The organism is Hyphobacterium sp. (genome assembly GCF_965229905.1).
Classification (GTDB): Bacteria; Pseudomonadota; Alphaproteobacteria; order Caulobacterales; family Maricaulaceae; genus Hyphobacterium.
In genome coordinates, this window is record NZ_OZ245930.1 from 2,525,051 (window position 1) to 2,580,810 (window position 55,760).

General features: G+C 60.9%; 55 protein-coding genes and 3 tRNA genes (2 of these 58 running past the window's edge). 38 read left to right on the forward strand and 20 right to left on the reverse strand.

Annotated features, from left to right (window positions below; genetic code table 11):
- Positions 1-999: the 3' portion of a NupC/NupG family nucleoside CNT transporter gene (locus ACO08C_RS12615; RefSeq protein ID WP_421788722.1), read on the forward strand. The gene continues 282 nt to the left of window position 1, outside the view; the window shows 999 of its 1,281 coding nt (coding positions 283-1,281); its start codon lies off the left edge, out of view; the stop codon is at positions 997-999.
- Here the strand turns inward: ACO08C_RS12615 and ACO08C_RS12620 are convergent.
- Complete coding sequence (locus ACO08C_RS12620) at positions 996-1,718, reverse strand: acyltransferase (RefSeq protein ID WP_421786066.1); 723 nt, start codon at positions 1,716-1,718, stop codon at positions 996-998. The genes ACO08C_RS12615 and ACO08C_RS12620 overlap by 4 nt on opposite strands.
- Positions 1,719-1,746: 28 nt before the next feature.
- On the opposite strand from ACO08C_RS12620, the gene ACO08C_RS12625 reads away from it, so the two are divergent.
- The 3 genes from ACO08C_RS12625 (at position 1,747) to ACO08C_RS12635 (ending at position 3,751) form a co-directional block, all read left to right on the forward strand.
- Positions 1,747-1,992 carry a DUF3253 domain-containing protein gene (locus ACO08C_RS12625; RefSeq protein ID WP_421786067.1) on the forward strand — a complete coding sequence of 82 codons (246 nt, stop codon included), beginning with the start codon at positions 1,747-1,749 and terminating at the stop codon, positions 1,990-1,992.
- A complete protein-coding gene (locus ACO08C_RS12630) occupies positions 1,989-2,570 on the forward strand; it encodes a uracil-DNA glycosylase family protein (RefSeq protein ID WP_421786069.1) in 582 nt (193 codons plus the stop codon). Before ACO08C_RS12625 ends, ACO08C_RS12630 begins: the two co-directional genes overlap by 4 nt.
- A gap of 113 nt (positions 2,571-2,683) precedes the next feature.
- A complete protein-coding gene (locus ACO08C_RS12635; protein WP_421786071.1) occupies positions 2,684-3,751 on the forward strand; it encodes a Glu/Leu/Phe/Val family dehydrogenase in 1,068 nt (355 codons plus the stop codon).
- Here ACO08C_RS12635 and ACO08C_RS12640 read toward each other — a convergent pair whose 3' ends face one another.
- The 4 genes from ACO08C_RS12640 to ACO08C_RS12655 form a co-directional block, all read right to left on the reverse strand.
- Entirely contained in the window at positions 3,752-4,783 is a 1,032-nt protein-coding gene (locus ACO08C_RS12640) for an ABC transporter ATP-binding protein (RefSeq protein WP_421786072.1), read from the reverse strand. It abuts the gene before it with no gap.
- Positions 4,780-6,387, reverse strand: coding sequence for an ABC transporter permease (locus ACO08C_RS12645; RefSeq protein WP_421786074.1), 1,608 nt, complete (start codon positions 6,385-6,387; stop codon positions 4,780-4,782). Before ACO08C_RS12645 ends, ACO08C_RS12640 begins: the two co-directional genes overlap by 4 nt.
- Positions 6,388-6,393: 6 nt before the next feature.
- On the reverse strand, positions 6,394-7,413 hold the full coding sequence (locus ACO08C_RS12650) for an extracellular solute-binding protein (protein WP_421786076.1): 1,020 nt from the start codon (positions 7,411-7,413) through the stop codon (positions 6,394-6,396).
- Positions 7,414-7,569: 156 nt separating this feature from the next.
- Positions 7,570-7,644, reverse strand: a tRNA-Val gene (locus ACO08C_RS12655).
- 252 nt (positions 7,645-7,896) lie between these two features.
- On the opposite strand from ACO08C_RS12655, the gene ACO08C_RS12660 reads away from it, so the two are divergent.
- Entirely contained in the window at positions 7,897-8,148 is a 252-nt protein-coding gene (locus tag ACO08C_RS12660) for a phosphoglycolate phosphatase (RefSeq protein WP_420431668.1), read from the forward strand.
- Here the strand turns inward: ACO08C_RS12660 and ACO08C_RS12665 are convergent.
- Positions 8,145-8,825 carry an HAD-IA family hydrolase gene (locus ACO08C_RS12665; RefSeq protein WP_421786078.1) on the reverse strand — a complete coding sequence of 227 codons (681 nt, stop codon included), beginning with the start codon at positions 8,823-8,825 and terminating at the stop codon, positions 8,145-8,147. The two genes, ACO08C_RS12660 and ACO08C_RS12665, sit on opposite strands and share 4 nt — an antisense overlap.
- Positions 8,826-8,938: 113 nt before the next feature.
- Between ACO08C_RS12665 and glmU the strand changes: the two genes are divergently transcribed.
- Genes glmU through ACO08C_RS12690 form a run of 5 tightly spaced genes read left to right on the forward strand, consistent with a single transcriptional unit; the run spans position 8,939 to position 15,245 of the window.
- Positions 8,939-10,282 carry a bifunctional UDP-N-acetylglucosamine diphosphorylase/glucosamine-1-phosphate N-acetyltransferase GlmU gene (gene glmU, locus ACO08C_RS12670; protein WP_421786080.1) on the forward strand — a complete coding sequence of 448 codons (1,344 nt, stop codon included), beginning with the start codon at positions 8,939-8,941 and terminating at the stop codon, positions 10,280-10,282.
- Between the two features lie 3 nt (positions 10,283-10,285).
- Positions 10,286-11,755 (forward strand): NAD-dependent succinate-semialdehyde dehydrogenase, encoded by a 1,470-nt coding sequence (locus tag ACO08C_RS12675; protein ID WP_421786082.1) that lies wholly within the window; start codon positions 10,286-10,288, stop codon positions 11,753-11,755.
- The gene (rpiA, locus tag ACO08C_RS12680) at positions 11,752-12,453 is read left to right on the forward strand and encodes a ribose-5-phosphate isomerase RpiA (protein WP_421786084.1); all 702 of its coding nucleotides are present in this window, start codon (positions 11,752-11,754) and stop codon (positions 12,451-12,453) included. The genes ACO08C_RS12675 and rpiA overlap by 4 nt, the downstream gene beginning before the upstream one ends.
- 54 nt (positions 12,454-12,507) lie before the next feature.
- Positions 12,508-13,884 (forward strand): glutathione-disulfide reductase, encoded by a 1,377-nt coding sequence (gene gor / locus ACO08C_RS12685; RefSeq protein ID WP_421786086.1) that lies wholly within the window; start codon positions 12,508-12,510, stop codon positions 13,882-13,884.
- Entirely contained in the window at positions 13,860-15,245 is a 1,386-nt protein-coding gene (locus ACO08C_RS12690; RefSeq protein WP_421786087.1) for a class II 3-deoxy-7-phosphoheptulonate synthase, read from the forward strand. The genes gor and ACO08C_RS12690 overlap by 25 nt, the downstream gene beginning before the upstream one ends.
- Here the strand turns inward: ACO08C_RS12690 and ACO08C_RS12695 are convergent.
- On the reverse strand, positions 15,242-16,234 hold the full coding sequence (locus ACO08C_RS12695) for a LysM peptidoglycan-binding domain-containing protein (RefSeq protein WP_421786089.1): 993 nt from the start codon (positions 16,232-16,234) through the stop codon (positions 15,242-15,244). The two genes, ACO08C_RS12690 and ACO08C_RS12695, sit on opposite strands and share 4 nt — an antisense overlap.
- A 99-nt stretch (positions 16,235-16,333) precedes the next feature.
- Here ACO08C_RS12695 and ACO08C_RS12700 point away from each other — a divergent pair, with 99 nt between their 5' ends.
- On the forward strand, positions 16,334-16,879 hold the full coding sequence (locus ACO08C_RS12700) for a TIGR00730 family Rossman fold protein (RefSeq protein WP_421786091.1): 546 nt from the start codon (positions 16,334-16,336) through the stop codon (positions 16,877-16,879).
- On the opposite strand, the gene gltX is transcribed toward ACO08C_RS12700, so the two are convergent.
- The 3 genes from gltX to ACO08C_RS12715 form a co-directional block, all read right to left on the reverse strand.
- Entirely contained in the window at positions 16,876-18,204 is a 1,329-nt protein-coding gene (gene gltX, locus ACO08C_RS12705) for a glutamate--tRNA ligase (protein ID WP_421786093.1), read from the reverse strand. The genes ACO08C_RS12700 and gltX overlap by 4 nt on opposite strands.
- A gap of 78 nt (positions 18,205-18,282) precedes the next feature.
- A complete protein-coding gene (locus ACO08C_RS12710; RefSeq protein ID WP_421786095.1) occupies positions 18,283-19,926 on the reverse strand; it encodes an NAD+ synthase in 1,644 nt (547 codons plus the stop codon).
- Positions 19,927-19,969: 43 nt separating this feature from the next.
- On the reverse strand, positions 19,970-20,893 hold the full coding sequence (locus ACO08C_RS12715) for a Gfo/Idh/MocA family protein (RefSeq protein ID WP_421786096.1): 924 nt from the start codon (positions 20,891-20,893) through the stop codon (positions 19,970-19,972).
- A gap of 140 nt (positions 20,894-21,033) precedes the next feature.
- Here ACO08C_RS12715 and ACO08C_RS12720 point away from each other — a divergent pair, with 140 nt between their 5' ends.
- The 3 genes from ACO08C_RS12720 to ACO08C_RS12730 are packed head-to-tail and all read left to right on the forward strand — an operon-like array spanning position 21,034 to position 23,617.
- The gene (locus ACO08C_RS12720) at positions 21,034-21,864 is read left to right on the forward strand and encodes a hypothetical protein (protein ID WP_421786098.1); all 831 of its coding nucleotides are present in this window, start codon (positions 21,034-21,036) and stop codon (positions 21,862-21,864) included.
- The gene (locus ACO08C_RS12725) at positions 21,861-22,856 is read left to right on the forward strand and encodes an NADP-dependent oxidoreductase (protein WP_421786100.1); all 996 of its coding nucleotides are present in this window, start codon (positions 21,861-21,863) and stop codon (positions 22,854-22,856) included. The genes ACO08C_RS12720 and ACO08C_RS12725 overlap by 4 nt, the downstream gene beginning before the upstream one ends.
- Complete coding sequence (locus ACO08C_RS12730; protein WP_421786101.1) at positions 22,853-23,617, forward strand: hypothetical protein; 765 nt, start codon at positions 22,853-22,855, stop codon at positions 23,615-23,617. Before ACO08C_RS12725 ends, ACO08C_RS12730 begins: the two co-directional genes overlap by 4 nt.
- Here the strand turns inward: ACO08C_RS12730 and ACO08C_RS12735 are convergent.
- Entirely contained in the window at positions 23,614-23,802 is a 189-nt protein-coding gene (locus ACO08C_RS12735) for a hypothetical protein (protein WP_421786103.1), read from the reverse strand. The two genes, ACO08C_RS12730 and ACO08C_RS12735, sit on opposite strands and share 4 nt — an antisense overlap.
- Positions 23,803-24,010: 208 nt before the next feature.
- Here ACO08C_RS12735 and ACO08C_RS12740 point away from each other — a divergent pair, with 208 nt between their 5' ends.
- Both ACO08C_RS12740 and ACO08C_RS12745 read left to right on the forward strand, forming a co-directional pair.
- Positions 24,011-24,277: an HU family DNA-binding protein gene (locus ACO08C_RS12740; protein WP_421786105.1), complete on the forward strand. Its 267-nt coding sequence runs from the start codon at positions 24,011-24,013 to the stop codon at positions 24,275-24,277.
- A gap of 98 nt (positions 24,278-24,375) precedes the next feature.
- Positions 24,376-26,202, forward strand: coding sequence for an ABCB family ABC transporter ATP-binding protein/permease (locus tag ACO08C_RS12745; RefSeq protein WP_421786106.1), 1,827 nt, complete (start codon positions 24,376-24,378; stop codon positions 26,200-26,202).
- On the opposite strand, the gene ACO08C_RS12750 is transcribed toward ACO08C_RS12745, so the two are convergent.
- The 3 genes from ACO08C_RS12750 to ACO08C_RS12760 form a co-directional block, all read right to left on the reverse strand.
- Entirely contained in the window at positions 26,165-29,377 is a 3,213-nt protein-coding gene (locus tag ACO08C_RS12750; protein ID WP_421786108.1) for an efflux RND transporter permease subunit, read from the reverse strand. The genes ACO08C_RS12745 and ACO08C_RS12750 overlap by 38 nt on opposite strands.
- Positions 29,374-30,441 (reverse strand): efflux RND transporter periplasmic adaptor subunit, encoded by a 1,068-nt coding sequence (locus ACO08C_RS12755; RefSeq protein ID WP_421786109.1) that lies wholly within the window; start codon positions 30,439-30,441, stop codon positions 29,374-29,376. The genes ACO08C_RS12750 and ACO08C_RS12755 overlap by 4 nt, the downstream gene beginning before the upstream one ends.
- 140 nt (positions 30,442-30,581) lie before the next feature.
- Positions 30,582-30,657 (reverse strand) — tRNA-Asn (locus ACO08C_RS12760).
- Positions 30,658-30,912: 255 nt separating this feature from the next.
- On the opposite strand from ACO08C_RS12760, the gene ACO08C_RS12765 reads away from it, so the two are divergent.
- Positions 30,913-31,260, forward strand: coding sequence for an Mpo1-like protein (locus ACO08C_RS12765; protein ID WP_421786111.1), 348 nt, complete (start codon positions 30,913-30,915; stop codon positions 31,258-31,260).
- Positions 31,261-31,289: 29 nt separating this feature from the next.
- On the opposite strand, the gene ACO08C_RS12770 is transcribed toward ACO08C_RS12765, so the two are convergent.
- Positions 31,290-31,363 (reverse strand) — tRNA-Cys (locus ACO08C_RS12770).
- Between the two features lie 139 nt (positions 31,364-31,502).
- Here ACO08C_RS12770 and ACO08C_RS12775 point away from each other — a divergent pair.
- The 5 genes from ACO08C_RS12775 (at position 31,503) to ACO08C_RS12795 (ending at position 38,326) form a co-directional block, all read left to right on the forward strand.
- The gene (locus ACO08C_RS12775) at positions 31,503-32,156 is read left to right on the forward strand and encodes a protein-L-isoaspartate O-methyltransferase family protein (protein ID WP_421786113.1); all 654 of its coding nucleotides are present in this window, start codon (positions 31,503-31,505) and stop codon (positions 32,154-32,156) included.
- 142 nt (positions 32,157-32,298) lie between these two features.
- Positions 32,299-33,645 (forward strand): TolC family outer membrane protein, encoded by a 1,347-nt coding sequence (locus ACO08C_RS12780; protein WP_421786114.1) that lies wholly within the window; start codon positions 32,299-32,301, stop codon positions 33,643-33,645.
- A gap of 94 nt (positions 33,646-33,739) precedes the next feature.
- Entirely contained in the window at positions 33,740-34,366 is a 627-nt protein-coding gene (locus ACO08C_RS12785) for a DUF2497 domain-containing protein (protein ID WP_421786116.1), read from the forward strand.
- 68 nt (positions 34,367-34,434) lie between these two features.
- Positions 34,435-37,158, forward strand: coding sequence for a valine--tRNA ligase (locus ACO08C_RS12790; protein WP_421786117.1), 2,724 nt, complete (start codon positions 34,435-34,437; stop codon positions 37,156-37,158).
- 178 nt (positions 37,159-37,336) lie between these two features.
- Positions 37,337-38,326, forward strand: coding sequence for a DUF3137 domain-containing protein (locus tag ACO08C_RS12795; RefSeq protein WP_421786119.1), 990 nt, complete (start codon positions 37,337-37,339; stop codon positions 38,324-38,326).
- Here the strand turns inward: ACO08C_RS12795 and ACO08C_RS12800 are convergent.
- The 3 genes from ACO08C_RS12800 to erpA all read right to left on the reverse strand — a co-directional run bounded on the left by ACO08C_RS12800 (position 38,323) and on the right by erpA (position 40,231).
- Positions 38,323-39,111, reverse strand: coding sequence for an exodeoxyribonuclease III (locus tag ACO08C_RS12800; RefSeq protein WP_421786121.1), 789 nt, complete (start codon positions 39,109-39,111; stop codon positions 38,323-38,325). The two genes, ACO08C_RS12795 and ACO08C_RS12800, sit on opposite strands and share 4 nt — an antisense overlap.
- Positions 39,112-39,230: 119 nt before the next feature.
- Entirely contained in the window at positions 39,231-39,902 is a 672-nt protein-coding gene (locus ACO08C_RS12805) for a nitroreductase (protein ID WP_421786123.1), read from the reverse strand.
- Entirely contained in the window at positions 39,902-40,231 is a 330-nt protein-coding gene (gene erpA, locus ACO08C_RS12810; RefSeq protein ID WP_421786125.1) for an iron-sulfur cluster insertion protein ErpA, read from the reverse strand. Before erpA ends, ACO08C_RS12805 begins: the two co-directional genes overlap by 1 nt.
- A gap of 79 nt (positions 40,232-40,310) precedes the next feature.
- Between erpA and ACO08C_RS12815 the strand changes: the two genes are divergently transcribed.
- Positions 40,311-41,501 carry a deoxyguanosinetriphosphate triphosphohydrolase gene (locus tag ACO08C_RS12815; RefSeq protein WP_421786126.1) on the forward strand — a complete coding sequence of 397 codons (1,191 nt, stop codon included), beginning with the start codon at positions 40,311-40,313 and terminating at the stop codon, positions 41,499-41,501.
- Here ACO08C_RS12815 and ACO08C_RS12820 read toward each other — a convergent pair.
- On the reverse strand, positions 41,498-42,616 hold the full coding sequence (locus ACO08C_RS12820) for a pentapeptide repeat-containing protein (protein WP_421786128.1): 1,119 nt from the start codon (positions 42,614-42,616) through the stop codon (positions 41,498-41,500). The two genes, ACO08C_RS12815 and ACO08C_RS12820, sit on opposite strands and share 4 nt — an antisense overlap.
- Before the next feature lie 363 nt (positions 42,617-42,979).
- Here ACO08C_RS12820 and ACO08C_RS12825 point away from each other — a divergent pair, with 363 nt between their 5' ends.
- The 15 genes from ACO08C_RS12825 (at position 42,980) to ACO08C_RS12895 (ending at position 55,526) form a co-directional block, all read left to right on the forward strand.
- Entirely contained in the window at positions 42,980-43,789 is an 810-nt protein-coding gene (locus tag ACO08C_RS12825) for an SPOR domain-containing protein (protein WP_421786129.1), read from the forward strand.
- The gene (gene nagZ, locus ACO08C_RS12830) at positions 43,786-44,799 is read left to right on the forward strand and encodes a beta-N-acetylhexosaminidase (protein ID WP_421786130.1); all 1,014 of its coding nucleotides are present in this window, start codon (positions 43,786-43,788) and stop codon (positions 44,797-44,799) included. Before ACO08C_RS12825 ends, nagZ begins: the two co-directional genes overlap by 4 nt.
- On the forward strand, positions 44,796-45,599 hold the full coding sequence (locus ACO08C_RS12835) for a segregation and condensation protein A (RefSeq protein WP_421786132.1): 804 nt from the start codon (positions 44,796-44,798) through the stop codon (positions 45,597-45,599). Before nagZ ends, ACO08C_RS12835 begins: the two co-directional genes overlap by 4 nt.
- On the forward strand, positions 45,596-46,366 hold the full coding sequence (scpB, locus tag ACO08C_RS12840) for an SMC-Scp complex subunit ScpB (RefSeq protein ID WP_421786133.1): 771 nt from the start codon (positions 45,596-45,598) through the stop codon (positions 46,364-46,366). Before ACO08C_RS12835 ends, scpB begins: the two co-directional genes overlap by 4 nt.
- Before the next feature lie 73 nt (positions 46,367-46,439).
- Complete coding sequence (locus ACO08C_RS12845; RefSeq protein ID WP_421786134.1) at positions 46,440-46,682, forward strand: twin-arginine translocase TatA/TatE family subunit; 243 nt, start codon at positions 46,440-46,442, stop codon at positions 46,680-46,682.
- A gap of 9 nt (positions 46,683-46,691) precedes the next feature.
- Entirely contained in the window at positions 46,692-47,153 is a 462-nt protein-coding gene (gene tatB / locus ACO08C_RS12850; protein WP_421786135.1) for a Sec-independent protein translocase protein TatB, read from the forward strand.
- Entirely contained in the window at positions 47,150-47,959 is an 810-nt protein-coding gene (gene tatC / locus ACO08C_RS12855; protein ID WP_421786137.1) for a twin-arginine translocase subunit TatC, read from the forward strand. The genes tatB and tatC overlap by 4 nt, the downstream gene beginning before the upstream one ends.
- An 85-nt stretch (positions 47,960-48,044) precedes the next feature.
- Complete coding sequence (serS, locus tag ACO08C_RS12860; RefSeq protein WP_421786139.1) at positions 48,045-49,322, forward strand: serine--tRNA ligase; 1,278 nt, start codon at positions 48,045-48,047, stop codon at positions 49,320-49,322.
- Positions 49,319-50,107 carry a 5'/3'-nucleotidase SurE gene (surE, locus tag ACO08C_RS12865; RefSeq protein WP_421786141.1) on the forward strand — a complete coding sequence of 263 codons (789 nt, stop codon included), beginning with the start codon at positions 49,319-49,321 and terminating at the stop codon, positions 50,105-50,107. Before serS ends, surE begins: the two co-directional genes overlap by 4 nt.
- Complete coding sequence (locus ACO08C_RS12870) at positions 50,104-50,751, forward strand: protein-L-isoaspartate(D-aspartate) O-methyltransferase (RefSeq protein WP_421786142.1); 648 nt, start codon at positions 50,104-50,106, stop codon at positions 50,749-50,751. Before surE ends, ACO08C_RS12870 begins: the two co-directional genes overlap by 4 nt.
- Before the next feature lie 75 nt (positions 50,752-50,826).
- Positions 50,827-51,825, forward strand: coding sequence for a peptidoglycan DD-metalloendopeptidase family protein (locus ACO08C_RS12875; protein WP_421786143.1), 999 nt, complete (start codon positions 50,827-50,829; stop codon positions 51,823-51,825).
- Positions 51,826-51,908: 83 nt separating this feature from the next.
- On the forward strand, positions 51,909-52,283 hold the full coding sequence (gene yajC, locus ACO08C_RS12880; protein WP_421786145.1) for a preprotein translocase subunit YajC: 375 nt from the start codon (positions 51,909-51,911) through the stop codon (positions 52,281-52,283).
- 6 nt (positions 52,284-52,289) lie between these two features.
- A complete protein-coding gene (gene secD / locus ACO08C_RS12885) occupies positions 52,290-53,876 on the forward strand; it encodes a protein translocase subunit SecD (RefSeq protein WP_421786147.1) in 1,587 nt (528 codons plus the stop codon).
- A gap of 10 nt (positions 53,877-53,886) precedes the next feature.
- Complete coding sequence (gene secF / locus ACO08C_RS12890; protein WP_421786148.1) at positions 53,887-54,855, forward strand: protein translocase subunit SecF; 969 nt, start codon at positions 53,887-53,889, stop codon at positions 54,853-54,855.
- A 59-nt stretch (positions 54,856-54,914) separates the two neighbouring features.
- Positions 54,915-55,526: a urate hydroxylase PuuD gene (locus ACO08C_RS12895; RefSeq protein WP_421786150.1), complete on the forward strand. Its 612-nt coding sequence runs from the start codon at positions 54,915-54,917 to the stop codon at positions 55,524-55,526.
- Positions 55,527-55,589: 63 nt separating this feature from the next.
- Here ACO08C_RS12895 and ACO08C_RS12900 read toward each other — a convergent pair whose 3' ends face one another.
- Positions 55,590-55,760 carry the 3' end of a superoxide dismutase gene (locus ACO08C_RS12900; RefSeq protein ID WP_421786151.1) on the reverse strand. It continues 435 nt past the right edge of the window, so the window shows 171 of its 606 coding nt (coding positions 436-606); its start codon lies beyond the right edge, outside the window; its stop codon occupies positions 55,590-55,592.

The following is a 55,760-nucleotide window of genomic DNA, read 5'->3' on the forward strand; positions in this document are numbered from 1 at the left end:
GAAGACAATGCCGGCGGGCTGTTCATTTTCGCATTCCAGGCCTTGCCGATGGTGATCGTCCTGTCCGCCATTTCGGCCGTACTGTGGCGCTGGCGGATCCTTGAATTCGTGGTCCGCGGCTTTGCCTGGGCGTTCCGCAAGACCCTGAATTTGTCAGGCGCGGCTAGCCTGGGCGCGGCGGCGAATATTTTCCTCGGCATGACGGAATCGCCGGTGCTGATCCGGCCACGCCTACCGCAGATCAGCCGCAGCGATCTGTTCCTGATCATGACGGTCGGCTTCTCGACGGTCGCGGGATCGGTGATGGCAATCTACGTCGCGCAACTCAGCTCGATCATTGATGGCGCGGCGGGCCACATCCTGACGGCGTCCCTGATCTCGATCCCGGCCGCCGTGTTGCTGGCTAGGCTGATGTATCCGCCGGAAGCCGATGCAGCGGAAGACAGGTCGACCGAGAAGATTCCGACAACCGTCTATCACTCGTCCATGGATGCGCTGACGACCGGCGTGACCGATGGCGTGAGGCTGTACATCAACATCATCGCCATGCTGCTCGTGTTCACCGCCATTGTCGCGCTGATCAATCTGACGCTCGGGCTGGCGCCGGATTTCGGCGGCGCTCCGCTTTCCGTCGAGCGTGTGCTGGGCTGGTTGTTTGCCCCCATTGTCTGGCTGGCCGGCGTGCCCTGGTCTGAAGCCACGAATGCCGGCTCGATCATGGGGCTGAAAACCGCGCTGAACGAGATTTACGCCTATGACCGGTTGGCGCAGATTGGTGACGAGCTGTCGCCGCGGACGAATCTCATTTTGACCTATGCCGCCTGCGGATTCGCGAATTTTTCGAGCGTCGGCATTCTCATCGGGGGAATGATCGCCATCGCGCCCAGCCGGCGGGAAGATATCCTGCATCTGGCGCCGCGGGCCTTGATATCGGGTACACTCGCGACCCTGATGACGGGCGCGGTGATTGGCGCCCTGCCGCAGAGCCTGTTCGGCTAGTCGCCGCGGCGCGGAAAAAGGCGGCTGCGCAACCAGCCCAAGGTCGAGTTTCCTGACAGTTCGCGGCGGTAGGCATCATCCATAAAGCGTGAGATGCCGTGGATTTCCCCGACCATTTCGAGTCGCGTTCGCATCGCTGCGCCGGGATCGAGGCGTTTTACAATGCGCGCCGGGGCTCCGGCAACAACCGCATAGGCCGGGACATCTTTGGTCACCACAGCGCGTGCGCCGACGACAGCGTGATCGCCGATGGTCACGCCCTTGCCGATGAAAGCGCCGTCGCCAATCCAGACATTGTCGCCGAGCCTGACCGGACGGCCTTCCGGCGCGGGATCGACGCGGTCATAAAGGCCGTGCCAGTCGCTGTCGGTGATCGTGCTGTTGGCGGCAAACAGGCAGGCGTGTCCGATCTCGATCGACCGGGTCGCAAGGATCCGCGTGCCCGGTGCGATAAACACAGCATCGCCAATTGAGATCCGGCCGGCCTGACCGGCGGGAGACCAGACCGTGAGCCGCACTTTCGCATCGCGCGTCGCTACGATGTTCAGTGTCGTGCCGGCCTCGATGTTCGGACCGAACAGCTCAATATACCAGGGCTGGGTGAGCTTTGATGCCGGACCGAGCCGGTCGAAATGCGGGTGCAGGAAGTGCCGGGCCCAGGCATTCTCGTACCGCTCCCAGACCGCATGCATCCAATAGGGGCGGTGATCTCTTCGCATCGGTCCGTCCAGGCGCTAGGCTGATCGCATGAATGACGACACTGTCGATGCCGCCATCCTCCGTCTCGCAGAGGCGAGGGGCCCGGGCAAGTCCATCTGTCCCAGCGAAGCGGCGCGCGAGCTGGATCCCGAGAACTGGCGGAGCCGGCTAAGCGCCGTACGCGAGGGTGCCGTGCGGCTGGCGCTTGGCGGCCGTGTGGACATTCTGCGCAAGGGCAAGGCGGTCGATCCTACAGACTTCAAGGGCGTTTACCGGATCGCCATCCGGGCATGAGCGATATCAACGGTCTTCTGACCGAGATTCGCGCATGCCGCGCCTGCGAAGGCGAGATCCCCGAGCCGCGTCCGGTTGTTCAGGCGTCGTCCCGCGCGCGGGTGCGGATCGTCGGCCAGGCACCGGGCACGCGCGTGCATGCGTCAGGACGGCCCTTCACCGATCCGTCGGGCGACCGGTTGCGCGATTGGCTGGGGATCGGAGAAGACCGGTTTTACGACGCGGATTTTCTGGCGATCACGCCAATGGGATTCTGCTTCCCCGGTCTTGATGCCAAAGGTGGCGACAAGCCGCCAAGACCCCGCTGTGCGCGGCTTTGGCAATCGCATCTCGATGCCTTCTTGCCGAGTGTCGAAATGACGTTCCTAATCGGTGGATACGCCCAGAAGTATTTTCTGAAGAGCCGCTACAAGGGCAATGTGACCGAGACCGTCGCGGCATGGCGCGAGTTTGCGCCTGCAATCATTCCGCTGCCACACCCTTCCTGGCGCAATAATGCCTGGATCAAGCGTCATCCTTGGTTCGAAAACGAGCTCATCCCGATGGTGCAGCGCAATATGAAATTGCTTGCCGAATAGCGGTGCGCAGAGCTTGTCGCGGTTGGCGTCAGGGGCTATCCCCACGCCGCCGCTCGCTTCGACCCGACAGCAGGCGCGCCGCTCCGGCGGCATGCCAGGAAACGGAATAATCCATGAGTGTTTTTGAGCACCCGTCGTTCGACAATCACGAAAAAGTTCTGTTCGCAACCGATGAGAAAACCGGCCTGAAGGCCATCATCGGCGTTCATTCGACTGCGCGAGGCCCGGCCTGCGGCGGTTGCCGTTTCTGGACCTATGACAGCTCGGCGGACGCGCTCGACGATGTGCTGCGGCTCTCGCAGGGCATGAGCTACAAGAATGTGATGGCAGACCTTCCGATTGGCGGCGGCAAGAGCGTCATCATGAAACCGCAAGGCGCGTTCGATCGCGACGCCCTGTTCCAGGCCTTTGGCCGGGCGGTGGATGCGCTGAATGGCAATTACATCACGGCGGAAGATGTCGGCGTGAGCCCGGACGACATGATGAGCGTGCACAAGACGACCAAGCACGTCACGGGTCTGCCGGAAGGCAAGGCGGCTTCTGGCGATCCGTCGCCTGTGACCGCTGAAGGTGTGTTCCGCGGCATTCGCGCCTGCGTGAAGCGCGCGACCGGATCCGAAGATATGAAGGGTATCCGGGTCGCCGTTCAGGGCGCCGCCGGTCATGTCGGTTCCTATCTCTGCGGGCACCTGGCGAAAGCTGGCGCCGAGCTCATTGTCGCCGACATGAATACGGATGCCCTGCAAAAACATGTGAACGACTTCGGGGCGACGATTGTCGACAAGGACGACATCTACGATCAGGACGCTGATGTGTTCGCACCTTGCGCATTGGGATCGGTCATCAACATGAACACAATTGACCGCTTGAAGGTGCGGATGGTGGCGGGAGCGGCCAACAACCAGCTCGCCACGCGTGAAATGGGAGCCGAGCTGCAGAAGCGCGGCATCCTCTATGCACCGGATTATGTGATCAACGCTGGCGGTATCATCAATGTCACGGGTGAAATCCGCGGCGATTACGATCCGGAGTGGGTCAAGCAGAAGCTGGTCGGCCTTGAAGCCACGCTCGGCGAGATTCTGGACCGTGCCGAAAGCGAAGGCCGGCCCTCCAATGTTGTCGCTGACGAGATGGCGCGGGCGCGCATCGAAGACGCGTCCGCAAAGGCGAATGCCGCCTAGCTAGACGGGCAGGACCGTCACTTTTTCCCGATCAAGGGCGAGGCGCATTGTCTCGCCCTTTTTGGCAGCCGCCGACAGGGGCAGGTCGCATTGCCAGAAGGACGCGTCGGGCGCCGCGACGATGGCCTTAAGCCGTCCCTGGCGCACAACCAGATCGTCTATCCGGCACGTAACGCCCTCGTCGCTGGGAGCGATGGCTTCGGGCCGCACCAGCACCTGTACCACCAAGCCGTCTTTCACATCCGGCACCGCTAACGGTCCAAAGGGCGAGCGGATGCTGCCTTGCTCGACCTTTGCCGGAAAGGCATTGAGATCGCCCAGAAGGCGGGCGCAGGTGAGCGTGGCCGGCTTGAGGTAGACATCGACCGGCGCACCGGTCTGGGCAATACGACCGTTTTCCATCAAGGCCAGCTCGTCGGCCGTCTCGAACGCCTCGTCGGCGTCATGCGTGACGATCAGGGCTGCCGCACCGGACTCGCGGATGGCGTTCATCGTTTGCTGGCGCAGCTCCGAGCGCAGGCGACGATCAAGGCTCGAGAACGGCTCGTCGAGGAGCATAATGTCAGGCTTCGGGGCAAGCGCCCGCGCCAACGCAACACGTTGCTGTTCGCCGCCGGACAGCTCGTGCGGATAGTTGCCGGCAAGCGCCTCGATCTCGACGCGGCCGAGCAATTCCGCGATGCGCGCTGCCTTGTCTTCGCGGGACCATGAACGCAAGCCGAAGCCGATATTTTCGCTGACCGTCATGTGCGGGAACAGCGCGTAATCCTGGAAGACGAAGCCGACACCGCGTTTTTGTGCATCCACAAAGGTGCCGCCGTCGTCCCAAGCGGTGCCGCTACTCACGATCCGTCCGCCATCAAGACGTTCGAGGCCCGCAATCGCACGCAGCAAGGTCGATTTGCCGGCGCCGGAAGGCCCCAGCAAGGCTGTGACCCGGCCGCGTGCCAGTTCGAGATCGACCCCGGTCAGAATCGGCTGGCCGCCCAGCGCCTTGCGCGCGCCGCTTATGTGCAGCACAGGAGCGCTCATCGCGGCTTGTCCCAGGTTAGCGTCCGGGCGGCGAGGATCATGGCCGGTATACAGGCCAGAACAATGACCAGTGAGGGCAGGGCGGCCTGGCCGAGTCGCTCGTCCGCGGCGTAATTGTACGCGATCACCGCGAGCGTATCGGTATTGAACGGACGCAATATCATGGTGGCCGGCAGCTCTTTCATGACTTCCACGAATACCATCAGGCCCGCGATTCCGATGCCTGTGAATATCAGCGGCCAGTGGACCTCTCGGACAATGCGGCGGCGGCTTGCGCCGAGCGTTTTCGCGGCTTCGTCCAAGCCGGGCCCGACCCGCATCAGCGCCGACTCGCTGGGCGCGATTGCGACAGCGGCAAAGCGTGAGAGATAGGCGAAAACAAGTGCGCCCGCTGTCGCAGAGAGCAGGATCGGAAACGGCCCACCCCAAAGCGTGTCGAGCAGGCTTTGCAATCCGGCAAACAGGACCAGCGCCCCGACCGCCGCGACGGCACCCGGTGCAGCGTAGCCGAGACTGGCCAAGCGGGCGCTAAATCTCCCGAAAGACGAACCGCTGCGGATCGCGTAGGCGGCGCCGAGACCCAGCCCGGCGGCCAGCAAGGCAGTAATTGCAGCGAGGCCGAGCGAATTGATTAGCGCGCCGGAAACACCGCGCGCGACGGGCTCTGTCAGGGCCAGATACAGCAGCCGGCCGAGAGGCAGGACGAGCCCGAGGAGGATCGGGACGGTGCAGATCAGGATCGCCAGGGCTGCCTGCCCACGAGGCAGGTTGTGGCGAACGCTCTTCGCTGCCCGTCCCGCGGTCTGGCCGAACCGGGCGCGGGACCGGTTCTGGCGCTCCAGAGCAAATGCCAGATAGGCAAAGAAGGCAAGCAGCACGGCAAGGCGGGCGGCGTCAGCCACAGATCCCGCACCCGCCCATGCCCGAACCACCCCCACCGTTAGCGTTGGCGCGCCCAAGTGCGCGACAGCGCCGAAATCGGCAATCGACTCCATCGCCACGAGCGCCAGCCCCGCCATGAGCGCTGGGCGGACAAGTGGGAGGGTTACGCGGTGTAGAACCTGCCAACGCGACGCGCCGAGAGTCTGCGCGGCTTGTTGCAGGGCGGGCGGCTGATCGGAGAAGGCTTGGCGTGCGATGAGATAGACGTAGGGATAGAGCACGACGGCAAAGACGAATCCGGCACCCAGAGGGCCACGCACGACCGGAATAAGGTCGCTTAACCAGCCCATGCCGGCCTCGCGCAACGGTGTCTGCAGAGGGCCCGATGCCTGTGTCAGGTCCAGCCAACCATAGGCCGCCACATAGGCCGGTACGGCAAGCGGAAGGGCAAGCGCCCATTCAAACAAGCGCCGGCCGGGAAACTCCAACTTCGCCAGAACCCAGCCTGCTGAAACGCCAATGATGCCGGCCAGCGCCATCGCGGTACCGGTCACGCTCAATGTGTTGACGATGTATCCGGTGAGCCGGCTGGTGGCGAGATGAAGGAGATAATCGCTCCAGGGCGCGCTGGCCGCGATCCAGGCTACGGCCAGAATGGGGCCCGCCGCGATCAGCGCGGCAAGCCCCCCAAACAGCGCAGGTCCGGGCCGGCGGCCGGTCATGCCGGCCTATGGCCAGCCGACGCGGTCGAAGATCCGGCGCGCTGTTTCGGCATTCTCGCCCAATTCGGACATATTCAGAGTGTCGGGCTGGTAGTCCATTAAGACGCGAACCGAGTCGTTATCGAATGGCGCATTCTCAACCGCTGGGAATTCGTTCGTCAGCTCGGCATAGGCGCGTTGACCGGTTTCGCTGAACAGAAAACGAACAAACGCTTCAGCGTTCTCGCGGTTCGGCGCGTTGGCGGCGATACCGGCCCCGGAAATATTGACATGGGTGCCATTATCGCCCGCCGGGAAAATCAAACCGATGTCGTCGGTCAGCTCGACATTCGCCGCGTCGTCAGAGTTGGCAAGCCGCAAATAGTAATAGTGATTGACCACCGCGATGTCGCACTCGCCGGCGCCGATGGCGCGGAGCTGATCGGTGTCGCCGCCCTGCGGTGCGCGGGCGAAATTCGCTACCATGCTGCGGGCCCAGGCTTCCGCGGCTTGTTCGCCATGATGGGCGATGATCGCCGCCAACAGGGACTGGTTATAGGCATTGTCGGATGACCGGATACATATTCGTCCCTGCCAGCGCGGATCGGCGAGGTCGAGATAACTGCCGATCTCGACCGGGTCGATGGTGTCACGATCGTAGGCGATGACGCGGGTGCGTAACGCGAACCCGACCCAGTATCCGTCTGGATCGATGAAGCGCTCGGGAACGCCGGCCGCAATGTCGGAATAATCAATCTGAGCGAACAGGCCGGCTTCCTCTGCCCGGTGGAGGCGGGCCGCATCAACCGTAATGACGACATCGGCAGGGCTACGATCGCCGTCGGTCCGAATACGTTCGATCAGAAGGTCGCCGCCGGCTTCAATAACATTGACCTCAATACCGGTTTCTTCGGTGAAGCGCTGATAAACGAAATTGTCCGAATCATAGTGGCGGGCCGAATAAATCGTCACGCTGTCTTCGCTTGCCGTCGGACTGCAAGCGGCTACGGCCAGCGCAAAAACGCCAGCGAAAATCTTGCGGTGCATGAAGCGCTCCTTGTTTCTGCGCTCTCACTGACATTTTTGCGAATGTTTCGCAAGTAGCTCGTATGCAGACTGCGGCCGAATGCCGCTTCGCTACCGGCAGATTCTGAGGCACTGACGATGCGTGAGCGATCTTTCGGGAGCGATTTCAAGAAGGAATGGTGGGCGATGCTGGGATTGAACCAGCGACCCCTGCCGTGTGAAGGCAGTGCTCTCCCGCTGAGCTAATCGCCCATTCCAGAGCCCGGGCGTATAGATTCCGAGGGTCATGATCGTCAAGCGCTTGGCGCAACGGGATGGCGGGAATCTAAAATTTCGAAAATTTTTTTGGACGACGGCTTGACGCAGCGTCATGAACTCGTCATAGAGCCCGCCAGCCTGTTTGCAGGTGGTGAGGAAATAGGTCGTGGATCGACCAGTTTCCGACTTTCCTAGAGGGGAGCGCACGTAACCCAGGCGGATGGACCGCCGGTTCGGAGTATCGCTATGAGCAATGACCTCTGCACGCCGGAAGGCGCGCGTCGACTGAAGCAACGGATCGAAGCCTACTGGGCCGACCGTGGCTATGATGTGAATATTGAACTTGTTGATGCTGGCTTTATGCCGGCCATGCGGTCCGCACGGACCGATGTCCGCTCGAACATGGTCAATGGTATGCCGCGCCGTCAGAGCGCCGCGAATGATTCGGCACCAAGCCGGACCGCCAATGACCGCCTGCCGGAGCTGCGCTCGGCCTAATAGCGGCCCTGCCAGAGCTCTGCCAGCGTATCGGGCAAGCTTCCGAAATCATCGAGAACCGCATCTGCGCCGAGAGCGTGATGCGGTATCTCGCTGTATCCGTGTGTGAGAATGACACACGGAATGCCGGCTGCCTTGGCGCATGCCGCATCCGTAATGCTGTCACCGATTAGCGCCAGGTTGGGTCCGGCATCGTCCACAGCGCTCCAGAAGTGTGCGGCATCGGGTTTTTTGGCTTCCGTGCGATCGGGCCCGATAATGCGCTCGAATCGATACTTCATATCCAATGCATCGAGCAACGCATCCGCCAAAATGCTCGGTTTGTTCGTGCAGACGGATAATCGGGCGCCCCGCTCTGCCAGTTTGTCCAGAAGTTCGAGACACCCCGGAAAGGGCTGGCTGAGATCGGCGATACCGGCCCGATAGATGTCGATGAAACGGGCGACCTTGCTGTCGATGAGTCCAGATTCGAGATGCCGCTTTTGCGCGGCATAGGCGCGCTCGATCAGCACCCGCGCACCGCGTCCGACCATGGCCCGGACATCCGCGATCGCAACGCCGCCCAGCCCATCCTCGCCGACTACGGCATTCAGGGCACGAACCAAATCGGGCGCGGTGTCGACCAGCGTTCCGTCGAGATCGAATGCGATACCTGCACCCGCGAAACAGTCCGACATCAAAGCTGATCTCCCAACCTGCATTCCCGCCTAAAAGAGCGGTCGCATCCTCGTTTGGGATGGTCTATAGCGCGTTGTCTCAATTGCAATGCGTATCCTGTCAGGAGCCGTTGATGACCCAGTTCCGCGCCGCCGTAATCCTTGCAGCCGGCCTTGGCACGCGGATGAAATCCGAGCTTCCGAAATGCCTGCATCCGGTCGGCGGCCGCCCAATGCTGGAATGGTCGATTGACCTCGCGCGAAACGTCGGCGCAGAGCGGATCGTGACGGTCTACGGTCCAAAATCACAACAGATCGGCGCGTTTGGCGAGCAGAGTGGCACGTTGACGGCACTCCAGGATCCTCCGCTCGGAACCGGTCATGCCGTCCAGTCGGCCCAATCCGCAATGGACGGTTTCGACGGCAATGTGATTGTCCTTTATGGCGATACGCCCCTGATCACGGCGGCGACCGTTGAAAAAGTGTTCACTGCGCTCGAAGCCGGGGCATCGGTTGCGGTTCTGGGTTTCACGCCGGACGATCCGGCCGCTTATGGCCGGCTGATTGTCAAAGACGGCGTGCTGGAACGCATCGTCGAATTCAAGGACGCCAGTGATGAAGAATGCGCCATCGGGTTTGTGAATTCCGGTGTGCTGGCGGCGCCCGCCTCGCTGCTCTTCGAATTGCTCGGCGAGGTCACAAACGACAATGCCAATGGCGAATACTATCTGACGGATGTGGTCGGGCTGGCCCGAAAACGCGGACTGAAAGCCGTCGCCGTGGAAGGCGATGCGGCCGAAGTGCTGGGCGTTAATTCCCGCGGCGATCTCGCCGAAGCCGAGGCGAGTTTCCAAGCGCGGCGGCGAGCGGAATTGATGGCTGACGGCGTCACCATGACAGCGCCCGAGACCGTGTTTTTGGCCCACGACACTGCAATCGAGCGCGACGTGGTGATCGAACCGAATGTCGTGTTCGGGCCGGATGTCAGCGTGAAATCCGGTGCCCGGATTCAGGCCTTCTCACATCTGGAAGGGTGCATTGTGCAAGGTGGTGCGGTCATTGGCCCTTATGCGCGGCTGCGCCCTGGCGCCGATATCGGCGAGAATGCCCGGATCGGGAATTTCGTGGAGGTGAAAAAAGCCGTCTTTGGCGCGGGCGCGAAAGCCAATCATCTGTCCTATATCGGCGATGCCACCGTCGGGGCCAAAGCCAATATCGGCGCGGGAACCATCACCTGCAACTATGATGGATTCGGCAAGCATCAAACCCATATAGGCGAGGGTGCCTTCGTCGGGAGCAACTCGTCGCTCGTCGCGCCAGTGCGTATCGGGAACGGTGCGTACACGGGATCTGGCGGGGTGGTGACAGAGGATGTGCCCGATGATGCGTTGGCCCTGGGGCGGGTCAAGCAGGTCAACAAAGAGGGCTGGGCGGCGCGCTTTCGCGCGGCGATGTCGAAACGCAGATCGGAGAGTTGAAGCATGGATCTGGCGGAACGGTTGAACGACCCGGCGCTTTTCAAGACGCAATCCTATGTCGGAGGCGCATGGATCGGAGGTGACACCAGCTTTGCGGTCGACAATCCCGCCAATCGCCAAAAGCTGGCGGAAGTGGCCGATGTCGGCGAGGCTGGTGCCAAGGCGGCCGTCGCGGCGGCCTCTGACGGGTTCAAAGTCTGGCGCAAGACGTCGCCTTTCGAGCGCTCGCGCATTCTCCTGAAATGGCTGGACCTGATCCAGGACAATACGGACGATCTTGCCACGTTGATCACTGCCGAGATGGGCAAGCCCTGGCGCGAAGCCAAGGGCGAGATTGCCTATGGTGCAGCCTTCATTGAATGGTCAGCGCACGAGGCCGCACGCGTGCATGGCGAAACGCTGCCCGTGCCAGCGCCTGGCGCGCGCGGCTGGACAATCCGGCAGCCGGTGGGCGTGGTGTCCTGCATCACGCCCTGGAATTTCCCGGCGGCGATGATCACGCGGAAAGCCGCACCGGCATTGGCGGCAGGCTGTTCGCTGGTGATCAAGCCGGCGCCGGAAACGCCACTGACGGCGCTAACCTTGGCCGAACTGGCGGATCGTGCGGGTTTCCCGAGGGGCGTGTTCAACCTGATTTGCGGCGATGCTTCGAAGCTCGGCCCCATAATGACCGGCTCGCCCGAGGTGCGGATGATCGGTTTCACCGGCTCGACCGAAGTCGGCAAATTGCTGATGCGCCAGGCGGCAGATGGTATCAAGCGCGTGGCGTTGGAGCTTGGCGGGAACGCGCCCTTTATTGTCATGGACGATGCCGATCTCGATGCCGCCGCGGCTGGTGTTGTTCAGGCGAAGTTCCGTTCCGGCGGGCAGACCTGCGTCTCGCCGAACCGGATCATCGTTCAGGACGATGTGGCGGACGATTTTGTAGAGCGGCTGCAAGCCAGGATTTCCGAAGTGAAGGCGGGTGACGGATTTGCGCCGGATAGCGATATCGGCCCCTTGATCCACGACGAAGCGGTTGAACGCGTCGATGCGCTGGTCAAACAAGCCGTTTCGGGGGGAGCCCGGGTGGTCGTCGGCGGACAGCCATTGGCTGACGAACTTGGCGGATCGTTCTATGCACCGACGCTGATCGAGGGCAGCGGGTTCGATTCCGAGATCGCCCGCAGCGAGATTTTCGGACCGGTCGCCTCGGTCTATCGCGCTGGCGACGAAAAACACATCCTGGACCTCGCCAATGACACGCCCTACGGCCTGGCCGCCTATCTCTACACCCGCGATATCGGCCGGGTGCACCGCATGTCCGAGGGGCTCGACTACGGAATGATCGGCGTCAACGCGCCGATGGTCGGATCCGCATCAACGCCCTTCGGCGGCATGAAGGAATCCGGCATTGGCCGCGAAGGCGGCAAGTGGGGCGTGGAGGAGTTCACCGAGCTGAAATACGTCCTGCTGTCGGGCGTGAATTCATGAGCGCCGCAGTACAGAAAGCCAACGCCGCGGCTGCCGCACTTGAATATGTCAGCGATGGCATGACGGTGGGGCTGGGGTCCGGATCGACTGCGGAAGTCTTCGTTCAGCTGCTCGGGGAGCAAGTCCGTGACGGTCTGAACATCATCGGCGTGCCAACTTCCGAGCAGACCGCCAAGCTGGCGAAAGATTCCGGCATCACACTCAAGCCGATCGACCATGTGGACCGGATTCAGGTCACGGTCGACGGCGCCGATGAAGTTGATGGGCGGTTTCAGCTCGTCAAGGGCGGGGGCGGTTGCCTGCTGCGCGAGAAGATCATCGCGCATGCCTCTGACCTGCTGGTCGTGATCGTGGACGAAACCAAGTTGAAAGCGCAACTCGGCGCCTTCCCGCTGCCAGTCGAGGTCGACCCCTTTGCGTTCACCATCACGGCAAAAAAAATCTACGACGCGCTACGCGCCAGTGGCATCGCGCATGCGGACGTTAATCTACGGCGGCGGGGCGATGGGTTGGAGCCTTTCCTGACGGATGGCGGTCACTACATCTTGGACTGTAGCTGCGGTGCCATTCCCGATGCGCCGGCGCTTGCCGACCGGTTGCTGCGTATTCCCGGCGTCGTCGAGCACGGGCTGTTTATCGGGTTGGCGCGGGTGGTGATCGTCGGTGAAGATCACGGCGCGCGGGTCATGGAACTCTAAGCGCCGGGCGAAGCTGGCGGTTATCCGAAACAAGCTGAGCGAGGAGCCAATCTATTGGCCGATTATGATTACGACCTCTTCGTGATAGGTGCCGGATCCGGCGGTGTGCGCGCGGCGCGAATGTCTGCTCTGCGCGGTGCCCGGGTGGCGATTGCCGAAGAATACCGGGTCGGCGGGACGTGCGTAATCCGCGGATGCGTACCCAAGAAGTTTCTCGTTTATGCTTCGGCTTATTCCAAGGCCTTCAAAGAAGCTGAAGGCTATGGCTGGTCGGTTGGCGACGCGCGGCACGACTGGACAACGCTTTGCGACAATTTGCATGCTGAAGTCGACCGTCTGTCCGGCATTTATTGGAAGAACCTGTCAAACTCGGGCGTTGAGATTTTCCAGGACCGGGCCGAGCTGATCGATGCCAACACTGTCAAGTTGGTGAAGGACAGCCGGACAATCACGGCCAAATACATTCTTATCGCCGTCGGCGGAAAACCTGCCCGCCTTGGCATTGAAGGCGAGGAATTTGCGATTTCGTCGAATGAGGTGTTTCACCTCAAGCAAAGGCCCAAACATGTTGTAATCCAGGGCGGCGGTTACATCGCGTGCGAATTCGCGCAGGTGTTTGCGGGTCTGGGATCAAAAGTCTGCCAAATATATCGCGGCGACACGGTGCTGCGCGGTTTTGATGACGACGTTCGCGCGCACGTGCATGAGGAATTAAAGCGATCCGGTGTGCGGGTCATGACGCATGCAAACATTACGCGCATTTCGGAATTGGCCGGTGGGCGGCGAAAAGTGGAAACGGATACCGGCGAAGAGATCGAGGCTGACATTGTGATCCAAGCCGTCGGTCGCATCCCGCATACCGATGGGCTGGGGCTTGAGGCGGCCGGCATTGAGACGGCGGCAAATGGCGCAATAGCCGTCGACACATACTCCCAGACGAATATCGACAACATCTACGCGGTGGGCGATGTGACCGACCGGATCAACCTGACGCCGGTGGCGATCCGCGAAGGGGCGGCGTTCGCGGCGACCGTGTTCGGAGATGAGCCCACCGCTTTCGATCACGCCGATGTCGCGAGTGCCGTTTTCACGCAGCCGCCGGTCGGGGTGGTCGGTTTGACCGAGCATGAGGCCCGGCAAAAGTTCGGCAAGGTCGATATTTACAAAACGACATTCAAACCAATGAAAAACAGCCTGTCCGGGTCGGAAAGCCGCATGTTGATCAAGCTCGTCGTGCGCCAGGATAATGAGCAAGTGATCGGCGTACACATGGCGGGTGATGACAGCCCGGAAATAATTCAAGCCGTGGGCATCGCTGTGAAAGCCGGTTTGACCAAGTCGCAGTTCGATGCAACCTGCGCTGTTCATCCGACTGTTGCGGAAGAATTGGTGACGTTGAAAGAAAAATGGAAACCGCCGGAAATCTCGTGAATTGGACGCCGTCTACTTGGCGTAACCGGCCGGCTGCTCAGCTGCCGGACTATCCCGATGCGGCCGAGCTGACCCGTGTTGAAGGGGAACTCGCTGCGAAGCCGCCGCTGGTTTTTGCCGGCGAAGCACGGCGGCTGCGCCGCCAACTTGCCGATGTGGCGGCTGGCAAGGCCTTTTTGCTTCAAGGCGGCGATTGCGCAGAGAGCTTCAAGGAATTTTCCGCCGAGAATGTTCGCGACACCTTCCGGGTGATCCTGCAGATGGCAGTGATCCTGACCTTTGCTGCGGCCAAACCGGTGGTGAAAGTCGGACGGATTGCGGGTCAATTCACCAAGCCACGGTCCAAACCGACCGAAACGGTGGACGGCCGCGAACTGCCGAGCTATCGCGGTGACAGCGTCAATGACATGGCGTTTGAGGGCGATGCCCGAACGCCCGATCCGCAGAGGCTGGTCCGCGCTTACGAACAGTCTGCCGCGACGATTAACCTGTTGCGCGCGTTTGCGTCCGGCGGTTATGCCGACCTCAACAACGTTCACCGATGGACACTCGAATTCGTCAAGGATTCGCCGGCGAGCGATCGTTATGCCGAGCTCGCCAACCGGATTTCGGAGGCGTTGGCTTTCATGCGCGCATGCGGCGTGACCGGTGATGCCGCGCGCAGCCTTGAGGGCGTTGATTTCTATACCAGTCACGAAGCCCTGCACCTGCCGTTCGAGCAGGCGCTGACGCGACGCGATTCGACCGGCGATGCCTGGTTGGCGACATCTGCCCACATGCTGTGGATTGGCGAGCGCACACGGCAGCCGGACGGCGCGCATGTCGAATTCATGCGCGGCATCATGAATCCGATCGGTGTGAAGTGTGGGCCGACGATTCAACCCGATGATCTGTTTGCGCTGCTGGACAAGCTGAATCCCGATAATGAAGCTGGCCGAATTGTGCTGATAACGCGCATGGGTGCCCAGACAGTACTCGACCGGCTGCCGTCACTGGTGCGCGCTGTCGAGGAAGCCGGCCGGTCCGTTGTGTGGTCGTGCGATCCGATGCACGGCAATACGGTGAAGACCGAGAGCGGTTATAAAACGCGTGATTTTGATCGGGTGCTGGCCGAGCTCGAAGGCTTTATGGCGGCAGTGTCGGGAGAGGGCGGATATCCTGGCGGCGTTCATTTTGAGATGACCGGTCAGGACGTGACGGAATGCGTCGGCGGAGCAAAACCGCTGACCGAAGCCGATCTTTCAAGCCGTTATCACACGCATTGCGATCCGCGCCTGAACGCGGATCAGGCCCTGGATATGGCCTTCCGGATTGCTGAAGCGTTATCGGCCGCCCGCGACGGTCGCGCGCACGCGGCCTAGCCGCCGTCGGTCGCGTCCTCGGGCTGATCGCCTTGGCTGGGCGTTGAGAAAACCTGACCCGGATAGATGAGATCGGGATCCCGGATCTGATCGCGATTGGCCTGATAGATCACGGTATAACGCATGCCTTCGCCGTAAAGCCGGCGGGCGATCCGCCAAAGGCTGTTTCCGGGTTGAACAATGACGCGGCCTTCACCCAGCTGAATGGCTTCGGGCGCCATGCGCTCGAATGGCAGCGCGATAACAGCCTCGACCTGACCATCTACGGACAACATGTCGATCTGAAGGTCGTAAACGCCGGGGGCCAGAGACTCCGCAGCGCGCAGCGACCAGCGGCCATTCACGTCGGTCGCCGTTTGCCCGACAATCGCGCCGTTGGCGAAGACCCGGACGCGGTTGCCCGGCGTCGCGCGTCCGGCAAATATGACAGCGCCGCTATCGTCGTAATCCACGGTTTCCAGCGAAAGCGGCCCCATAGACACGCCGGTCATCGGCCCCTGACGGACTTCGCTGGGTTCGCCGGGCTGGGTGATCACAACCAGCGGGATTTCATCACGCGAAGGCGGAATCGAAACCAGCACGCTTTGCTCGGAGACGATGAGGTCGCCAGCGTCGTTTTCCATTTCCAACGTCAGCTCGAGCGCGCCAGCGGGAAGTGGCGTTTCGTCGGTGATAATTACGACCCATTCACCGCCATTATCAATCGACGTCTCGGAAATCGTCTCGTCATTGCCAAGGATCCGAAGTTGCCAGCCCGGCATGCCGCGGCCCGCAATAACCGCTGTCCCGGCCGGATCTATGCGCACAATGTCGAATGTCGGCGGTGGCGTCACCGGCGAAATTTCCGGCTGCTCGGTTTCCGCAGTTTGCGGATTTGCAACATCCAGCTCCACCGGGGTTAGCGTGCGCGTCAGAACGAAAACCGCTGCCGCGCCGATCGCCAGGGCAGCCAGAATTCCCGCTAGAATGAGGGACCGCATGGCGGTCATGCTGAACTCCTTTTTTGTCGGTGTATCACGGTCATCAACGGTCGCAAGCTGTGCATTCCCGCCCTAGGATCACAATGTAGTTCAATAGGGCAGGAAGAAATGGCGAAAGTGCGGTCGATCGGTGTTTTTTGCGGTTCGGCGGAGGGCCGGAATTCCGTTTATGGCGAGGCGGCAGACGCCGCCGGCAAGGCCATTGCGAAAGCGGGCGCGCGTTTGGTGTATGGCGGTGGCGATGTCGGCTTAATGGCCCGCGCCGCTCAATCGGCGTTGGACGCCAAAGGCGCCGTTCTCGGCGTCATCCCTGAGTTTATGATCCAGCGCGAGGGTTTGCTTAAAGCAGCCGAAACCCGTGTCGTGACGACAATGTCGATTCGCAAGAATATCCTGATCGAGGAGAGCGACGCCTTCCTCATACTGCCTGGAGGTGTCGGGACGCTGGAAGAGATATTCGACGTATTATCGCGCCAGCGTCTTGCGCAACACGATAAGCCGGTAGCGTTCCTGAATGTCGAGGATTTCTGGGATCCGTTTTTCCAGCTCTTGCATCGAACCGAAGACGAAGGATTTACGCCGGACGGCTTCCACGATCATGTCAGCCTGCATGACGACCCCGAAGACGCCGTCGCCCGTCTCATGCGCAACTAGCCCTGCAATCGGCGCAAAACGCGCTCACGGCCGATCAATGGCAGAAGTTCGGACATGTCCGGGCCGTGCCGTTGGCCGGTCAGCGCCAAGCGAAGTGGCAAAAACAGGTCTTTGCCCTTTCGGCCTGTTTCGGCCTTCAGCGTGGTCGTCCACTCACCCCAGCTCCGGGTTGTCAACTTACCGTCCGGAAGAGACTCTGCCGCCTGCCGCGCATAAGCCGCATCCTCAATGACCGGATCGACCGGGCCGGCGATTAGCTGGTGCCAGTCCACGGCGTCGGACAGTTTTTCGAGATTGGGGCGAACGGCATGCCAGAAGGCTTCGCCATCGTCGGCACCCATGGCCGCCAGCCGCGGTTTCACATCCACATAGTCCAGAGCATGCAGGACGCCGGCATTCAGCCGGTGCAGCTCGGCGGGATCGAAGCGCGCCGGTGCCCGCGAGAACTTGTCGAAGGAAAAGCTGTCGATCAGCGCCTGAAGATTTGTGACCGGCTCGATCGGATCCGACGTGCCGATCTTCGCGAGCAGCGACAGGATTGCCATCGGCTCAAGGCCTTCCTCGCGCAAGTCTGAAATCGCCAACGTACCGAGCCGCTTGGACAGCTTGCCGCCATCGGCGCCGACAAGCAGAGCCTTGTGGCCAAAAGCGGGCGCTTCTCCACCGAGCGCTTCGAAAATCTCGATCTGGGCACCGGAATTGGTGACGTGATCTTCGCCGCGGATAATGGTTGTGATGCCAGCCTCGATGTCATCGACCACGCTGGGCAGGGTGTAGAGATATGAACCGTCCTCGCGGATCAGGATCGGATCCGAGAGCGATGCGGTATCAATGGTGGTGTCACCGCGAACCAGATCCGTCCAGCTGACGGGCTTTCCGGACAGTTTAAACCGCCAGTGCGGTTTTCGGCCCTCTGCCTCGTAGGCGGCTTTTTGGGCATCGGTCAGATCAAGCGCGGCGCGATCGTAGACCGGCGGCTTGCCCTGCGCGCGCTGGATTTTGCGCTTCCGGTCTAACTCATCCTCGGTCTCGTAGGCGGGGTAGAGCAGGCCCAGCGACTTTAGCTTGTTGGCGGCAGCCTTGTATTTGTCAAAGCGGCCGGACTGGTTGAAGCTCTCATCCCAATTCAGGCCAAGCCATTCGAGATCGGCACGAATACCATCCTCATACGCCTTTGTTGAGCGCTCAAGATCGGTGTCGTCGATCCGCAGCAGGACCGTTCCGCCGGTCTGGCGGGCATACAGTACATTGGTGAGCGCTGTTCGGACGTTTCCGACGTGTAAGCGGCCGGTCGGGCTGGGAGCAAAACGGACTTTGGTCGTCATGGGATCAGGCCTGCTGGAATGCGAGCGCGCGGCTTAGCGCCGTGGCGCGTTTTCGGCAAGGGCAAGCGGCGGCTGGGGCTATTTTGCCGACCGGAACTTGTTAGTGATCGGATAGCGCCGGTCGCGGCCGAAATTTTTGCGGCCGATCTTGACGCCCGGCGGGGCTTGGCGCCGCTTGTATTCAGCACGGTAGAGCATGTTTTCGATGCGGGCGATCAGCTTGGGATCATACCCGGCGGACGCGATCTCCTTCGGTCCGTGCTCATTCTCGACGAGACCGGTGAGGATCGCATCGAGCACGTCGTATTCGGGCAACGAATCCTGGTCGGTCTGGTCCGGTTTGAGCTCCGCTGACGGGGGCTTGGTGATGATCCGTTCCGGAATCACCGTGCCCGCCGGGGCCATGCCCGGTGAGGTGTTCTGCTCGTTGCGCCATCGGGCGAGGCGGTAGACGTCGGTCTTGTAGACGTCCTTGAGCGCATTGTAGCCGCCATTCATGTCGCCATAGAGGGTGGCATAGCCGACCGCCATTTCCGACTTGTTGCCGGTGGACAGGACCATCGGGCCGAACTTGTTGGACAGCGCCATGAGTACAACGCCGCGGATTCGCGACTGGATGTTCTCTTCCGTCGTATCCGGTTGGCGTACCGCGAACGTGTCGGAGAGAATATCACCCATGGATGCAATCGCCGGCTCGACGTCAATGATGTCGTATCGGATGCCGAGGGCTTCGGCACAGGCCTTGGCGTCTTCGAGGCTGTGGCGGGAGGTGTATTTCGACGGCATCATGACGGCCCAGACCCGATCGGGCCCGAGTGCATCGGCAGCGATGGCCGCAGAGATGGCCGAGTCTATTCCGCCCGACATGCCCAGTACGACGCCCGGAAAACCGTTCTTGTCGACATAGTCGGCAAGTGCCAGGCACATCGCTTTCCAGTCGGCTTGGAGACCGGTGGTGAGCGGCGCGAGCGTTTCGCTTGTTCCGCGCCAGCCCGCCGTGGTCTTTTCCCAATCGGAGAATGCGATTGCAGACTCAAACGCGGGCAAGCGCTGGATCTCCTTACCGTCGGAATTCCAGGCAAAGGATGCCCCGTCGAAAACGAGTTCGTCCTGGCCGCCGACCTGATTCACGAACACCAATGGCACATCGATGTCGGCCCATTTTTCGAAGGCGGCTTTGCGCTCGGTGTCGATCGAACGGCGCCAAGGCGAACCGTTGATCGAAATGAAGATTTCCGCGCCGGCCTTGGCGAGCGCGCGCGGCGCGTCCTCGAGCCAGATATCTTCGCAGATTGGCAGGCCCAGCTTCAAACCGCGCCATTCGACCGGTTCGGGGAGCGGCCCCGGCGCAAACACGCGTTTTTCGTCGAACACCGCATAATTGGGCAGGTCATGTTTATAGCGGACCGCCGTGATGCCGTCGTCGATCACCACAACGGCGTTGTAGACCTTGTTTTCCTCGCGCCAGGGCGCGCCGATGATCGCGGCAATGCCCGGTTCGGCGGCGAATGTTTCAATGGCATCACGACAGGCTGCGACGGCGGCCGGCTTCAAAACCAGGTCTTCTGGCGGATAGCCAAGAATGAAGAGCTCCGGAAACACGACGAGGTCGGCGCCGTTTGCCGCGGCTTCTGCACGTGCTTTCCGCGCCAGTTCAAGATTGCCGGCGATGTCGCCGACGACAGGATTGAGCTGGGCGGAGGCAATACGCAGCTTGGTCATGCGCGCGATCTAGACCCGGTGCGAAGCGGGTTCAAGCCGGAAGTCAGAGCCCGGCTGCCCGATCAATATCGCGGGCGACGGCCAACGCGGCCAGGCCGGCTTCGGCCGGCACCGCAACCGGCGTGCCATCAAGCACCGATTCAATGAAGGCGTTCACATTGGCGCCGAGCGAGTCCCTGGCTTTCGGATCTTCCGCAAACTCGGCGTTGAGGTCGAAGCCGGTTTCGTTGACGAAGGTCTTGGCGACGAAGTCGACTTCCAGGAAGCCGCTTTCGTATTCGATCCGCATCACACGATCGAGCGCTTCGGCCGCTCGGCTGGATTCCAGATACGCCTCGAACCCATCCTTGAAGGTCAGCCGCGCTTCAGCGGCATCCGGCGTTTCAGTGTAGATCCTGCGGGCTTTGGCCTCGAGATCGGTCATCTCCGATTGCGCCAGAGCCATGACCAGGTCGAGATCGTGGATCATTAGATCGACCGTCACGGACACATCGAGATTGCGCGTTGACCGGAGACCCATGCGCCGCGCTTTGATCCGCCGCGGCGCCGCGGCGATATCGAACACGCCCATGGCATTGAACACGAAGCGTTCCTGGTGACCGACTTGCAAGACCAGCTGATTTCGGCGGGCGAGGTCGACAAGCTCCCGTCCCAGTGCGGCCGTATCGGCGAGCGGCTTCTCGACGAGCACATGCTTGCCAGCGGTCAGGGCCGTCTTCACCGCGTCGTAGTGGGCTATGGCAGGGCTGGCGACCGTGACCGCATCGCATGCGCTGATCAGCTCCTGCATATCGCGGTATGCGCGGCAGCCCAGATCGCGGGCAAGGGCTTCCGCCCGATCCGGATGCACGTCGTAAACGCCGACCAGATCGGCACGATCAGCGGCGCTGTACTTGCGGGCGTGATGCCCGCCGAACACGCCGGCTCCGATGACGCTGGCCCGCAATGTGGTGTCGTTCAGTCCCATGGCCGGTGACTAGCAGGCCGATCCTTACCAACAAGGAAAGCCTGCAGCGGATCGCTTCAATAATTATTGCCGGGTCTTACGGGGCTAAACCCTTGTGGGAATCCGCGACGCGACTACCTTGTGAAGCAGGGAGGGGCCCCATGAACGACACGCGGGATCCGCAAGACGCCAAACCGACGCGCAGCGATGTCGATGACGTTGCCGATGCGTCCTTCGGCGTCGACACGCGGATATTCCGGACGGTCTGGGATACCTTCATATTCACGCCGAGAGTGGTCGAGGCGGCATTCTCCGGCGACCGGAAGACATACGTTCCGATCATCCGGCTGTTCCTGGTGCTGTTCGGCGCGCAGTTCGCGATGATGGCGTTTCTGGGCTTGCCGGTAGGGGTGACGCTGGACGCCCTTGAAACGACACCGGACATGGCGCGGGCTATGGAAAGCTGGCTTGCCGAAGCCGGTCGCAGCTATGACGAGGTCAATCGCGCCCTGGAACAGGCCGCCGCGCTGACCACGACGCCGCTCACCTTTATCGCATCAGCGATGTATATCCTGCTGTTGAAAGCCTACCGGCCGCAGCGAAGCTTTTTCGGGCATGCGCTGGCCTATCTTGCGCCGGTCAATGCCAGCTATATCGCCCTGTTTATCTGCATCGGTATCTGGTTTGCGGCAGGATTCGCGTTGGGCTTCAGCCAGGAAATGATGATGGCGGGTTTCGTTTTCGCGCTGACGCTTTCATTGGTGTGGTATTTTGTTGCGGCCGGCCGGGTGATCGCCCGCTTCTATGCGAAGTCTGTCATCGTGACGATCCTGCAGGTCCTTGGCCTGTTTCTGATGCTCATCCCGATGCTGATCGTGCTGGTGATCGGTCAATACGGAGTGGCCGAAATCGTTCTGCGTGCCGGATTCGATCTTTCGCTGGGTGACCTGTTTCTTGCCAGTGTCGAAGCGCCCGAAGGAAATGCTCCATGAAATCTCGTGAAATCCACCTGACCGCCTATCCCAAGGGCGAGCCGACCGCCGATCATTTCGAACTGGGCGAGGCCGACATTCCCGAACCGTCCGATGGCGAGGTGCGCGTGGTCAACAAGTGGCTCTCGGTCGATCCCTATATGCGCGGGCGGATGAGCGGTATCCGCACCTATATCGATCCGTTCCGGCTGGAGGCGCCCATGGAAGGCGGAGCTGTCGGGCAAGTTGAAACCTCAAATCATCCGGATTTCTCCGAAGGCGACTGGGTCATGTCGATGCATGGCTGGCGGGAAGCCTATGTGACCAAGGGTGAGGGCTTGCAGAAGCTGGATACGTCGCACATCGCACCGGAAGACTATCTCGGCATTGCCGGGCTGACGGGCATGACTGCCTATGTCGGCCTGAAACGCTGTATCGATCTCCAGCCCGGCGAAACGGTCTGGATTTCCGCGGGCGCTGGCGCCGTCGGTTCGGCTGCGATTCAGTTCGCCAAGGCGATGGGCGCCAAAGTGGTCGCAACGGCCGGCGGTGCGGAGAAGGTCGAGTACTGCAAGTCGATCGGTGCCGATGCCGCGGTCGACTACAAGTCGGCCGACAATCTTGCCAAGTCGGTGAAGGAAGCCATCGGCGGCGGTGTTGACGGGTATTTCGAGAATGTCGGCGGCACGCATTGGACGGCGGCCCTGGAAGTGCTCAAGCCGAAAGGCCGCATCGCGGCTTGCGGCATGATCCAGCGCTACAACGACGCCGGTGCACAGCCATTGCCGGACAATCTGACCAACATCGTCGCGAAATCCCTGAAAATCCAGGGCTTCATCGTGTCCGACCATTTCGACATGCTGCCGGACTTTATTTCCGATCTCGGCCAATGGATGGCCGCCGGCAAGGTTTCGCCCCGCAACACGGTCAAGAACGGGATTGAAAACATGCCGGGAGCCTTCCTCGGCCTGTTTTCCGGTGAGAACACCGGCAAAATGCTGGTCAAGCTGTGAGCGATCGCGCGCCGGATCCGAAAAAGGACCCGATCCGGGAGAACGATCCGGCGGATATCCAACGGGCGACGGAAGAGGTTTTAGGGTTCAATTTCCGTTCGCTGAAAACGCTAAGAGATCTGACGATCCGGCCGGACGTGGTGTTTGCGGCTTATGCGAACCGGGACACGGTAACCTATACACCGGCCCTGCGCCTGTGGCTCGGAATTCTTGGCATCCAGATCGGTCTGTCTTTCCTGTGGGGCGGGTATGCCGACATCATGCGGCGGCAGACGTCGCAGATGACCCCCGAACAGATCGCCCAGATCGAGAGCGGTTTTGGCGTCTCTTTCGATACCTATATCGATACGGTGGCCGAGGCCTCGGCGGTCTTGCATGCGCCATTGGTGGGCCTCGCCACCGCGATCATTGCGCTGATCCCCGGACTGGTCGGGCGTAACCTAAGCTGGCCGGCGCGGCTCAACATCACTTTCGGTATCCTGTCGGTGGGATCGATCGTCGGCGTCGCCATGATGCCGATTGCGGCAAACATCGTGAACGGCAGCTACTACACCTTGCCGGTGCTGCTCGCGCTGTATTTCGTCGTGCACTTCCGTGGCACGCCGGGGATCGGGATCACGGACCTGAAAACCCGTATCTGGCGCGGCGCTCTGTTTTCCGTGGCGACACTGTTTTTTGTTCTCGTCGGCGGTGTTTTGATGTCCGTAGCCAGTATCTTCTGGTTTATTTTTCAGCTGCAGACCGGTGCGCTCGCAAGCTAGCGCCGGGCGATCAGTCCCAGCACGTATCCACCCGAAACGGCGCCAGCCAGCTCGGGCCAAAACCCGCCGATTCCGATCGCCTTGAGCAGGGCAAAACCGGCTATAGCGGCCAGAATCGGCGCGGGAATCAGCCGAATCAGCTGCAAGGCGCGGCCGGTATTGAAGGGTGGTTCATCTCGGGTCATGGCCCATTTCGCAGCGCAAAAGGCATGCCGGGCTGCAAAAAACCCGGGAAAACCCAGAAAAATCCTTGCTGCACAGGCAAATTCCAGCGTTTTACCCTTGCGTTGAGCCGCTTCCGGGTCCTCAATTGGGGCGTCAACAGTTCTGTTGCGCGCCAAGGCCTTGTTGCACGGCGCAAAACACCAACTCAATTTTTGGGGGAGACCCGCAATGAACAAATCTGATCTCGCCAAAACCGTTGCCGATTCCACTGGCATGTCGAAGGCACAAGCCGGCGAAGCGGTGGATGCCACGATCGACGCCATCGTGTCGGCCGTTAAAGGCAAGGACAACGTCCAGCTGGCCGGCTTCGGCACCTTCTATGCCAAGCACCGCGAGGCCCGTCAGGTTCGCAACCCGCGGACCGGCGAGACGATGATGTCCAAGGCGAAAACGTCGGCGGCTTTCCGGCCGGCTGCGAGCCTGAAAGACATCTAGGTCTTTTCGGAACTCCGAAACAGCGCCGTCCGGGACCTCTCGGGCGGCGTTTGCTTTTGCGCTGGCATTCGGCCAGGGCGGCGCCTATCTAGCCTGCCATGGCTGACACCCTGCCTCCGCCGTCGCGCGGCGAATTTCGAACCGCTCTTGGACGGCTGTTCCGGCTGCTCCTGTCGGCAGACATGAAAAAATGGCGTCCGCGCATGGCGCTGGCGCTTGCCCTGACCTTGGTTGCCAAGCTTTTTGCCGTTGCGGCCCCGGTCGCGTTTGGCGAGGGGATCAATGCCATTGCGGGTCGGGCTGCTGATGCGGCGATCTGGGGCTTTGTCGCGGCTTTCCTGCTATATGCCGGTGCCCGTTTCATGAGTGTCGGCGCGCCGCAACTGCGTGACGCCCTGTTTGCGCCTGTTAGTCAGGATGCCCAGCGCCTGACAGCGGTACGCGCCTTCGGTCATGTCCAGCGTCTTTCGATCGGCTTCCATCAAACCAAACGGACCGGCGCGCTGAACCGGATCATCGACCGCGGCGCCCGCGCCATCGATTTTTTCCTCCGCTTCTTCGTTTTCAATATCGGACCGACGGTCGTGGAACTCTTGCTGGCGGCGTCCGTGATGGGCGTGGCTTACGGTTGGGAGTTTCCCGTCATTGCCGTTGTCACTGTCGCCGCCTACGCCTTGTCGACGGCGATGGTCACGGAATGGCGCGTGCGCTTGAGGCGTGACATGAACGAGGCCGACAATGAAGCCAGCGCGCGCTCGGTCGATGCGTTGATGAATTTCGAGACGGTAAAATCCTTCGCGGCGGAACAGCGTGAAACAGACCGTTATGATGAGGCGCTCACGCGATATGCGGATGCCGCCACCCGCTCAATGAGCTCGCTGGCATTTTTGAACGGTCTACAGGCATTTATCATGAATGCCGGGCTGCTCGTCATGGCGCTGGTCGCCGGCTGGAAAGCCTGGAATGGCGTGATGGAAGTTGGCGATGTCACGGCGGTCACATTGATTCTGATGAACATCTACCAGCCGCTGAATATACTTGGCTGGGCATATCGCGAAATCCGTCAGGCGGCGGTCGATATGGAGCGATTGTTCGAGACGCTCGCAATCAAGCCTGACGTTGCAGACCGCCCCGGTGCCAAGGCGTTCGAAAGCGGCGGCGGTGATGTCCGTTTCGAGCGAGTGTCATTTGCTCATGACGGGCGTGACCGCTCGCTTGACGATGTCAGCTTCGAATTGGCACCCGGCAGCTTTACGGGGGTCTGCGGCCCGTCAGGCGCCGGCAAGTCAACGCTTCTGAAGCTTCTATTTCGATTCTACGATCCGGCTTCCGGTCAGGTCTTGATCGACGGTACAGACATCCGCGATGTGACGCAGGACAGCCTGCGCGCCCAGATGGGGCTCGTGCCGCAGGATGTCGTGCTGTTCAATGACACGCTGCGCGCCAACATCCAGTATGGCGATCCGGACGCCGACGAGGCTGCGCTCATGGGGGCCGCCGAGCAGGCGCGGCTGGGAGATTTCATCCGCGCTTTGCCAAACGGGCTCGAAACGCTCGTCGGAGAACGTGGCCTGAAACTTTCCGGCGGCGAGAAGCAGCGCGTCGGCGTAGCACGCGCCATCATCCGCAATCCGCGGCTGTTGATCCTCGACGAAGCAACTTCGGCGTTGGATTCGGAAACCGAGGAGGAAGTTCAGCGTGCGCTGCAACAGGCAGCCGCCGGACGCACAACGCTGGCTGTCGCCCACCGGCTATCGACGATCGCTGCTGCCGACCAGATTCTGGTGATGGATGCGGGCCGCATTGTCGAACGGGGTACGCATGCCGAACTGCTCGCACTGGACGGGCTGTATGCCCGCATGTGGCAGCGGCAGGCGGAGGCGGAGTCTACTCTGCCGGAGCGGAGCGCTCCCCGGAGGAAGTAAAGCCGAGACGCGACTGGCCCCAGCCGATGATACGGCGCCGGAAATTTCCCATGCGTGACGGCGCGCCGAGGAAGACGGGCGTGAGGACCAGCGTTAGCAGTGTGGCGAATCCCAAGCCCCAGACCACCGCGCTGGACAATTGCACCCACCATTCCGAAGATGGGCCGCCGATCGAGATGATGCCCGACGCGAAGTTCGCGTTGATCTGGAACACCATCGGAAGCAGGCCGAATATCGTGGTGATCGTGGTGAGCATGACCGGGCGCAAGCGCTGGGCAGCAGTGCGGACGATGGAATCGTCGACCGAATACCCCATCTCGCGCATACGTTGAAAGGTGTCGATCAGAACAATATTGTTGTTCACGACAATGCCTGCCAGCGTCACAACGCCCGTCCCCACGAACAGAACTGAGATATAGGGAAAAGAGAGCTGAATCCCGAGCATGACGCCGACCACGGACAGAACGACGGCCTGCAGCGTTAAAAGCACGTGCCAGAAATTGTTGAACTGCCAGAGCAGGATCACGGCCATCATGAAGAGCGACGCGAGCATCGCGACCATGAAGAACTGACCGGCTTCAGCCGTTTCCTCGTCCGCGCCGCGGAAGCGGATATCGACGTCGGCTGCCAATCGGCCTGCCGCCTGTTCGTCCTCGATCCAAATCCGTAATTCATCCCGTAGCAGATTGGCGGCATAGCCTTCCTCGGCATTGGCACGAATTTCGAGGACGCGCTTGCCGTCGCGGCGATTGATCGAATCGACGCGCTGGCGCGCCTCGCGGGTTACAAAATTGCTGATCGGAACCGACCCGTCGGGCGTGTTGACCCTAAGCTGATCAAGGGCGTCAATACCACGATATTGGGCCGGGAACCGGACGCGGATATCGACTTCCTCGTCGGCATCGTCCGGGCGGTAGCGGCCTACGAGTGCGCCGTTTGTCACCAACTGCACGGCAGCGCCGATCTGCGCGACGTCGGCGCCGAAGCGGCCGGCTTCCTCGCGATCGACCTCCAACCGCCATTCAAGGCCCGGCAGGGGCAGGGTGTCCTCGATATCGACGAGGCCTTCGGTCTCGTCGAGCCGGGCCCGGACGGCCCGAGCAACCTCGTCCAGCGCGAGGAAATTGTCGGACCGTAGCTCGACCTGCACGTCCTTTCCGACCGGCGGTCCGTTTTCAAAGGGCCGGACTTCGGTCACAAGCCCCGGAATATCCGCTACCGCTTCACGGATATCGGCGAGGATCTCGCGGCCATCGCGCCGCTGACCATGCGGATAGAATTCGATAAAGATGCGGGCCACGGCGTCGGCTGGCGCGCCGGAAACGCCATCATTGAAACTGCCCGACTGGGCAGACGACCCCGCAGTCGTGAAATAACCGCGAATACCGTCGATATTCTCCAGGCGCTGCTCGACCTGGACCGCCAGCTCATATTGTTCGGCTGGCGAAAGATTGCCGCGGGCGCGCACGAACACGTAAACCTGCTCTGGTTCGGTATCGAGGAAGAATTCGGTACGGTGAGGCGTTGACCCGAACCACATGAAGGTGGTGACAACGACCAGCAAGGTCATGCCCGCCACCATAAGAGGGCGTTTCACCATCGCGGAGATGGTCCGTGCATACGCGCCGGTGAAGCCCGGCAATTCGGTCGGCTTGGCGGAACTTTCCGCCGATAGCATTGCCAGCGCAGACGGATCGCCCTTCGCAGGTTGCTTACCGATGACGGAGCCGAGTGCCGGCAAGAATACCAGCGCCATGACTAGGGCGGATGACAACACGAAGATCAATGTTGTCGGCAGATATGACATGTATTGCCCCGGGATCGTGTCCCAGAACAGGAAGGGTAGGAAGGCCGCCAAAGTCGTGCCCGTCGATGAGACGATCGGCCAGAACATGCGCTTGCCGGCCATCGCATAGCTGTCGCGGCGCGGCGTGCCTTCAGCCAGTTTCCGGTCGGCATATTCAACGACGACAATGGCGCCATCGACCAGCAAGCCGACGGCCAAAACCATGGCGAACATCACCATGAAATTCACCGAATAGCCGAACACGCTCAGCAGCAGGAAGGAAAACAGGAAGCTGGACGGGATGGCGATCCCGACGAGCAGCGCCGAGCGCAGTCCGAGGGCTGCGACGACCAATATCATCACCAGCACGATGGCGAGCGTGATCGAACTCGACAGGCTGTTGAGTGAATCCTGCACATAGGTCGAGACATCGAGTGAGAAAGCGTGACCGACCGATTCCGGCCAACTCGCCGAGACTTCGGCGACACGCTCGCGGACCTCCGCAGTCATGTCGATGATGTTGGCCCCCGGGCGGCGGACCACTTGCAGCGAAAAGGCCGGGCGGCCGTTGTAACGCGCGAACCCGTCGCGATCCTTGAAGGTGCGGCGGACTTCCGCGAGGTCCGCAAGCGTGACGACCGTATCGCCACTGCGTGCCACCGGTAGATCCAGCGCATCTTGGGCGGTCTCGAACAGGCCCGGCACCTTCACCTGGAAGCGCGCATCTCCCGTATCGAGTGCCCCCGCCGCGACCAGCTGGTTGTTGGCCTGTACCGCGCCGATCACCTGGCCGAAAGTGACGCCGAAGGATTCAAGCCGCGCCGGGTCAACCACGACTTCCAGGAGCTCGTCGCGCGTGCCGGAGAGATTGGCTTCCAGCACCGCGGGCAGCGCTTCAAGTTCGTCCTGCAAATCGCGGGCGAGGCGGTAAAGCGCGCGCTCGGGCACGTCACCATAAAGCTGGACGACGATGGCCGGTGCCAACGCCGCATTGATTTCCCGCAACACAGGCTCGCGGGCATCTTCGGGAAATTCGCGACGTGCGAGGTCCATTGCCTCGCGGACGTCAAGAATGGCCTGGTCTGCGTCGAAGGTGACGTCGAATTCCAGCACCATGGAGCCCGCGCCAAGCTGGCCAGACGTATTAAGCTCCTCAAGCCCCTCGATGGACCGCAGCTCGGTTTCTGCGGGCCTCAGAATCAAGCGTTCTGCATCTTCGGGCGAAAGGCCTTCAAGCGGTACGATTACGCCGACAAAGGGAATCGGAATATCGGGATCGGCTTCCTTGGGCGCGGTGACATAGGACACTAGCCCCGCCATCAACAGGACGCCGAAGATGACCAAGATCATCCGGACCCGATTGACGGCGAAGTCGACGATCTGGGTCATGGCGCGCGTACCGCATCGACGCTGGCGCCGTCCTCAACAAAGTCTTGTCCCTGGACGATGACCCTTGCCGGGTCCGGCAGGCCGGAAACCCAACTGCCGCCGGCCTCGTCGGACAGCCATTCGACCTCGACGAAATCGACGCGATTGTTGTCATCGATGATCCGCACACCGATATTGCCGTCTTCATTGAGCGCCAGCACGGTGGTCGGCACCAGATGTGCCGGCCGGGTAGCCAGAGGAATAATGATTTCGGCGGTGACGCCAGCACGCAATTCGCCACTCGGATTATCGATCGCCAATTCGGTCCGGAACGTCCGCGTGGCAGGATCGGCCTGACGCGCGATGCGCCGGATTGTCCCGTCGACCCGCTCGCCGGTGATAAGGCGTGCACGACCGGCCATGCCGGTTTCCAGGGTGCCGACATCACGCTCGGCGACCTGCGCGGCGGCCAGCAAGGGGTCAAGTTCCAGCACGACCCCGCAAGGCTCTCCGGGTGCCAGGAAATCACCGATCTCTGCTTCACGCCGGTCAAACCAGCCGTCAAACGGCGCGCGGATAAAAATGTTCTGCAATTCCTGGCGGGCCGCTTCGAGGCGTGCCCTTGCGCCGTCGCGGACCGCTTCCAGGGCTGAAATCGAATTCTGTGAGCGGTAACCGCGATCGCCCAGCGCCACAGCACCCTCATATTCCTGTTGTGCGGCGCGCAGATCGGCCTGAGCCTGATCGAGCGCCGCTTGGCGGGCATCGACATCCAGCCGGCAAAGAAGATCACCCTCGCGGACGCGTGAGCCTTCGAGAGCCGGGGCTTCGACGACGCGGCCGCCGGTTTCGGCGCGGACCGCGACTTCGCGGATTGCTTCGGTGCGGCCGCGCAATACAAGAAATGCCGGCTGTTCTCCGGCTTGAACAACCTCGTAAACAACACGCGGCGCGCGTGATGGAGCTTGTCCATCTTCGGATGCGCGCTCGGTTTCACCGCTATTGAAAAGGGTCCCGATCAGGAAGAAGCCGCCCACCAGCAGCACGATCACGATCGCCGCGATATATCGACCGTCGAGTTTCATGACGTGGGAGCTCGCTTTCGCCTGCGTTGATGTTGCAGATGCGAGATACGCCGCTTTCCCTGAAGAATCGAGAGGAAAGCCGGGAATTGATCAGTCTTTTTCGAAACTGATCAGGATTTGCCGGAAGAAATGTTCGTGAGTGGCTCCCTGGGACGGGCTCGAACCGCCGACCCGGTGATTAACAGTCACCTGCTCTACCAACTGAGCTACCAGGGAAGAACCATCTCAATGAGCGCGCCGCTATATCACTTGATCGCTTCCGGCGGCAAGCCTCGCATCGCAACCAAATGCACAAAGAAAGATCGGGAGCCGAAGGGCTCCCGATAAGGCATTGGGTGGATGGTGGGGTGTCTTCACGGGAAGACATGTACACCTTCCCTTAAGAGGGTAAATGTTCGGTTAACGGCATTGCGATGCGGTCGAAAAAGATTCAAGCTGTTTGAGAAAGTCTTATCCGGAAGGGCTCGGGTCATGCGTGAATACACAACATATCGCGATTTTTTTCCGTACTACCTACAAGAGCACGCCAAGCCGGGAACGCGCTATTTCCATTATGCGGGATCGATTCTGGCGATAGGGGTGCTGATATTCGCGCTCGCGAGCCAGACTTGGTGGATGCTGTTGCTGGTACCGGTGTCAGGGTATTTCTTCGCCTGGGTGAGTCATGCTTTCGTGGAGCGCAACAAGCCGGCGACCTTCACTTATCCCCTATGGTCGCTGCGCGGTGATTATCACATGCTGTTCCTCGCATTGACCGGAAAGCTGGATGGCGAGCTGGAGCGGGCGGGCGTTGGTCGGCGTGCGGCCAGCGAGAGCTAAGGCCCGGCGATCGATACGTTTTGGGAAAATGGAGGCTCCGCCCGGAATCGAACCGGGGTACACGGATTTGCAGTCCGCTGCGTCACCACTCCGCCACGGAGCCTCGGCGCGGTGAGGAGCGTTTGTAACCGAGGCGAATTCATGCGGCAACGTGTCTTCGCACGATCGCCGTCATCAGGTGTTGCCGCCGCCTTTGAACCCACGATATAAGCGCGGCGCTATCAGATTTGAGGGGGCTGCACGTGCTCGATCTTTCCCGCGAACGCGATGCCATGGTGGACAGCCAGGTCCACACTGCAGACGTCACCGAGCGGCGTCTGTTGCGCGCGATGCGGACATTGCCCCGTGAGATTTTCATGCCCAAGAGCAAAAGGGCGTTGGCTTACGCCGATTGCGAGGTGGAGGCCGCACCAGGGCGATGGATGATGCGCCCGCGCGAACTGGGCATGCTGATCCAGGCTGCCGATATTGATGAAGCCGATCTGGTTCTGAATATTGCCAGTGGACGCGGGTATGCTGCTGCCGTGATTTCGCGCCTGGCCGAGACCGTGGTGGGTGTCGAAAGCGATGAAGGCTTGATCGAGAAAGCCTCCGCGTCGCTCGCCGCTGCCGGTTGTGACAATGCCGCAGTTATCAAAGGTAATCTGCGTGAAGGTGCGCCGGGGCAGGGACCTTACGATGTTGTTTTCGTGGAAGGTGCTGTCGAGGAAACCCCTCGCGCCTGGTTCGATCAACTAAAAGATGGCGGGCGGTTGGCGGTCGTAATACGACAGGGCCATATCGGCAAGGCGACGATCTTCACGCGGTCGGGCGAGACGATCGGTCAACGTGTCGCGTTTGACGCCACGCCGCGTCTGATCCCGGGTTTCAAGCGCGAGGCCGGCTTCGTTTTCTAGGACCGCCCGCTGCTTGAAAAAATTGGCAGGTCGATTAAGTGAACGCTGTTCACTTCGAACAGCTTCGTTAGAAATCTTACGAAGCCGACACTATGCCGGGGACGCCAGCTGTATAAAGTACGGCTAAATCCGAGGGACGCACATGTTTAAACGACTTTTCTGTTCAGGCGCTTTCGCGGCCTTGGCAATCTCACTGCCTGCGGGCGCACAAACCTTTGAAGAAACGCTGGAATTGACCTACCGGTCGAACCCGACGCTTCAGGCGGACCGGGCCGGCGTCCGGGCGATCGAGGAAACGGTGACGCAGGCGCGGTCAGGATGGCTACCCAGCGTGTCGGCGAGAGCAAGCATTTCACGGTCGCGCACTGAGAGCTCTGGCGGATTCTTCAACCAGGCCAACACAGTGACACCGCAAAATTATCGTATCGATGCTAGCCAAGCGATCTGGCGCGGTGGCGAAATCAACGGTGCGATCAATCAGGCGCAAGCGAATGTTTTGGCGACGCGGGAATCACTCCGTTCGACGGAACAGACGGTGCTTCTCGCGGCGGCCACGGCCTTTCTGGATGTCCGCCGCGATGTCGAAATTGCCAACATCCGGCGCAACAATGTCGAGGTTTTGCTGGCGCAACTGGATGCCGCCGAAGACCGGTTCGAGGTTGGCGAAATCACGCGAACAGATGTTTCTCAAGCAGAGGCCCGCCTGTCGAGCGCCCGCGCCCAACTGGCGGCAGCCCTGTCGCAACTTGCAGCCAGCCGGGCGCGTTATGCAGCGGTCGTCGGCCAGTATCCAGCAACCCTGACACCCGAACCGCCTTTGCCGGAATTGCCGGCGTCAATTGAAGACGCGCTTGAAATCGCGCTTGACTACAGCCCGGTGTTACGGGCGGCTGCATTCAACGAGGATTCGGCACGCGCCGGTATCCAATCCGCGCGCGGCGCCTTCTCGCCCGACGTTTCGCTGTCTGCATCGGCCAGCCGATCAAATGATCAGAGTTTCACGGGGGATCAGACCGACCGTTACTCGCTGACCGCAGAAGTGACGGTGCCGTTATTTACCGGCGGGCTGAACGGTTCGCGTTTGCGGCAGGCCACGTTCAACGCCGATCAAGCGCGGATCCGGGTGACGGCCGCGCGGCGGCAAGTGACCGAAGTGGTAACGACGGCTTACAATAACTTGGTGGCCAGCCGGTCAGTCATCGATTCGAGCCAGCGCTCGGTGGAAGCCAACGAAATCGCGCTGGAGGGCGTTCAACAGGAAGCGTTTGTCGGATTGCGCACAACGCTCGACGTGCTGAACGCAGAACAGGAGTTGCTTGACGCACGTCTGACCTTGGTGAGCGCCGAACGCGATTCCTATGTGGCCGGGCTGACATTGCTGCAAGCCATGGGATTGCTGACCGCTGAGACACTGGAAATCAGCGGGACGCCCGAACCCTATCTAAGCGAGCCGAGCCGCACCAATTTCGACTTAACGCCGTGGAATTAGCGCGGGAAAACTGGGCTTTCCGGCTGGACAGGTTGGCCCAACACCGGTTTTATTCCCCAAACAGGGGAAGCGGTGAACAAGGGATCGCGCGCTAATGTCTACAGAAGCTGCTGAAAACGAACCGTCCATGGAAGAGATCCTCGCCTCGATCCGGCGGATCATTGACGAGGATGAAGAGGGCGGTGAGACCGAGGCCGAAGCGGCCGCTCCGGAAGCCGAGCCTGAGGCTGCCGCAGAACCCGAGATCGAACCTGAGCCCGCCGCCGAAGTGGCGCCGGCGCCCGAACCGGAAGCCGAGCCGGACGAGGAAGTCCTCGAACTGACCGATACGGTCGAGGACGACTCGCCCGGTACTGATCCGCTGGCGATTGATGACGATCTCATGATCGTGGATCGTGAGGACGAACCGGAAGCTGAAGCGCAGCCTGAAGCCGAGCCAGAGCCGGAACCCGAACCGGAGCCGGAACCCGTGATGGAGGCTGCACCTGAGCCCGAGAGCGACGAGACGCTCGTCAGCCCGCCGGCCGCAACGGCCGCAGCCGGGGCTTTCGACGCCTTGGCCGAGAATCTCCGTGTTGCCAGCGCTGACGGTTTGACCCTCGAGGGGATCGTGCGCGAAATGATGCGTCCCATGCTGAAAGAATGGCTGGACGCCAATCTGCCGCGCATTGTCGAGGAGAAGGTCGAATCTGAAATCGAGCGAATCTCGCGTCGACGCTGAGCCTGATCTGACATCAACAACAAGCGGGCGTCGACGAAGCCGTCGGCGCCCTTTATGTATCCGCCGCCATGCTAGACAAGACCTTTGATCCGAAAGCCGCCGAGCCACGCCTGTATGCTCGGTGGGAAGATGCCGGGACGTTCCAGCCGAAGGACGATCCGGACGCCGAGACCTTCTCGATTGTCATCCCGCCACCGAATGTGACCGGCAGCCTGCATATCGGTCACGCGCTGAACAATACGCTGCAGGACGTTCTTGTCCGTTATCACCGCATGCTGGGCAAGGCCGTGCTGTGGCAGCCGGGCACCGACCATGCCGGGATCGCCACGCAGATGGTCGTGGAACGACAGCTAGCGGCGGAGGGCAATATCTCGCGCCGCGACATGGGCCGGGAGGCTTTCATCGAGCGGGTCTGGGCTTGGAAGGAAGAGTCCGGCGGCACGATTCTCAATCAGCTGCGCCGGCTGGGCGCCTCCTGCGACTGGAGCCGCGAGCGCTTCACCATGGATGAAGGCCTCTCCAAGGCTGTCCTCAAGGTCTTCGTCGAACTCTACAATCAGGGCCTGATCTACCGCGACAAGCGGCTGGTGAACTGGGATCCCCACTTTCAGACGGCGATTTCCGATCTCGAGGTTGAGAACAAGGAGGTCGACGGGCATTTCTGGCGCTTCCGCTATCCGCTTGCGGATGGCTCGACCTACGACTTCCCGATTGCTTTCGACGAGGACGGCCAGCCGGCCGAGTGGGAAAGCCGGGATTACATCGTTGTCGCGACGACGCGCCCCGAGACGGTGCTCGGCGATACCGGTGTGGCCGTGCATCCGGACGATGAGCGATATGCGGGTCTCGTGGGCAAGAAGGTTCGCCTTCCGATCGCCGATGTCGAAATTCCGATTGTGGCAGACGAACATGCCGATCCGGAGCAGGGATCGGGCGCCGTGAAGATCACGCCGGCGCACGATTTTAACGATTTCATGGTCGGCGAGCGGCAGGGCTTACCCCTGGTGAACATTTTTGACCGCGAGGCGCGGTTGTTGAGCGAGATTGCCGACGAGAAAGTCGATGGACTCGAGCGCATCCCGGAAGACTGGCGCGGGCTCGACCGGTTCGAGGCGCGTGAAAATCTGGTCGCCCGCATGGATGAGCTCGGCCTGCTCGACGGTATCGAGGACCGCAAGGTGCAGCAGCCCTTCGGGGACCGATCCGGCGTTGTGGTTGAACCTTTCCTGACCGACCAGTGGTTCGTGCAGGCGGATGTGTTGGCCAAGGAGGCGATTGCTGCCGTCGAGGACGGGCGTACCACATTCCATCCGAAAAACTGGGAGAACACCTATTTCAATTGGATGCGCAACATCCAGCCTTGGTGCATATCGCGCCAGCTCTGGTGGGGGCACCGAATCCCGGCCTGGTATGATGAGGACGGCAACGTCTATGTCGCAGAGCGTGAGGAAGATGCCGTTGCACAGGCCGGCGGAAAGCCGCTGACCCAGGACGAGGATGTGCTCGACACCTGGTTCTCGTCCGCGCTGTGGCCGTTCTCGACACTCGGATGGCCCGAAGAAACCAATGAGCTAAAGCGGTTTTATCCGACTTCGGTACTCGTGACCGCGTTTGACATCATTTTTTTCTGGGTGGCCCGGATGATGATGCAGGGGCTTCATTTCCGACAGGAAATTCCGTTTCACGATGTCTACATCCACGCCCTGGTGCGCGACGAGCACGGCGCCAAGATGTCGAAGTCCAAGGGAAATGTGATAGATCCGCTGGAACTGGTCGACGAGTTCGGCGCTGACGCCGTGCGCTTTACGCTGACCGCGTTAGCTGCCCAGGGGCGCGACATCCGCATGTCGAAAGAGCGCGTCGAGGGTTACCGGAATTTCGGCACCAAGCTGTGGAATGCGGCCCGCTTCTGCCTGATGAATGACTGCCTGCCGGAAGCGAATTTCGACCCGAAATCGGCCAAGCAGACCGTCAATCAATGGGTGCTCGGCGAGGCCGAGACGGCCGCTGCGGCCGTCGCGAAAGGGCTGGAGTCCTATCGATTCAATGAGGCGGCGGGCGCGGCCTACCGCTTCGTCTGGAATGTGTTCTGCGACTGGCATCTCGAATTCGCCAAGCCATTGCTTTCTGGCGATGATGAGGGCGCGAAGGCCGAAACGCGTGCGACAACGGCTTATGTGCTTGAAGTAGCCTTGAAGCTCTTGCACCCGTTCATGCCCTTTGTCACCGAAGAGCTGTGGGAGAAAACGGCAGGCGCCCGCGATCGCGAAGGCCTCTTGATCGTAGCCGATTGGCCGAAGCTGGACGGGCTCGGCAATCCGGGCGCACAGGCGGAAATGAACTGGTTGGTCAGCCTGATCACCGAAATTCGCAAGCTGCGCTCGGAGATGAACATTCCGCCGAACGCCAAGCCGAACGGGCTGGCCATCGGTGCCGGTACTGAGCTCGCGGCGCGGCTGGAGCGTCATGCGGCGCTGATCTGCCGTTTGGCGCGGCTGGAGTCGGTTGCGCCGGCCAAGCAAGCGCCCGAAGGGTCCGCCCAGATCATCGTTGAAGAAATTACCTACGCCCTACCGCTCGAAGGCGTCATTGATTTCGATGCCGAGCGGGCTCGCCTCGACAAGGAAACTGCCAAGGTTGAGGGTGAGATCACGCGGCTCGAGAGAAAGCTCGGCAATGAGAAGTTTGTGGCCAATGCTCCGGATGCCGTGGTGGCCGGCGAGCGGGCCAAGCTCGCGGAGTATGCCGCGCAGAAGGACGCTCTGGTCGCGGCCCGCGAACGGCTCGGCTAGTCGACAGCAACCCCTCACCCAGCCTGCTCGACGCTTCGCGATCCCGCAGCCTTCCCCTCTCCCCTTCAAAAGGGGAGAGGGAAAAGGAAGGCGGCCACGATAGCGGTCGGCTTTCGAGGGTGAGGGGTTTTCGAACTACCGGGATTGCGCCTTGGCTCTGACCGGCTAGCCTCGTGCCATGACTGACGCGACACCTTTGTCACCGGCAATGGAAACTGTCTGGCGGGAAGACCTTTCGCCCTTTCTTGCCGAGCGGGAGGCACGCCGGAAGCAGGGCGTCAACGAGCTGGTGTTTGGCGGAATCGGCGGTGTAACGGCCGGTATCGTCGCACTGGTCGTGCTGTCGCTCGTGTTCCTGCCGCAATTCGGGATCTTTGCGTTGATCGGCTTGAGTGTGCTCGGCTTCGTCCTGGGTGGCCGCAAGCTCGGAGTTCTCCAAAAAGAGGTGAAAACGGGCCTCCTTAACCGGCTCGCTGAGGCTTCTGCCATGCGATATGCGCTGAAACCGCACCAACCAGCCCGATTCAACGTGTTCCGCGAACACGGGCTGATCCCGTCCTCGCAGCGCGACAGTTTCGAGGATCATTTCATCGGCGAGCGTCACGGTTCGGTTTTTGAACTCTATGAGGCCAAGCTGGAGCAGCGGCGGCGTTCCGACAAGCGGACGTATTACGCCACTGTGTTTCGCGGCCTGTTAATCCGGATCGAGTTTCCGCGCACGATCGAAGGTGTCACGGTCATCGCGCGTGACAAAGGCCTTTTCAACGGGCTTGAAAGCTGGGGCCGCAAGGCATTCGGGAGTCACAAGCTGGAACGCGTTGGCCTGGTCGACCCGAATTTTGAGGAGATATTTGAGGTCTATTCCACGGACCAGGTGATGTCGCGCTACCTCCTGACACCCACCTTTATGGAACGGCTATGCGCGCTGGAAGAGACGGTGAAAGGCAAAAATGTCCGCGCTGCTTTCGACGAACGCCGGGGCGGCGGCGAATTGCTGATCGCGGTCGAAACCGGGAATCTGTTCGAGCCGGGCAGCCTATTCAAACCGCTCGACGATGAGGAGCGCGTGCGCACATTGCTCCAGGAAATCGATTTGGTGACCGGCATGCTAGATTTGATGGTTCGTCCGCCCGAGCTGGGTGAAAACGTGTTGGCGGATAAGGCCTAGAAATCGAAGGTCGCCACGACCGGCACGTGATCGGAAGCCTTCGGCTTGCCGCGCGTCGCCTTGTGGATTTCGACGGATTTGAGCCGGTCTGCCGCTTGGGGTGAGCACACGAGATGGTCGATGCGGATGCCGTGGTCCTTTTGCCAGGCACCGGCCTGGTAGTCCCAGAAGGTATATTGGTGCGCGCGGCCATCGCACTGCTCGAAGGCGCTGGTGAAGCCCTGGAAGAGGAGCTGGCGGAAGGCGGCGCGGGTTTCCGGCCGGGTCAGCGCATCGCCTTCCCAGGCTGCCGGATCGTGCACGTCGGCATCGCCGGGGATGACGTTATAATCGCCGGCCAGGACCAGATTTTCCTCATAGGTGAGGAGTTCGGCAGCGCGCGCGCTGAGGCGTTTCATCCAGCCAAGCTTGTAGTCGAATTTCGGACCGGGCGCGGGATTGCCATTGGGCAAGTAGATTGAGGCGACACGCACGACGACGCCTTCGGCCGAGATTACCGCTTCTAGATAGCGAGCTTGTTCGTCCGCGTCGTCGCCCGGCAGGCCGGTAACGGTCTCTTCAATCGGGAATTTCGAGAGGATGGCCACGCCATTGTAGGATTTCTGCCCGTGCGTTTCGACATTGTAGCCGAGTTCCTCGATCTCGAGGCGCGGGAAATTCTCGTCGATGCACTTGATTTCCTGCAGACAGACGATGTCAGTTTCGCTTTCCCGCAGCCAGTCGAGCACATTCTCGAGGCGCGCCTTGACCGAGTTGACGTTCCAGGTGGCGATGGTGAGAGACATGGGTGGGCCTTCGAACAAACGAATCTGGAATTGCGCTTCCGGTGTAGCACCGGGAGGCCGGCAGATCACCGGTCTGGCTGTGCCGGCCGAAAGGACGCTGTCGCCTGCCAGAGGCGATCCTAGAAACCGCGGAACGTCGCGATCTCGCCAAGCTCCGCACGTGGGGTGCGCATGGCGTTGAGCGGCGCGTCCGGATCGGCATAGCCGAGCGCCATGCCGCAATAAACCTGTTCGTTCTCCGGCAGGTCGAGGGCCTTGCCGATCGTTGCCGTGAAGCGTGTCCAGGCCTCCTGCATGCAGGTGGCCAGACCGTGCGCCTGCGCAGCCAGGGCGACGGCGTAAATGAACATGCCGAGATGCGCCCACTGATTGGGGTTCATTTTTGGATCGATGGCAAAGAACAGCCCGACCGGCGCGCCGAAAAAGTCGAAGTTTTTTAGAAGTTGACCAAACCGGCCTGCCTTATCGTCCCGGGAAATACCCAGGATGTCATAAAGTTGCTCACCAACCTGGTAGCGGCGTGAGCGATACGGTTCCCAGAGCTTCTCCGGATAGACCGGAAAATCATTCTCATCACCGAACGGATCGGCTTCCATTTTCGCTTTCACCGCATCGATAACGGCTTGGCGCGCCGCACCGGTGACGACATGTACTTTCCAGGGCTGGAGATTGCCGCCGGACGGCGCCCATCGCGCATCGTCAAGCACGGCGCGGACGGTCGCTTCATCGACTGGCTTGTCAAGGAATACGCGCGTGGAAATCCGCGTGCGCAACGCGTGGCGAATATCCATCAGACCGAGAAGCTGACGCCGCAGCCGCAGGCCGCGGTTGCGTTCGGATTTTCGATCCGGAAAGTGGCGCCAATCAGATCGTCAGAAAAATCGATAGTGCAATCGGCGAGGAAGGGCAGGGAGGCGGCGTCGATCGCCACTTTTGCGCCGTCGCGTTCGAGAAGCGTGTCATCCTCACCGGCTGTCTCATCGAGATCAAACTTGTAAGAAAAGCCCGAGCAGCCGCCGCCCTCGACAGAAATCCGCAATACACCGGCCTTCTCGCTTTCGAGAATAGCGTGAATGCGCTTGGCGGCGCGCTCAGTGAGTTCGATCTGCGGTGCGGCCATGACGGGCTCCGGTTTTCGTTTTGGTTCCCTGTGATATATGGAGCCCGCGAGGCGTACGCAAACCCGGATTGGACAGGATATGAGCGTCGGAGCGATAGATCGCAGCCGGGCAGTCTATGCCTGCCACCCGTCGCAATCGCGCGGGCGGGTCTTTCCGCAGCCGGAAAGCCGGTCGCGCACCGCTTTCCAGCGTGACCGCGACCGCATTATCCACACAACGGCTTTCCGACGGCTGAAAGAGAAAACCCAAGTCTTTGTTGCGCATGAAGGCGATCATTATCGCACCCGGCTGACCCATTCGCTGGAAGTGGCACAGATCGCGCGCACGATTGCGCGAGCGCTCGGTGCGGACGAGGATCTAACCGAGGCGCTGGCGCTGGCACATGATTTGGGGCATCCGCCCTTCGGACATGCGGGCGAGCGCGCGCTGGCGGCCTGCATGAAGGACTTTGGCGGTTTCGATCACAATGCCCATACGCTGCGCATCATCACCAAGTCGGAAGTGCGATATGCCGAGTTCGAAGGGCTGAACCTGACCTGGGAAACGGTCGAGGGCATCGTCAAGCATAACGGTCCGCTCATTACGGCGGCACAGGGCGAGGACCAGCTGAATTGGGGCATCACCAATTATCCCCGCTGGCGCGACCTTGAACTCGACAGCTTCGCCTCTTTGGAAGCACAGATTGCGGCGTTGTCGGATGACATTGCCTACAATAATCACGACATTGATGACGGGCTTCGGGCTGGCCTGCTCAATCTGGACGAACTCGCCGAACTCCCGCTCGTCGGGTGGGCACTGGCTGCGATCCGTGAACGCTATCCGTCAGCCAGCGAGGAGATCCAGATCCTCGAAATGATCCGCGAATTGATCGGGGTGATGGTCGAGGACGTGTTGGCCGAAACCCGCAAGCGTTTAACAGCGCTCGCCCCCGAAAGCGCCGATTCGATCCGCAGCGCTGGGCGCGAATCCGCAGCGTTCTCGAATGACATGCTGGTCGAACTGGCAGAAGTGCGCCGCCATCTCTTTGCCAACATGTACCGGCACTACAAAGTCAATCGCATGATGGCGCAAGCCGAGCGCGTGGTGACCGAATTGTTCGGGTGTTTTATTGCCGACCCGGGTTTACTGCCCACGCGGTTCCGGAATCTGGCCGGCGAACCGGGCAGTGTCGACCTGGCGCGGCTGGTCTGCGATTACATTGCGGGAATGACCGACCGATACGCGCTGGAAGAACACCGGCGGTTATTCACAGTGCAAGGGTATCTTTAGGCACTCGCCTTGAACGAGATAATGCCGTCGAGGTCGACAACCGGACCGCTGGCGCTGTCGGGCAGTCGTGCGCCGGCACTGCGGCAGTTCTCGAAATTCGTGGTCTGAATTTGCCCGTCGCCAATCCTGACGCCGCCGACCTGGCATTTGTCGAAACGCGCAAAGTTCAATCGGCAATCGATGAACTGGACCCCGCGCAAATCCGCAGACCGGAAATCCGCGTCGCGCAAATCGCAATTTACGAACCGGCTGCACGCCATGAGCGCATTCGTGAAGTTGCCACCCAGCATCAGGCAATTCTCGAACACGGACATGTGCAATTGCTTGCCGGCAAAGTCATTCGACAGCGGCCGCAGATCCTCGCGCGCGAGCTCGAGCGTCGTTCCCGACCGACCGTGAGTTGCAGACCATTGTTCCGCTTCGCCAATCCGTTCGCGGATTTCTCCGGCCCTGGCTTTGGCCGTTTCACCCGGCGGCAGGACTGCGGCCTGCAGGCCGGCAGGATCAATGCGCACCATCCGCAAATCGACGTCCTCCAGCACTGCGTCGGCAAATGTCGCCCCCTGGAGCAAGGCACCGCTTAAATTGGCGCCGCGAAGAATGGAGCCGCTGAAATCGGCGCCTTCGAGGCGGGCACTCGCCAGATTGGCTTTCTTGAGCGAACAATCGCGGAAGTCGACTTTCCGCAATTGCGATGTGTGCTTGTCGGGCGAGACCATCGGCAATGGCGACCCCAAATTATTGCCATTGTCGGCACGCACCAAGGTCGCATCCCGGAAATCGGCGCCGTCGAGAATCGCGCCGAAAAAGTTGGCCTCGCGCAGGATGCTGCCGCGCAGATCGGCTCGACAGAGATTTGTTGCGCGGAAATCGGATCCGGTCAGATCGCAGCAATACAAATTGGCAAGCTTGAACGAGGACGCTGCAAAAAAGGCGTGTGAGAGATCTGCTCCGGTGAGGTCAGCATCGTCGAAGCAACGCTTCTGGAATACAGCACCGGACCAGTTCGTGTATCTGGCGACCAGCTTGCGTCCGGTGGAATCGCGACGGACGTATTTCTCGTGCTGATCGACCATCGCCTTCATGGCCGCGAGCTGTGCGCTATGTATCGCCATTTCGACCCCTAGCTTGACCATTTAGTTTGAAGCTAAGCATGGCCGGAAGATTATGATCTGGCTTCTTAATTGCCGGTGAAAATCACTGCGAATCCGCGGCCGATTGTATAGTCACGCGGCGCCAGGATATGCTGAAATGATTGCGCGCACAGAAAGACAAGTAGGCGCGGTCATGATCAATGGAAGCCGTAGATCGTGCTGGCCCCGCACCTGATGAGATGGCAAAAAAGCCATCGGCGGCGTTGCGGCGCGTCAAGCGGCCTGAGTTTACTTGTTGAGAAGTCGCCGGTCGGACCGATAACACTTGCCCTGGTGTTATTCTCAACCGGTTGAGATGATTCGCCCGCCAGAGAATGGAACGCCATGAGCGATCGCGACAGGGATTATCCCGACGACGATTATGAGGACGACGAGACCTTCGACGCGCGCGAAGATTCGCGGCGGGGGCCGTTGTTGCTGACGACCGCCTTTGCGGTCTTCGTGCTGTTCGTTGCCGTGGTCTGGAGCGCCTATCAGCAGGGTGCTCGCGATCGGGACGAGCCGCCGCGGATCGTAGCCGACTCCGAACCTTTCCGCGAACGCCCGGCCGATCCCGGTGGTGCGGAAACACCCGATCTGGATATCGAGGCGTATGAACGGATATCTGGCGAAAGCGATGCGGAGGACGGCGCCACGCCGCGAGACGGTCCGGAAGAACCGGTCACGGACGGCAGCCGTCCGGCATTGCGGCTTGAGGAAACTACGCCCGATGAAGCGGCGCAGAGCGAGGCTGGCCTGAGCGACGGCGCGGCCGTTTTTACGGAAACGCCGCAGGACCAGCCTGCGGAAGATTCGCCCGCTACGAATCCGCCTCCTCCGCCGCCACCGCAGCCAGCCGAAACAACGCGCACGGCGAGCTTGGCGATTCCCGCACCGGTCGATGAGGGCGGCTGGGTGGTGCAAATCGGGTCTTTCCGCACCGAGGAAGAGGCCGAGAGTGCCTGGGTCAATTTCATTACCGGCTATTCGGATATCGCGGCGGGCGCATCGCCGGATATCCAAGCGGCTGAGATTGACGGGCGCGGCACTTATCACCGGCTGCGGATTGCCGCCTTTGCGGGACGGGACGAGGCATCGGCTTTTTGCGCTGCGCTGCAGGACCGCGGCCAGGATTGTTTCGCGACCCGCCGATGAACGCGAGAGCCGCCATCTTCGGGCTGAATGGCCCGGTGCTCGATCCGGGTGAGCGCGATTTCTTTGCGGACGCTGATCCGTGGGGGTTCATTCTCTTCGCGCGCAATGTGAATGATCCGAAACAGCTTGCACGCTTGTGTGTCACGCTGCGCGACAGTGTCGGACGGAATGCGCCGATTTTCATCGATCAGGAAGGCGGGCGCGTCCAGCGATTGCGGCCACCACATTGGCGTAACGCACCGCCAGCAGGCGTGTTTGGTTTGCTTTATGAGCAAGACGCGGAGGCTGCGAAAGAAGCCGTTTGGATCAATCATCGCCAGCTCGCCGCGGAATTGGCGGCCAGCGGGATTGATGCTGATTGTGCGCCTTGCCTCGATCTCGCGATCCGGGGGGCCGACGCCGTGATCGGTGATCGCGCCTATGGCGAGGACCCGTCAATGATCGCTGCGCTAGGACGCGCGGCGATGGACGGGCTGATGGCTGGCGGCGTGGCACCTGTGATCAAGCACATTCCCGGACATGGCCGCGCCGATGCGGACAGTCATTTTCATTTACCCCGTGTCCGAGAACCAATTGAAACACTGACAAGAACCGACTTTGCGCCATTTGCAGCGCTGAAGGACGCCCCGATGGCGATGACGGCGCACATTGTTTACGATGCACTCGATCCCGGCACGCCAGCAACCATGTCCGAAACGGCGATCAAGTACATCCGCAACGAGATCGGCTTCGGCGGTTTGCTGATGACCGATGATTTGTCGATGAAAGCGTTGAGCGGTTCGTTCGAAGAGCGCACGCGCCGCTCGCTGCAATCGGGCTGCGACGTGGTTCTGCACTGCAATGGTGACCGGGGCGAGATGGATGCGATCGCGGAGGCAGCCCCGTTGTTGTCTGACACTGCTCTGGACCGCGCGTGCGCTGCGGAATCGTCGCGCGAGCAAGCCGAACCCTATGATGTATCCAAAGGGCAGGCGCGCCTCGAGCGGCTTCTGTCGAGGCTGGCAGCATGAGCGAGGACTTTGAGGAAGACCTGCCTTTCGAGGCCGCCGAGGACGCCGATCACGAGGCGCTAATCGTTGACATCGACGGCTATGAGGGCCCGCTTCATCTGCTGCTGGCGCTGGCGCGGAAAAAGAAAATCGATCTCACCAAGCTTTCCATTCTGGAGCTGGCCGAACAGTATCTCGCATTCGTTCACGCGGCGCGAAAAAGGCTCGATCTCGCGGCCGAATATCTGGTGATGGCGAGCTGGCTGGCTTTTCTGAAGTCACGGCTTTTGCTGCCGAAACCGCCAAAGGATGAAGACGAGCTGGAACCGGAGCAGATGGCTGCAGCGCTAGCTTTTCGGTTGCGGCGGTTGGATGCGATGAAGGCGGCAGGACAGGCCTTGTTTGCTGGCCAACTTGCGCGCCGCGATGTTTTCCCGCGCGGCATGCCAGAGGGCGTTCGGACATTGCGAGCCTCGCGCTATGAGGCAAATTTCTACGATCTCCTAAGCGCTTATGCGAGGCGCCGGCAGGCGACGATCAGCGCGAATTACCGGCCGGAACTACCGCGGGTTTACGCACTCGACAGTGCGCGGACACGGCTGGAGCGTATCCTGCCAGAGGTGCGCGATTGGCAGACACTCGAAAGCCTGCTCCCGGCGGGCGGCGAATTGGGCGCAAATCCGCCCCCGCGCCGCTCAATCCTGGCGAGCTCAACGCTGGCGGTTTTGGAGGTGACGAAAGACGGACATGCCGAATTGCGCCAGGCCAAGCCCTATGATCCGATTGAGGTCAGAGGCAGAAGCGAAGAACCGAAGGCATGACCGACAAGCCCGATCTCATCAGCGAAGCCATCGAGAAGCTCCGGGCGCGCGCCGAACGGCAAGGGGAAACCGAAACCGGCAGTATTGAAAAGGGCCCGCGCCTGGCGCTTGATGCCGAACGTCAACGCCTGCGTCGGCTGGAAGCGCTTTTGTTTGCCGCGGCAGAGCCGCTCGATATTGAAACGCTGCAAGCCCGGCTGCCGGCGGAGTCCGATGTCGAGGCGCTGTTGGCAGCCTTGCAGGCGGATTATGCCGAGCGTGGTGTTCAACTGACCGAAGCCGGCGGGCGCTGGCGGTTCGAGACGGCTCCTGATCTACGCGGCCTGCTGGACGAGATACGAGAGGAACCGCGCAAGCTGTCGGATGCCGGCTTGGAGACGTTGGCTATCATCGCTTACCACCAACCGGTGACCCGCGCCGAAATCGAGGAAATTCGCGGCGTGGCGGTCTCGAAGGGTACATTGGACCTGCTGTTTGAGCTGGGATGGATCCGGCCACGTGGGCGCCGCCGTTCTCCCGGCCGGCCCGTGACCTACGGCACGACAAACAATTTCCTAGAATATTTCGGTCTTTCCGGGATTGCCGATCTGCCGGGACTGGCCGATCTTAAAGCGGCCGGGCTTCTCGATGCCAGGCTGCCTCCGGGCTTCGAAGTACCGGCGCCTGGCCTGATGGACAATGCAGGTGATGAAGACCCGCTCGATCCGGAGGAGGACGCCCATCTTTTTCACGTCGATTTCATGGAGGAGGATGGCGGAAACGATTAGCGGCCTGACGAGGAAAATGGACGTGGGTGCGCCGCTCGTTTAAGCAATTAGATGGATCCGCAGGGAGGAAAGAATGGCGCCGGGTATTTGGCAAATCCTCATTATCGTTGTTCTCGTCGTTCTCTTGTTCGGCGCTGGCCGGATCTCGGGCCTCATGGGCGAGGTGGCGAAAGGCATTACCAGCTTCCGCAAGGGGCTTAAGGAAGGCGCCGAAGGCGATGACGCGGCGGACAAGGATACGGCTGGAACGCTCAGCGACGACCGGTCCGCCGACGACGCGCCCGCTTCCCGTGAGGAAGAAACCACGCGGAACTAGGAGCCGGTCATGAATCCCGGCATTGGCGCTCCCGAATTGATGGTCCTGGCGGTGCTGGCCCTGATCGTGGTCGGCCCAAAAGACCTGCCCATGATGTTCAGGCGGATTGGCCGGTTTGTCGGTCAGGCGCGGCAAATGGCGCGCGATTTCCAGCGCAGCTTCGACGAGATGGGCCGCGAGAACGAGATGGCCGATCTCCGGCGCGAGATTGAGGCGCTCAAGGCCGGCAATCCGGCCGCCGACCTGAAGCGGGATTTGGAAGACGTGAAGCGCGATCTCGCCTCGCTGGAACACGAGGATATCGTTCAGAAGAAGATCGCCGCAGCCGACATGCCGAGCGGCAAGGAAGACATGCTGGCCGTTTCCGCCGACGACGAGACGATCCATAAGCCGGGCAAGGCCGGCGAGGCCAAGGTCGAGCCGTATTCGCCGCCCCCCAAGCAGACCAAAACGGCGGACAAAGCTGAATGAGCAAGGATGCCGATCAGCATGCTGAAGACGACGAAGTCGAGGCCAGCCGCGCTCCCTTGATGGAGCACCTGACCGAGCTGCGCACCCGGCTAATTCGCCTTGTCGGCGTTTTGGCCGTGGGCTTCGTCGTCTGCTTCATTTTTGCGGAGCCGATCTACAATTTCCTGCTGGTTCCGTTTCAGGATGCTGCGGCGCGCGTTCGCGAGAGTGATCTGGCACTGGAGCTGATATTCACAGCCCCGCTCGAATTCTTTTTCGTGAAGGTCAAGCTGGCCTTCTTTGGCGCTCTGATCCTCGCCTTCCCGTGGGCGGCATACGAGATCTATTCCTTTGTGGCACCCGGCCTCTACCGCAATGAACGCGGCGCGTTTGCGCCCTTCCTGCTGGGTGCCCCGGCGCTGTTCGTTGCCGGCATGTCCTTCGTCTACTATTTCGTCTTGCCGTTCGTCATGCGATTTGCGTTGAGCCAGGAGCAGATGGGCGACGGCAGTGGCGTTTCGATCCAGCTGCTCACGCGGGTCTCGGACTATCTCAACCTGGTGACCACGCTGATCCTGGCCTTCGGGCTGAGTTTCCAATTGCCAGTCTTGCTGATGTTGCTCGGCGGTGCCGGCATCGTCACGTCACGGCAATTGATCAATTTCTGGAAATTTGCGCTGGTGGGCATTTTCGCGTTTGCAGCATTTGTGACACCGCCCGATCCGATCAGCCAGCTGATCCTCGGTAGTGTGCTCATGGGGCTCTATGGCCTCTCAATCGGGGGCGTCAAAATGGTCGAGAAACGCCGCCCGGCCGTGGACGACTGATCATTGCTTGCAAATATGTCAGCGGAGTTGCCAGTGTCCGGGGCCCTCGCTATCACGCGGGCGACGTTCGAACCGGGAACCTCCGATGCATGATATCCGACTGATCCGTGACAATCCGGAAGCCTTTGATGAAGCGCTCCAAAAGCGTTTTCTGCCGCCACAGGCGGACGAAATCCTCCGGCTTGACCGCAAACGGCGCGAAGCGCTGACACGGCAACAGGAGGCCGAGACCGAGCGCAATGCGCTGTCGAAACAAATCGGCCAGGCCAAGGCAAAAGGCGATGAAGACACGTTCAATAAGCTTCGCTCGGATGTCGACCGCCTGAAAGGCGTACTCGAGGAGAGCGGCACGGATGCCGCCAAGTTCGAAGAGGTGCTGAACCAGCACCTGGCTGGACTTCCCAATCTGCCCGCTGACGACGTGCCGGTCGGCGAGGATGAGGACGCGAACGAAGAAGTGCGCGGCTGGGGCGATCCGCGCACATTTGATTTCGAACCCAAGGACCATGTCGACCTGGGTGAAGGATTGGAACTGCTCGATTTCGAACGCGCTGCCGCCATCTCCGGATCGCGTTTTGCGGCGCTGTCGGGTGGGCTGGCGCGCATGGAGCGAGCGCTGGCTCAGTTCATGCTGGACTTGCACACGCAGGAACATGGATTCACCGAAGTCAGCCCGCCCTATCTGGTGCGTGACGAAGCGATGTATGGAACCGGGCAGCTTCCGAAATTCGCGGAAGACTCCTTCCATACGGATAATGGCTACTGGCTGATTCCGACATCGGAAGTGCCGCTTACCAACCTGTTCCGGGACACAATCCACGCCGAGGCCAATTTCCCGGCGCGGCTGACGGCCTTCACACCCTGTTTCCGCTCAGAGGCCGGCTCGGCCGGGCGCGATACGCGGGGCCTGATCCGGATGCACCAGTTCCACAAGGTCGAGATGGTCTGCGTGACCAAGCCGGAAGACTCCGATGTCGAACTTGAGCGCATGACGAATTGCGCCGAGGAGGTGCTGCGGCGCCTCGAACTGCCTTACCGGGTGATGCTCTTGTCGTCGGGCGATATGGGTTTCGGCGCGCGCAAGACTTATGATCTGGAGGTGTGGCTGCCGAGCCAGAAAACCTATCGCGAGATTTCGTCCTGCTCGAATTGCGGGGATTTCCAGGCGCGCCGGATGAATGCGCGTTTCCGGCGTGATGGGGAAAAGAAGCCGGAATTCCTTCACACCTTGAACGGTTCGGGTGTGGCGATCGGCCGGGCGCTATTGGCGGTCATGGAAAACCATCAAAATGTAGACGGGACGATCACGGTACCGGATGTGCTGCGGCCCTATATGGGTGGGACTGAGGCGCTGGGCGCATGAAAAACCCCCGCATCCTGCTGACGAATGATGACGGTATCCGCGCCCGCGGCCTGAAATCATTGCGGAAAATTGCAGCCCAATTGTCCGATGATGTATGGGTTGCCGCGCCGGCCGAAGAGCAGTCCGGGGCTGGCCGATCGCTGACGCTGCATGAACCGCTGCGGGTCCGAAAAGTCGAGGAACGTACTTTTGCCATAACCGGAACACCGACCGATGCGGTGCTGATGGGCGTGCAAGATCTGATCACGGACAAAAGGCCGGATCTCGTTCTCTCGGGTGTCAATCGTGGCGGCAATGTCGCCGAGGATGTCACCTTTTCCGGCACGGTGGCCGGAGCTATGCAGGGCATGCAGCTGGGCATTCCCTCGATTGCACTAAGTCAGGTCTATCCCTACAAGCCCAACACGACGATACGCTGGGAGGTCGCAGAAACCTTCGGTGCGCCGATCATCCGCAAGCTTCTGGAGATGGGTTGGCCGGAAGATGTCTTGATCAACATCAATTTTCCGGACCGCGACCCGGCCGATATCGAAGAAGTTGAAGTGACCAAGCAGGGGCGGCGCGATCAGGCCATCGTTCATGCGGACAAGCGAACAGATCCTCGGGGGGTGGACTATTACTGGATCGGCTTCCGGGGCGCGCCGCAAAGTCCCATTGAGGGTGATGATCTGCACGCGGTCATGGGCGGCCGGATCTCAGTCACGCCCTTGCATGTCGATCTCACCCACATGGAGACGCATCACCGCCTGAAGGGCGTTCTGGGCGGTGCACCGCCTCGAAGATGACCATGGCCGATCCGCGTTTGATACAGCTCGTTATGAGCCTGCGCGGGCAGGGGGTGACGGACCGTCATGTACTGGCGGCGATCGAACGCACGCCTCGCGGACTCTTCGTGCCGGAGCGGTTTGTCGATCAAGCCTATGAGAACCGGCCGCTGCCTATCGATTGCGGACAGACAATCAGTCAGCCGTTGATTGTCGGCTTGATGACCCAACTCCTAAATCTTAATGACCGTTGCAAAGTGCTCGAGATCGGAACGGGGTCCGGTTACCAGGCCGCGGTCCTCTCACGTTTAGCGCGGCGCGTTTATACAATCGAGCGCTACCGCACGCTTGCGAAGGAGGCCGAAGCCCGATTCGAGGCTTTGCGTCTGACCAACATCACGCAGCGCGTCGGTGACGGGACGAAGGGTTGGCCCGAGCAAGCGCCGTTTGACAGGATCATCGTGACCGCCGGCGCGCCTGTGCGGCCGGACACACTGTTAGAACAACTCAAGCCCGGTGGTATTGCGGTGGTCCCTGTGGACAATGACCGTGGCACGCAGACGCTGATCCGGTACACGCATGACAAAGATGGGTCGCTGCGCGAGGACGCGCTGATGGATGTGCGTTTCGTGCCGTTGGTGAAAGGTGAAGCAAAAGCCCTCTAGCAGCCATGTTTGGCTAACCGGAGCTTAACGCCTCTTCGGCTTACTATCGCCGATTTGTCGTTGAGAAGATCACCCGTGCTGTCCGTTCGCTCCATATTGCTGCTGGTCCTGGCGTCGAGCCTTGCCGCCTGTGCGACCCCGTCGCCGCGCGAGCCGGCTGCGATCGATTATCGCCGGGCAAACTATGATGGACCTCGGCCGGAGGTCGTCAATTCGCGGCCGCGCTGTGCGCCCGGTGAGCGCTATATCGTTCAGGACGGCGACACGCTCTCCGAGATCGCGGAATCCTGCGGCGTCTCGACGCGTGCCATGGCCGAATCCAACGGACTTTATCCACCTTATGACGTGTATGCCGGGCAAGAGCTGACCTTGCCGCGGCCCGGTTCGCACACCGTCCGGCGCGGCGAAAACCTCTACCGCATTGGACTGCGCTACAATGTGAATCATCTGGAAATTGCGGCGTTGAACGGCATAGGCGCGCCCTATGCGATTGAGGTCGGACAGGTGCTGCAATTGCCGAGCGGGGCGTCATCGAGCCAGTTGTCTTCACCGCGTCCGAGGCCAGCCGATACTTCGGCTCCAACGATCCGAACGGCATCGGTCGATTCTCCGGTCCGGCTCGAAGAAGCAGACCCGCCCCCACCATCGTCTTCCCGAACACCGGCCCGATCGCCCGAGCCGGCGAGCACCGGTCCGGTTACATTCCAATGGCCGATCCGCGGTGACATCATTTCGACCTTCGGTCCCAAGCCCGACGGCCGCCGCAATGACGGCGTCAACATTGCCGCAGAAGAGGGTGCAAGCGTGAGAGCTTCCGCGGCCGGGACGGTGGTCTATGCCGGCGGTGAGTTGCAGGGCTATGGCGAGCTGGTGCTTATCCGCCATTCGGATGGTTGGGTGACGGCCTACGCCCACAATTCCCGACTTCACGTTGCGGAGGGCGACCGCGTGAACCAAGGGCAATTGATTGCCGAAGCCGGATCCAGCGGTTCGGTCGATACCCCGCAGGTGCATTTCGAGATCCGCCGGGGCGTGACCCCTGAAGATCCGATGCGTCATTTGCCCGGCAGTTAACGGCTGCCCCTTGTTGCATGGGACGCGCGTCCCGATATATTCCCGCGACCTTCAAATAAACGGCTCGCTTAAGGGGCATCTCCATGTTTGACGCAATCCTTCCCGCTTCCGCCGGCGCTTCCGGCGGCGCGATGGGCGCCTTGATTCAATTCGCACCGCTGATCCTGATCTTCGTGGTGTTCTATTTCTTGCTGATCCGTCCGCAGCAAAAGCGGATGAAAGAGCACCGGGAAATGGTTGCCGCGCTGTCGCGCGGTGACGAGGTCGTCACCTCTGGCGGTATCCTCGGCAAAGTGACGAAGGTGGATGATGTCGAAGCCCAAGTTGAAATCGCAACGGGCGTGAAAGTCCGCGTGATGAAGTCGACGATTTCCGAAGTGCGCTCACGGACCCAGCCGAAGGCCGCAAACGATACGAAATCGTCAAAGAAATCCGAAGACAAGACCGTCTCGGAGTAAGGGCGGATGCTTTATTTCGCGCCTTGGAAAATTACGCTGATCCTCGGGATCGCGCTCGTTGGGATATGGTTTGCCGCCCCGAATTTCTCGCCTTTACCGGGTCAGACCGTTAATCTCGGCCTTGACCTACAGGGCGGCTCGCACCTCGTTTTCGAGGTGGACCTGGAGGGCGTGAAAGATGAGCGCCTGTCGGGGCTTTCCCAGGAAGCGAACGTATTGCTGCGTCAGCAGCCGACCATCCCGACCGCGGCCAACGCCGTCATTGGCGAAGAGGTCGTGATCCGAATTGCGCGTGCGGAAGATTTCGACGAGGCCTATACGCGGCTTCAAGGATTATCCCGGCCGATCGGCGATAGTGCCACAGGGCTGACGGGTGGGCTGGCGCCGCGGAATGTCGAGTTCGATCGCGACGACACCGAACGCACGATCCGCGTCCAACTGACCGAGGCGGCGCTCGTCGACATTCGGGACCGGACGTTGGCACAATCGATTGAAGTGATCCGGCGCCGTATTGACGGGGCAGGCACAACCGAGCCGACCATAGCCCGGCAAGGCGATGAGCGGATTCTCGTACAGGTACCCGGCGAGAGTAATCCGCAACGGATTATCGAAATCGTCGGTACGACGGCGCGCATGACGTTCCACCTCGTGCGCGAGGACGTGGCCGTGGGTGCGGATGGCCAAGGCCGGACACCACCTGGTGTTCGCATTGTGCCCCAGGACAATCTGTCCGAACCATTTATCGCCATCGAGCGCCGCGCTATGGTCTCGGGCGAGAACCTGACCTATGCCGGATCGACCTTCCAGGAAGGCCAGCCGGTCGTTGAATTCCGCTTCGACACGACCGGCGCTGCAGCCTTTGGCCGAGTAACAGCGCAGAATGTCGGCCGGCGGTTTGCGGTTGTCCTCGATGACATCGTGATCTCTTCACCGGTGATACTGGGCCCGATCCTGGGTGGTTCGGGCGTAATCCAGGGCAATTTCACGTTCGAGAGCGCTTACGATCTTGCCGTGCTGCTGCAAGCCGGTGCGCTGCCGGCGGACCTGACCGTCGTTGAACAACGCTCGGTCGGCCCGGGCCTGGGGCAGGATTCGATCAATAAGGGCCGCATTGCGGTGATCATCGGATTCATCGGCGTCATCATTTTCATGCTGGCGGCCTATTCGGTGTTCGGCGTGTTCTCCAATCTTGCCCTGATGCTCAATGTGACCCTGATCCTGGGGGCGCTATCAGGTCTGCAAGCGACGCTGACGCTGCCCGGTATTGCGGGCATTATCCTGACCATCGGCATGGCTGTGGATGCGAATGTGCTGATTTACGAACGGATCCGCGAAGAAGCCCGAAACGGCCGAACGCCGGCCAATGCGATCGAGCGCGGTTATTCCGAGGCGCTATCGGCAATCCTCGACGCGAACATCACGACACTGATCGCCGCGGGTGTGCTCTACATGCTGGGCGCCGGTCCGGTGCGCGGTTTCGCCGTTACACTCGGCATCGGCATTCTGACCTCTGTCTTTACCGCTTTCGTCTTCTCCCGCTTGCTCATCGCGATGTGGGTGAAGGGGCTGAAGCCCAAGAAGCTCCCGATCTAGGAGACGGTTCATGTCCCTTGCTCTCGTCAATTTCCTTCCCGACGATACGACCGTTCCATTCATCAAGGCCCGGCTCGCAGCGTTTGGGTTTTCTGCGCTAATGCTGGTCGCCTCCATTGCGGCGTTTTTCGCGATGGGCCTGAATTTCGGGATCGATTTCACTGGCGGTGTGACGCTTGAAGTCCGGACCGAGGAGCAGATCGACGCGGAACGCATCGACGAGATGCGGACACTGCTGAACGGTTTGGGCTTCGGCGCCGTCGAGCTGCAGGGCTTGTCGGAGCTGACGGAAGGATCGGACTGTTTCGGCGATCATTGCGCCCTGATCCGCGTCCAGCCGCAGGAAGGCGAAGGGATCGAGGCCGAGGAGGCGCAACAGGCCGCTAATCTCGCCGTTCAAGCCGCACTGACCGAGCAATACCCGGGTATCGAATTCCGGTCGATCAACGTGTTGGGGCCGAAAGTGTCCGGCGAGCTGGTGCAGGCCGGCGTGACGTCCATCGTCGTCGCGCTCGTCTTGATGCTGATCTATATCTGGTTCCGCTTCGAATGGCAGTATTCTGTCGGTGCCGTGCTGGCGCTGGTGCACGATGTCATCATTACGATCGGCATGTTTGCGGTGACCCAGCTGGAGTTCAACCTGTCGACCATCGCTGCGATTCTGACAATCGTCGGCTACTCCATGAACGACACGGTCGTGGTTTACGACCGGATCCGCGAGAAGCTCCGCAAATTCAAGAAAGAGTCCCTTGCCGAGGTACTCAATCGGGCGATCAACAAGACGCTGTCGCGGACGATATTGACATCGGTAACGACACTGGTGGCGCTCATCTCGCTTTGGGTGCTGGGCGGCGCGGCCCTTCAGGGCTTTGCTTTCGCCATGATCTTCGGTGTGGTGATCGGGACCTATTCCTCGATCTTTATCGCGGCACCTCTCTTGCTGGTCACTCAGGTCAAGCGCGAGAGCGCCGAGAGCTGATTTCGCTTTCCCGCGGGGACTGATACTCTCTTCGAAATCGAATCGGGGAGGGTTCAATCATGGCCGCCATTCTGTCGAATTTGCGCACAACAGTGCACATCTCGATCGCGCTCGCGATCCTGTTCTTTGTTGGTTACGCGCTGGCGTACGACTCCATCGGCTTCAACGGTGCGTTCTGGATGGCAGTCGCCAGGTGGACCCATGTGGTCGCCGGAATCATGTGGATTGGCCTGCTTTGGTATTTCAACTTCGTGCAAATCCCGACCATGCCGGAAATCCCCGATGAGCAGAAACCGGCGATTGGCAAGCATATCGCGCCGAAAGCCCTATTCTGGTTTCGCTGGGGCGCGGCGTTTACCGTACTGACCGGCCTGATCGTGGCCTATCTGCGTGGATATCTCGTCGAAGTGCTGTCGCTCGGCATGATCGCCGATGCTTATGCGGCGCAATATTCCTTCATCGGCATTGGCATGTGGCTGGCGCTCATCATGGCCTTCAATGTCTGGTTCGTGATCTGGCCAAACCAGAAGATCGCCCTTGGCCTTGTTGAAGCGGAAGCCGATGCGAAGCCCAAAGCGGCGAAGACGGCGATGCTGTTCTCCCGCACGAACACGCTTTTGTCCTTCCCCATGCTAGTGGCAATGGCAGGGGCACAGACGCTTTTCGGCTAACGCCGCTGCGACTCACAGAAAAGGCCCGCGATCGGCGGGCCTTTTCACGTTTGGTGGTCGTTTTTACTGACCGGAATTCGCCAGATTCTCTGCCGCGAAATCCCAATTCACCAGCTTGTCGAGGAAGGTCTGGATGTAATCGGGACGCTTGTTCTGATAGTCGAGATAATAGGCGTGTTCCCAGACATCCATGGTCAGCAATGGAACCGCCCCGTCCTCCGTCAGCGGCGTTTC

Bases quoted from the DNA above. Each gene is read 5' to 3' on its own strand.
- ACO08C_RS12620 (WP_421786066.1), bottom strand. From the start codon at position 1,718: ATGCGAAGAGATCACCGCCCCTATTGGATGCATGCGGTCTGGGAGCGG.
- ACO08C_RS12625 (WP_421786067.1), top strand. From the start codon at position 1,747: ATGAATGACGACACTGTCGATGCCGCCATCCTCCGTCTCGCAGAGGCG.
- ACO08C_RS12630 (WP_421786069.1), top strand. From the start codon at position 1,989: ATGAGCGATATCAACGGTCTTCTGACCGAGATTCGCGCATGCCGCGCC.
- ACO08C_RS12635 (WP_421786071.1), top strand. From the start codon at position 2,684: ATGAGTGTTTTTGAGCACCCGTCGTTCGACAATCACGAAAAAGTTCTG.
- ACO08C_RS12640 (WP_421786072.1), bottom strand. From the start codon at position 4,783: ATGAGCGCTCCTGTGCTGCACATAAGCGGCGCGCGCAAGGCGCTGGGC.
- ACO08C_RS12645 (WP_421786074.1), bottom strand. From the start codon at position 6,387: ATGACCGGCCGCCGGCCCGGACCTGCGCTGTTTGGGGGGCTTGCCGCG.
- ACO08C_RS12650 (WP_421786076.1), bottom strand. From the start codon at position 7,413: ATGCACCGCAAGATTTTCGCTGGCGTTTTTGCGCTGGCCGTAGCCGCT.
- ACO08C_RS12660 (WP_420431668.1), top strand. From the start codon at position 7,897: ATGAGCAATGACCTCTGCACGCCGGAAGGCGCGCGTCGACTGAAGCAA.
- ACO08C_RS12665 (WP_421786078.1), bottom strand. From the start codon at position 8,825: ATGTCGGACTGTTTCGCGGGTGCAGGTATCGCATTCGATCTCGACGGA.
- glmU (WP_421786080.1), top strand. From the start codon at position 8,939: ATGACCCAGTTCCGCGCCGCCGTAATCCTTGCAGCCGGCCTTGGCACG.
- ACO08C_RS12675 (WP_421786082.1), top strand. From the start codon at position 10,286: ATGGATCTGGCGGAACGGTTGAACGACCCGGCGCTTTTCAAGACGCAA.
- rpiA (WP_421786084.1), top strand. From the start codon at position 11,752: ATGAGCGCCGCAGTACAGAAAGCCAACGCCGCGGCTGCCGCACTTGAA.
- ACO08C_RS12690 (WP_421786087.1), top strand. From the start codon at position 13,860: ATGGAAACCGCCGGAAATCTCGTGAATTGGACGCCGTCTACTTGGCGT.
- ACO08C_RS12695 (WP_421786089.1), bottom strand. From the start codon at position 16,234: ATGACCGCCATGCGGTCCCTCATTCTAGCGGGAATTCTGGCTGCCCTG.
- ACO08C_RS12700 (WP_421786091.1), top strand. From the start codon at position 16,334: ATGGCGAAAGTGCGGTCGATCGGTGTTTTTTGCGGTTCGGCGGAGGGC.
- gltX (WP_421786093.1), bottom strand. From the start codon at position 18,204: ATGACGACCAAAGTCCGTTTTGCTCCCAGCCCGACCGGCCGCTTACAC.
- ACO08C_RS12710 (WP_421786095.1), bottom strand. From the start codon at position 19,926: ATGACCAAGCTGCGTATTGCCTCCGCCCAGCTCAATCCTGTCGTCGGC.
- ACO08C_RS12715 (WP_421786096.1), bottom strand. From the start codon at position 20,893: ATGGGACTGAACGACACCACATTGCGGGCCAGCGTCATCGGAGCCGGC.
- ACO08C_RS12720 (WP_421786098.1), top strand. From the start codon at position 21,034: ATGAACGACACGCGGGATCCGCAAGACGCCAAACCGACGCGCAGCGAT.
- ACO08C_RS12725 (WP_421786100.1), top strand. From the start codon at position 21,861: ATGAAATCTCGTGAAATCCACCTGACCGCCTATCCCAAGGGCGAGCCG.
- ACO08C_RS12735 (WP_421786103.1), bottom strand. From the start codon at position 23,802: ATGACCCGAGATGAACCACCCTTCAATACCGGCCGCGCCTTGCAGCTG.
- ACO08C_RS12740 (WP_421786105.1), top strand. From the start codon at position 24,011: ATGAACAAATCTGATCTCGCCAAAACCGTTGCCGATTCCACTGGCATG.
- ACO08C_RS12745 (WP_421786106.1), top strand. From the start codon at position 24,376: ATGGCTGACACCCTGCCTCCGCCGTCGCGCGGCGAATTTCGAACCGCT.
- ACO08C_RS12750 (WP_421786108.1), bottom strand. From the start codon at position 29,377: ATGACCCAGATCGTCGACTTCGCCGTCAATCGGGTCCGGATGATCTTG.
- ACO08C_RS12755 (WP_421786109.1), bottom strand. From the start codon at position 30,441: ATGAAACTCGACGGTCGATATATCGCGGCGATCGTGATCGTGCTGCTG.
- ACO08C_RS12765 (WP_421786111.1), top strand. From the start codon at position 30,913: ATGCGTGAATACACAACATATCGCGATTTTTTTCCGTACTACCTACAA.
- ACO08C_RS12780 (WP_421786114.1), top strand. From the start codon at position 32,299: ATGTTTAAACGACTTTTCTGTTCAGGCGCTTTCGCGGCCTTGGCAATC.
- ACO08C_RS12785 (WP_421786116.1), top strand. From the start codon at position 33,740: ATGTCTACAGAAGCTGCTGAAAACGAACCGTCCATGGAAGAGATCCTC.
- ACO08C_RS12790 (WP_421786117.1), top strand. From the start codon at position 34,435: ATGCTAGACAAGACCTTTGATCCGAAAGCCGCCGAGCCACGCCTGTAT.
- ACO08C_RS12795 (WP_421786119.1), top strand. From the start codon at position 37,337: ATGACTGACGCGACACCTTTGTCACCGGCAATGGAAACTGTCTGGCGG.
- ACO08C_RS12800 (WP_421786121.1), bottom strand. From the start codon at position 39,111: ATGTCTCTCACCATCGCCACCTGGAACGTCAACTCGGTCAAGGCGCGC.
- ACO08C_RS12805 (WP_421786123.1), bottom strand. From the start codon at position 39,902: ATGGATATTCGCCACGCGTTGCGCACGCGGATTTCCACGCGCGTATTC.
- erpA (WP_421786125.1), bottom strand. From the start codon at position 40,231: ATGGCCGCACCGCAGATCGAACTCACTGAGCGCGCCGCCAAGCGCATT.
- ACO08C_RS12815 (WP_421786126.1), top strand. From the start codon at position 40,311: ATGAGCGTCGGAGCGATAGATCGCAGCCGGGCAGTCTATGCCTGCCAC.
- ACO08C_RS12820 (WP_421786128.1), bottom strand. From the start codon at position 42,616: ATGGCGATACATAGCGCACAGCTCGCGGCCATGAAGGCGATGGTCGAT.
- ACO08C_RS12825 (WP_421786129.1), top strand. From the start codon at position 42,980: ATGAGCGATCGCGACAGGGATTATCCCGACGACGATTATGAGGACGAC.
- nagZ (WP_421786130.1), top strand. From the start codon at position 43,786: ATGAACGCGAGAGCCGCCATCTTCGGGCTGAATGGCCCGGTGCTCGAT.
- ACO08C_RS12835 (WP_421786132.1), top strand. From the start codon at position 44,796: ATGAGCGAGGACTTTGAGGAAGACCTGCCTTTCGAGGCCGCCGAGGAC.
- scpB (WP_421786133.1), top strand. From the start codon at position 45,596: ATGACCGACAAGCCCGATCTCATCAGCGAAGCCATCGAGAAGCTCCGG.
- ACO08C_RS12845 (WP_421786134.1), top strand. From the start codon at position 46,440: ATGGCGCCGGGTATTTGGCAAATCCTCATTATCGTTGTTCTCGTCGTT.
- tatB (WP_421786135.1), top strand. From the start codon at position 46,692: ATGAATCCCGGCATTGGCGCTCCCGAATTGATGGTCCTGGCGGTGCTG.
- tatC (WP_421786137.1), top strand. From the start codon at position 47,150: ATGAGCAAGGATGCCGATCAGCATGCTGAAGACGACGAAGTCGAGGCC.
- serS (WP_421786139.1), top strand. From the start codon at position 48,045: ATGCATGATATCCGACTGATCCGTGACAATCCGGAAGCCTTTGATGAA.
- surE (WP_421786141.1), top strand. From the start codon at position 49,319: ATGAAAAACCCCCGCATCCTGCTGACGAATGATGACGGTATCCGCGCC.
- ACO08C_RS12870 (WP_421786142.1), top strand. From the start codon at position 50,104: ATGACCATGGCCGATCCGCGTTTGATACAGCTCGTTATGAGCCTGCGC.
- yajC (WP_421786145.1), top strand. From the start codon at position 51,909: ATGTTTGACGCAATCCTTCCCGCTTCCGCCGGCGCTTCCGGCGGCGCG.
- secD (WP_421786147.1), top strand. From the start codon at position 52,290: ATGCTTTATTTCGCGCCTTGGAAAATTACGCTGATCCTCGGGATCGCG.
- secF (WP_421786148.1), top strand. From the start codon at position 53,887: ATGTCCCTTGCTCTCGTCAATTTCCTTCCCGACGATACGACCGTTCCA.
- ACO08C_RS12895 (WP_421786150.1), top strand. From the start codon at position 54,915: ATGGCCGCCATTCTGTCGAATTTGCGCACAACAGTGCACATCTCGATC.